45 protein-coding genes and 1 tRNA gene (1 of these 46 running past the window's edge) are annotated in these 57671 nt (G+C 54.6%); 32 read left to right on the top strand and 14 right to left on the bottom strand.

Features of this window, described 5'->3' with window-relative positions; all coding sequences use genetic code 11:
* A protein-coding gene (locus tag ACR0IY_RS12510; protein WP_480673731.1) for a sulfotransferase crosses the window boundary here: on the top strand, positions 1-1569 show its 3' portion. Its footprint begins 519 nt before the window's first position; the window shows 1569 of its 2088 coding nt (coding positions 520-2088); its start codon lies beyond the left edge, outside the window; it ends in the stop codon at positions 1567-1569.
* A gap of 39 nt (positions 1570-1608) precedes the next feature.
* Here the strand turns inward: ACR0IY_RS12510 and ACR0IY_RS12505 are convergent, their stop codons facing one another.
* Complete coding sequence (locus tag ACR0IY_RS12505) at positions 1609-1950, bottom strand: TetR family transcriptional regulator C-terminal domain-containing protein (protein WP_480673730.1); 342 nt, start codon at positions 1948-1950, stop codon at positions 1609-1611.
* Positions 1951-2319: 369 nt separating this feature from the next.
* Here ACR0IY_RS12505 and ACR0IY_RS12500 point away from each other — a divergent pair, with 369 nt between their 5' ends.
* The 8 genes from ACR0IY_RS12500 to ACR0IY_RS12465 all read left to right on the top strand — a co-directional run bounded on the left by ACR0IY_RS12500 (position 2320) and on the right by ACR0IY_RS12465 (position 11644).
* Positions 2320-3159, top strand: coding sequence for a tryptophan 2,3-dioxygenase (locus tag ACR0IY_RS12500; protein WP_480673728.1), 840 nt, complete (start codon positions 2320-2322; stop codon positions 3157-3159).
* 1 nt (position 3160) lies between these two features.
* Positions 3161-4354: a kynureninase gene (gene kynU, locus ACR0IY_RS12495; protein WP_480673725.1), complete on the top strand. Its 1194-nt coding sequence runs from the start codon at positions 3161-3163 to the stop codon at positions 4352-4354.
* Between the two features lie 604 nt (positions 4355-4958).
* A complete protein-coding gene (locus ACR0IY_RS12490; RefSeq protein WP_480673724.1) occupies positions 4959-6143 on the top strand; it encodes a nucleotide sugar dehydrogenase in 1185 nt (394 codons plus the stop codon).
* 27 nt (positions 6144-6170) lie between these two features.
* Positions 6171-7202, top strand: a complete 1032-nt coding sequence (locus ACR0IY_RS12485) for an NAD-dependent epimerase/dehydratase family protein (protein WP_480673722.1) — start codon at positions 6171-6173, stop codon at positions 7200-7202.
* A complete protein-coding gene (locus ACR0IY_RS12480; RefSeq protein WP_480673720.1) occupies positions 7199-8509 on the top strand; it encodes an oligosaccharide flippase family protein in 1311 nt (436 codons plus the stop codon). Before ACR0IY_RS12485 ends, ACR0IY_RS12480 begins: the two co-directional genes overlap by 4 nt.
* 4 nt (positions 8510-8513) lie before the next feature.
* Positions 8514-9380, top strand: coding sequence for an ATP-grasp fold amidoligase family protein (locus ACR0IY_RS12475; RefSeq protein ID WP_480673718.1), 867 nt, complete (start codon positions 8514-8516; stop codon positions 9378-9380).
* A gap of 138 nt (positions 9381-9518) precedes the next feature.
* A complete protein-coding gene (locus ACR0IY_RS12470) occupies positions 9519-10481 on the top strand; it encodes an EpsG family protein (RefSeq protein WP_480674044.1) in 963 nt (320 codons plus the stop codon).
* On the top strand, positions 10481-11644 hold the full coding sequence (locus ACR0IY_RS12465; protein ID WP_480673716.1) for a glycosyltransferase family 4 protein: 1164 nt from the start codon (positions 10481-10483) through the stop codon (positions 11642-11644). The genes ACR0IY_RS12470 and ACR0IY_RS12465 overlap by 1 nt, the downstream gene beginning before the upstream one ends.
* Before the next feature lie 100 nt (positions 11645-11744).
* Here ACR0IY_RS12465 and ACR0IY_RS12460 read toward each other — a convergent pair whose 3' ends face one another.
* Positions 11745-13883, bottom strand: coding sequence for a polysaccharide biosynthesis tyrosine autokinase (locus ACR0IY_RS12460; protein WP_480673714.1), 2139 nt, complete (start codon positions 13881-13883; stop codon positions 11745-11747).
* 532 nt (positions 13884-14415) lie between these two features.
* On the opposite strand from ACR0IY_RS12460, the gene ACR0IY_RS12455 reads away from it, so the two are divergent.
* The 4 genes from ACR0IY_RS12455 (at position 14416) to ACR0IY_RS12440 (ending at position 20753) form a co-directional block, all read left to right on the top strand.
* A complete protein-coding gene (locus tag ACR0IY_RS12455; protein WP_480673712.1) occupies positions 14416-15399 on the top strand; it encodes a hypothetical protein in 984 nt (327 codons plus the stop codon).
* A 356-nt stretch (positions 15400-15755) separates the two neighbouring features.
* Complete coding sequence (locus ACR0IY_RS12450) at positions 15756-16409, top strand: sugar transferase (RefSeq protein ID WP_480673710.1); 654 nt, start codon at positions 15756-15758, stop codon at positions 16407-16409.
* Positions 16410-17080: 671 nt separating this feature from the next.
* Positions 17081-19102: an adenylate/guanylate cyclase domain-containing protein gene (locus ACR0IY_RS12445; protein WP_480673708.1), complete on the top strand. Its 2022-nt coding sequence runs from the start codon at positions 17081-17083 to the stop codon at positions 19100-19102.
* A 358-nt stretch (positions 19103-19460) separates the two neighbouring features.
* Positions 19461-20753, top strand: coding sequence for an aminotransferase class I/II-fold pyridoxal phosphate-dependent enzyme (locus ACR0IY_RS12440; protein ID WP_480673706.1), 1293 nt, complete (start codon positions 19461-19463; stop codon positions 20751-20753).
* Between the two features lie 234 nt (positions 20754-20987).
* Here the strand turns inward: ACR0IY_RS12440 and ACR0IY_RS12435 are convergent, their stop codons facing one another.
* Together ACR0IY_RS12435 and ACR0IY_RS12430 are read right to left on the bottom strand one after the other, a co-directional pair.
* Positions 20988-23360, bottom strand: coding sequence for a 1-deoxy-D-xylulose-5-phosphate synthase N-terminal domain-containing protein (locus tag ACR0IY_RS12435; protein WP_480673704.1), 2373 nt, complete (start codon positions 23358-23360; stop codon positions 20988-20990).
* Between the two features lie 14 nt (positions 23361-23374).
* A complete protein-coding gene (locus ACR0IY_RS12430; protein WP_480673702.1) occupies positions 23375-24574 on the bottom strand; it encodes a methionine gamma-lyase in 1200 nt (399 codons plus the stop codon).
* A gap of 115 nt (positions 24575-24689) precedes the next feature.
* On the opposite strand from ACR0IY_RS12430, the gene ACR0IY_RS12425 reads away from it, so the two are divergent.
* Positions 24690-25145, top strand: a complete 456-nt coding sequence (locus ACR0IY_RS12425; protein ID WP_170554944.1) for an Lrp/AsnC family transcriptional regulator — start codon at positions 24690-24692, stop codon at positions 25143-25145.
* A 462-nt stretch (positions 25146-25607) separates the two neighbouring features.
* Here ACR0IY_RS12425 and ACR0IY_RS12420 read toward each other — a convergent pair.
* Both ACR0IY_RS12420 and ACR0IY_RS12415 read right to left on the bottom strand, forming a co-directional pair.
* Positions 25608-25684, bottom strand: a tRNA-Pro gene (locus tag ACR0IY_RS12420).
* 115 nt (positions 25685-25799) lie between these two features.
* On the bottom strand, positions 25800-26915 hold the full coding sequence (locus tag ACR0IY_RS12415) for a THUMP domain-containing class I SAM-dependent RNA methyltransferase (protein WP_480673700.1): 1116 nt from the start codon (positions 26913-26915) through the stop codon (positions 25800-25802).
* A gap of 288 nt (positions 26916-27203) precedes the next feature.
* Between ACR0IY_RS12415 and ACR0IY_RS12410 the strand changes: the two genes are divergently transcribed.
* The 6 genes from ACR0IY_RS12410 to nqrF are packed head-to-tail and all read left to right on the top strand — an operon-like array spanning position 27204 to position 33064.
* Positions 27204-28547, top strand: coding sequence for a Na(+)-translocating NADH-quinone reductase subunit A (locus tag ACR0IY_RS12410; protein ID WP_480673698.1), 1344 nt, complete (start codon positions 27204-27206; stop codon positions 28545-28547).
* A 5-nt stretch (positions 28548-28552) separates the two neighbouring features.
* Positions 28553-29761: an NADH:ubiquinone reductase (Na(+)-transporting) subunit B gene (locus ACR0IY_RS12405; RefSeq protein ID WP_480673696.1), complete on the top strand. Its 1209-nt coding sequence runs from the start codon at positions 28553-28555 to the stop codon at positions 29759-29761.
* The gene (locus ACR0IY_RS12400) at positions 29754-30569 is read left to right on the top strand and encodes a Na(+)-translocating NADH-quinone reductase subunit C (protein ID WP_480673694.1); all 816 of its coding nucleotides are present in this window, start codon (positions 29754-29756) and stop codon (positions 30567-30569) included. Before ACR0IY_RS12405 ends, ACR0IY_RS12400 begins: the two co-directional genes overlap by 8 nt.
* The gene (locus ACR0IY_RS12395; RefSeq protein ID WP_170614094.1) at positions 30569-31222 is read left to right on the top strand and encodes an NADH:ubiquinone reductase (Na(+)-transporting) subunit D; all 654 of its coding nucleotides are present in this window, start codon (positions 30569-30571) and stop codon (positions 31220-31222) included. Before ACR0IY_RS12400 ends, ACR0IY_RS12395 begins: the two co-directional genes overlap by 1 nt.
* Positions 31222-31830, top strand: a complete 609-nt coding sequence (nqrE, locus tag ACR0IY_RS12390; protein ID WP_170423419.1) for an NADH:ubiquinone reductase (Na(+)-transporting) subunit E — start codon at positions 31222-31224, stop codon at positions 31828-31830. Before ACR0IY_RS12395 ends, nqrE begins: the two co-directional genes overlap by 1 nt.
* 10 nt (positions 31831-31840) lie before the next feature.
* Complete coding sequence (nqrF, locus tag ACR0IY_RS12385; RefSeq protein WP_480673692.1) at positions 31841-33064, top strand: NADH:ubiquinone reductase (Na(+)-transporting) subunit F; 1224 nt, start codon at positions 31841-31843, stop codon at positions 33062-33064.
* A 108-nt stretch (positions 33065-33172) separates the two neighbouring features.
* Here nqrF and ACR0IY_RS12380 read toward each other — a convergent pair whose 3' ends face one another.
* Entirely contained in the window at positions 33173-33697 is a 525-nt protein-coding gene (locus ACR0IY_RS12380; RefSeq protein ID WP_480673690.1) for a CBS domain-containing protein, read from the bottom strand.
* Between the two features lie 124 nt (positions 33698-33821).
* On the opposite strand from ACR0IY_RS12380, the gene ACR0IY_RS12375 reads away from it, so the two are divergent.
* The 7 genes from ACR0IY_RS12375 to ACR0IY_RS12345 all read left to right on the top strand — a co-directional run bounded on the left by ACR0IY_RS12375 (position 33822) and on the right by ACR0IY_RS12345 (position 41187).
* A complete protein-coding gene (locus ACR0IY_RS12375) occupies positions 33822-34007 on the top strand; it encodes a hypothetical protein (RefSeq protein WP_480673688.1) in 186 nt (61 codons plus the stop codon).
* 66 nt (positions 34008-34073) lie between these two features.
* Entirely contained in the window at positions 34074-35099 is a 1026-nt protein-coding gene (locus ACR0IY_RS12370; protein WP_480673686.1) for an FAD:protein FMN transferase, read from the top strand.
* A gap of 14 nt (positions 35100-35113) precedes the next feature.
* Positions 35114-35350: a (Na+)-NQR maturation NqrM gene (gene nqrM, locus ACR0IY_RS12365; protein ID WP_480673684.1), complete on the top strand. Its 237-nt coding sequence runs from the start codon at positions 35114-35116 to the stop codon at positions 35348-35350.
* Between the two features lie 68 nt (positions 35351-35418).
* On the top strand, positions 35419-37107 hold the full coding sequence (locus ACR0IY_RS12360) for a sulfatase-like hydrolase/transferase (RefSeq protein ID WP_480673682.1): 1689 nt from the start codon (positions 35419-35421) through the stop codon (positions 37105-37107).
* 88 nt (positions 37108-37195) lie between these two features.
* Entirely contained in the window at positions 37196-38713 is a 1518-nt protein-coding gene (gpmI, locus tag ACR0IY_RS12355) for a 2,3-bisphosphoglycerate-independent phosphoglycerate mutase (RefSeq protein WP_480673680.1), read from the top strand.
* On the top strand, positions 38710-39840 hold the full coding sequence (locus ACR0IY_RS12350) for a murein hydrolase activator EnvC family protein (protein WP_480673678.1): 1131 nt from the start codon (positions 38710-38712) through the stop codon (positions 39838-39840). Before gpmI ends, ACR0IY_RS12350 begins: the two co-directional genes overlap by 4 nt.
* Positions 39841-39846: 6 nt before the next feature.
* Positions 39847-41187 (top strand): S41 family peptidase, encoded by a 1341-nt coding sequence (locus tag ACR0IY_RS12345; RefSeq protein WP_480673676.1) that lies wholly within the window; start codon positions 39847-39849, stop codon positions 41185-41187.
* 62 nt (positions 41188-41249) lie between these two features.
* Here the strand turns inward: ACR0IY_RS12345 and ACR0IY_RS12340 are convergent, their stop codons facing one another.
* The 3 genes from ACR0IY_RS12340 to ACR0IY_RS12330 form a co-directional block, all read right to left on the bottom strand.
* Complete coding sequence (locus ACR0IY_RS12340) at positions 41250-42578, bottom strand: adenylate/guanylate cyclase domain-containing protein (protein ID WP_480673674.1); 1329 nt, start codon at positions 42576-42578, stop codon at positions 41250-41252.
* A gap of 142 nt (positions 42579-42720) precedes the next feature.
* A complete protein-coding gene (locus ACR0IY_RS12335; protein WP_480673672.1) occupies positions 42721-43080 on the bottom strand; it encodes a hypothetical protein in 360 nt (119 codons plus the stop codon).
* Positions 43081-43091: 11 nt separating this feature from the next.
* Positions 43092-43853, bottom strand: coding sequence for a DUF6478 family protein (locus ACR0IY_RS12330; protein WP_480674043.1), 762 nt, complete (start codon positions 43851-43853; stop codon positions 43092-43094).
* Positions 43854-44097: 244 nt separating this feature from the next.
* On the opposite strand from ACR0IY_RS12330, the gene ACR0IY_RS12325 reads away from it, so the two are divergent.
* The 4 genes from ACR0IY_RS12325 to ACR0IY_RS12310 are packed head-to-tail and all read left to right on the top strand — an operon-like array spanning position 44098 to position 50347.
* On the top strand, positions 44098-47202 hold the full coding sequence (locus tag ACR0IY_RS12325) for an ABC transporter transmembrane domain-containing protein (protein ID WP_480673670.1): 3105 nt from the start codon (positions 44098-44100) through the stop codon (positions 47200-47202).
* Positions 47195-48085, top strand: coding sequence for a CPBP family intramembrane glutamic endopeptidase (locus ACR0IY_RS12320; protein ID WP_480673668.1), 891 nt, complete (start codon positions 47195-47197; stop codon positions 48083-48085). Before ACR0IY_RS12325 ends, ACR0IY_RS12320 begins: the two co-directional genes overlap by 8 nt.
* A gap of 58 nt (positions 48086-48143) precedes the next feature.
* On the top strand, positions 48144-49076 hold the full coding sequence (accD, locus tag ACR0IY_RS12315; RefSeq protein WP_480673666.1) for an acetyl-CoA carboxylase, carboxyltransferase subunit beta: 933 nt from the start codon (positions 48144-48146) through the stop codon (positions 49074-49076).
* Positions 49073-50347 (top strand): bifunctional folylpolyglutamate synthase/dihydrofolate synthase, encoded by a 1275-nt coding sequence (locus tag ACR0IY_RS12310; protein ID WP_480673664.1) that lies wholly within the window; start codon positions 49073-49075, stop codon positions 50345-50347. The genes accD and ACR0IY_RS12310 overlap by 4 nt, the downstream gene beginning before the upstream one ends.
* Positions 50348-50453: 106 nt before the next feature.
* On the opposite strand, the gene ACR0IY_RS12305 is transcribed toward ACR0IY_RS12310, so the two are convergent.
* Positions 50454-52367 (bottom strand): DUF3604 domain-containing protein, encoded by a 1914-nt coding sequence (locus tag ACR0IY_RS12305; RefSeq protein ID WP_480673662.1) that lies wholly within the window; start codon positions 52365-52367, stop codon positions 50454-50456.
* Positions 52368-52729: 362 nt separating this feature from the next.
* Between ACR0IY_RS12305 and ACR0IY_RS12300 the strand changes: the two genes are divergently transcribed.
* Positions 52730-53650 carry an ABC transporter ATP-binding protein gene (locus ACR0IY_RS12300; protein ID WP_480673660.1) on the top strand — a complete coding sequence of 307 codons (921 nt, stop codon included), beginning with the start codon at positions 52730-52732 and terminating at the stop codon, positions 53648-53650.
* A 358-nt stretch (positions 53651-54008) separates the two neighbouring features.
* Here the strand turns inward: ACR0IY_RS12300 and ACR0IY_RS12295 are convergent, their stop codons facing one another.
* The 3 genes from ACR0IY_RS12295 to zapE all read right to left on the bottom strand — a co-directional run bounded on the left by ACR0IY_RS12295 (position 54009) and on the right by zapE (position 57588).
* Positions 54009-54473 (bottom strand): phosphate-starvation-inducible PsiE family protein, encoded by a 465-nt coding sequence (locus ACR0IY_RS12295; RefSeq protein ID WP_480673658.1) that lies wholly within the window; start codon positions 54471-54473, stop codon positions 54009-54011.
* A 364-nt stretch (positions 54474-54837) separates the two neighbouring features.
* Positions 54838-56184: a metal-dependent hydrolase family protein gene (locus tag ACR0IY_RS12290; RefSeq protein ID WP_480673656.1), complete on the bottom strand. Its 1347-nt coding sequence runs from the start codon at positions 56182-56184 to the stop codon at positions 54838-54840.
* Positions 56185-56529: 345 nt separating this feature from the next.
* Positions 56530-57588, bottom strand: a complete 1059-nt coding sequence (gene zapE / locus ACR0IY_RS12285) for a cell division protein ZapE (RefSeq protein ID WP_480673654.1) — start codon at positions 57586-57588, stop codon at positions 56530-56532.
* Positions 57589-57671: the final 83 nt, after the last annotated feature.

Below are 57671 nucleotides of genomic sequence, written 5' to 3'. Positions count from 1 at the left end.
ATCAATCCAGCGTCATCTGAGACTGCCAACAACTTGATTTCGGTTCTGATAGAACAGGAAGATGTTTCATCTGCCCGGTCTGTTGCTGAAGATCACGCCAAACGGGCGCCGCGGGACGCAGAGCTGCACCGGAATTTTGGTCGTATATTTGTGCTGGAAAATGATCTGGACAAAGCCGAGAACGCATTCCGCAATGCGATTTCACTCAACGACCAAAAGGCCGAGAGTTTTGTAGGTTTGTCGCAGGTCCTGTTTGAAAAAAACCATCCAAACCTGGCGCGGATCGAAGCGGATCATGCATTGCAGCTGGAGCCGGACAATGCCGCGGCCTGCCATCAGGTGGCGCTGGTCAAGGCCCATCTTGGCGATACTGAAGCCGCGCGGGCATTGCATAACAGAGCGCTTGAGCTCAAACCTGACTTGACAGCCAGTCAACTAGCTTTGGGCCACCTAGCAATGGAACAGGGCGATTTCGACGTTGCCCGCCAGTTTTTCAACACTGCCGCTGAAGCTGCAGAGGATCCGCTCGGCGCGCAGATCGCACTCGCGCGTGTGGAAAAGATAACAGAAGAAAGCGCGCTGTTTTTGGCGCTTGAAGCCGCTATGCCGTCAGCAGGGGCGATGCTTCCGCAAAAAGCTGTATCCTATCGCTATGCGATGGGCGAGTGTTACGAAAAGCTAAAACGGTATGATGAGGCGTTTGCGCAGTTTGAAAAAGGTGCGGAGTTGAAACGCGGAATGATCTCTTATGATCCGGCCGAGGCAGACCGGATTACGGATGATCTGATCACGACGTTTAATGCGAGCAGGATCGAGCAGCTTCGTCAAAGTGCAATCAATAGCAAAAAGCCGATTTTTGTGGTTGGTATGCCGCGCTCGGGTACGACGTTGACGGAATCTATTCTGGACGCGCATCCCGAAGTGACCGGGGCCGGGGAACTCAATGATCTTCAGAACCTGTTCGGGCGTCTGGACGATGGTCGTTCGGATGTTGCGCAAGTCATGATGTCCTTGTCAGACGATCAATTGACACGCCGGGCCGAGGATTACGTCGGAGTTCTATCGCGTCTAGGTGGGGACACGCCGCATGTTGTCGACAAAATGCCGGCGAACTTTCAGATGATCGGGCTGATCCATGGTTTGATGCCAAACGCACGGATCATTCACATTACACGCGATCCGCTGGATATCTGTCTGTCGTGCTATACACGCTTGTTCGAGCGAAGCCAGCTGCACAGCTACAATCAAGTCGAGCTTGGTCGATATTACAACAACTATGTTCGGATCATGAAGCACTGGCAGTCTGTTCTACCGGCGGAGGCGTTCCACACAATCCGTTATGAGGATTTGGTGGACGACATAGATACGGTGGCACGCGGGATTATTGATCACTGCGGTTTGGAGTGGACCGACGCCTGCCTCGATTTCTACTCGGGCAAACGCCGCGTGCGGACCGCCAGTGTGCAACAGGTCCGCCAACCGCTATATGCGACGTCGAAAGAGAAATGGCGGCGCTACGAAAAGCATCTACAGCCGTTGATCGACACAATTGGGGAAAACCGCCCCTGACGGAGTGGGGCGTTACTATGTCCACAGGAGTGGTTGGTGTCACACTTTGAACAGTATCTCACTGACCGTGGTTATTTTCTTCCGGGCCGCACGCAACTCTGCCATGTCCACGTCCGTCTCGCAGAACAATGCGGCCAGCGCGAATTCCATATGTGATAAAGCCTCGGTTGAGGACATCGGTACGGCCTGCAAGGTCGCGCGCATCCAAATGCCATCGATCAGTGCAGCTATGTTGAAGGCAGCCTGCTCGGCCTGCTGCGAATCCAGCATGTCCCGCAGCGCGCTCAGGTAAATCCAGGCGTGACATATTTTGGGCTGGAAAATTGTCGGGGCAAAATTGCCAATATCGCCGACCGCATCTCGCAGGGTTTCGGTCAGCAAATCCAGTCACGCCTTGGCGTAAAACTGGACAACGCGCTTTAAACAAAATTGAGCAGGTGGCGCGTATGCCGGTAACAGTGTCTGAAGGAATTCCGCAGGTTTATCTGTGTTTCCTGTCCCGTCAGATGCCCTCGCGGCCTTTCGATCCGGTGCGCTGAAGCCCAGCACGCTTGCTCACTCCTAAGGCGGTGAAGCCTGTGAAAGTCGTTTTGCTAAAGGTTTTTGCAGATGACATGCAGATCGAATTGCCTCAGAATCATCTCAGGGGAATTGTTGCCACTCACAAAAATCGCGGTTCGTTGGTCGTCCTGGCAGGACTGCAAAAAATCGAAATTGGGAATAGCTATCTTTAATGCTGAAGGGAAAAGTATGACTCCGCAGGCTTACGACCCGGGCTCCGACGGAGCACAAATGAATTTCAGAGGTGCGATGTCGTATAGCGATTATCTATTGCTTGAGGGCATTCTGTCGCGTCAGAACCCCCGCAGCGACGCGCATGACGAGATGTTGTTTATCATTCAGCACCAGACCAGTGAGTTGTGGATGAAACTGGCCATACACGAACTGGCAGCGGCCAGGGCGGCGCTGAACAAGGGCAACATGTCTCAAATGTTCAAGATACTGGCTCGCGTCAGTCGTATATTCGAACAGCTTAACAGCGCATGGGATGTGATGCGGACCATGACCCCGTCGGACTATACAACCTTCCGAGAGGCACTTGGCCCATCTTCGGGGTTTCAGTCCTACCAATACCGGATGATTGAATACATGCTGGGCAACCGCAATCCCAACATGCTTAAGCCGCATGAACACTTGCCGGAGGTTCAAAAATTGTTGCGCGACGAACTGGCTCGGCCAAGCTTATATGATGAAGTCATCCGGCATCTGTTTCAGGCTGTTGACGGTGACACTGAGCACGCGCCCGCTCCGCAGCTGGATAGGCCACACAAGGAGTTGCCTGACGTGCGGGCGCGTTGGAAAACCGTTTACGAAAATGTGGACAAATACTGGAGCCTGTATGAATTGGGCGAAAAACTGGTGGATCTTGAAGACTATTTTCGCCGCTGGCGGTTCAATCATGTCACGACAGTTGAACGGGTCATTGGATTCAAGCGGGGAACCGGAGGAACATCTGGCGTAAGCTACTTGCGTAAGATGCTGGATGTCGAGCTGTTCCCAGAGCTTTGGCACCTGCGTGGGGAACTGTGATATGGGTGTATCTCTGCCACGCAAAGACCTTTTCGATATTCCCGAGGGCGTCATCTACCTGGATGGTAACTCGCTTGGTGTTCTGCCCAAAGGGGTCGCCAACCGGGCGGATCAGGTCATTCGAAACGAATGGGGTTGTCAATTGATCAAGGCCTGGAACACGGCGGATTGGATTTCGTTGCCGCAACGGGTGGGTGATCGCATCGCTGGTCTGATCGGGGCTGCACCGGGTACTGTGGCCACCGGAGACACCCTGTCGATCAAGGTTTATCAGGCGGTGGCAGCAGCCTTGAAAATGCGGCCAGATCGCCGGGTGATACTGTCCGACAGCAGAAATTTCCCCACCGATCTCTATATGGTGCAGGGGCTGACTGAAACCATCGACAAAGGGTACGATCTCAGAACGCCAGATCCGAAAGAAGTCATCGAAGGCATTACCGAAGAAGTCGCGGTGGTGATGCTGACCCAGGTCGATTACAGATCGGGCCGCAAATATGACATGGCCGACATCACCCGGCGTGCTCACGATGTTGGCGCCGTAATGATCTGGGATCTGGCGCATTCCGCTGGCGCGTTGCCCGTTGAAATGGCGGACAGCAACGCCGAGTTCGCAGTTGGCTGTACCTATAAATATCTGAACGGTGGTCCGGGCGCCCCGGCGTTCATCTATGTCCGCCCCGATATTGTGGACGCAGTACAGCCAGCATTGGCCGGATGGATGGGACATGATGCGCCCTTCGCGATGGAGTTGGGGTACCGACCTGCCACGAGTACCGAGCGGATGCGTGTCGGCACGCCGCCTATCGTCCAACTTTCGGTTCTCGACGCTGCGCTGGACGTTTGGGACGGCGTTGATATGGCAGAGTTACGCACCGCTTCGATCGAACTCAGTGAAACGTTCATAGGAGAGGTCGAAGCGCGGTGCCCGTCGCTGAAGTTGGCCAGCCCGCGCAACCCTGACCACCGGGGTAGTCAGGTTTCCTTTGTATTCGAACACGGCTATCCCGCGATGCAGGCATTGATCGAGCGTGGCGTGATCGGTGATTTTCGCGCTCCGAACATCATGCGTTTTGGGTTCACGCCGCTTTATCTGGATGTTCAGGACGTCATTCGCGCGGCGGAGATCCTCGAAGAGGTGTTACGTGGCGAGTTATGGCGCGATCCGAAATATCAGGTTCGATCCCGTGTGACATAAGGCAGTTAGATGGGTTGCGCCTTCGTCAGCCCGGAGCAGGCTTGGCGCGTGCATTGCTAAAATGGCCGCCATACGGCGGTATGCGGCGGCAATCGAATTGCCCAGGGCAAAGTGTGTACGTAAGGTCGAAAATTACTTCCAGTTGAATATTATCAGTCTGGCAATCCAATTCATTTGAGAGTACTGAGCAATTCGTTTTGCAAATTCAGGTTTTAACCGTGAAAAAAAGTGTTTCGAATTGTGCTCTCTACCCCTGTTTGTTGATAATGAATACTGTAGAGTTAGGCGCTAATTTTATGTGTTGAGTTGAAGTTATAAGCGTACACTTGGCGGCTTTGGCTCTGAAGTGGAGTGATCCCAACGTATCGTCGCGCAAATTCATGTGTAACCTTCTGGTCTAGGAAACCGGGCTGAAGAAGGGTACGGATAGGGATCACCCGCGTAACTTGACAAATTCAGCGAAAATAGAGCGCTTGGCTTCACCGGCGGTATTAAAAACAAACGGTTAAAACAATTATGAATGCATATGTTGGTGACGTCCTTTATCAGCGACGTGACGATCATAATCTGAAAGTGGACTTTTCTCACATTGTCGAGGGCAACCATGTCAGACTCTAAGGTTCAAAAAATCGCTGTTGCGGGCTTGGGTTATGTGGGTTTGTCCAACGCGGTTATATTGTCGCAAAATCACATGGTTGCGGCAGTCGATATTTCTGAGGCACGCGTGCGCGCCGTCAACACGCGTCACTGCCCCATTGAGGATCCCGAGCTTGAGGAGTTTCTGGCCAACAGAGCGCTGAACCTGTCTGCCACAACCGATTACCGCCTTGCCTATGGCGACGCGGATTATGTCATTGTAGCGACCCCGACTGACTATGACCCAAACACAAACTACTTTGATACGTCCAGTGTCGAGGCGGTAATTCAGCAAGTTATTTCTGTCAATCCCACAGCTACCATTGTTATTAAATCGACCATTCCCGTTGGGTTTGTGCGTTCCGTTCGTGAAGCTTTGGGCACCGACCGGGTGATCTTTTCGCCCGAGTTTCTGCGGGAGGGCCACGCGCTTTTCGACAATTTTTATCCGTCGCGTATCATAGTAGGTGAGCGTTCAGATCGCGCACGGGTTTTTGCAAAAATGCTTTTGGACGCGTCGGTAGAAAAGGATGCCGACATCCTTTTTACCGACCCAGACGAAGCTGAGGCAATCAAGCTTTTTGCCAATACTTATCTTGCTATGCGCGTAGCATTTTTCAATGAGCTGGACAGCTATGGGATGGCCGGTGGAATGGATACCCGTCAGATTATCGAAGGGATTGGTCTCGACCCGCGCATCGGTAGCCATTACAACAACCCGTCATTTGGATATGGCGGCTACTGCCTGCCTAAAGACACCAAACAGCTGTTGGCAAACTACAACCACGTACCGCAAAATCTCATTCGTGCCGTCGTCGATGCCAATCGCACGCGCAAGGATTTTCTGTCCGATCAGATTTTGAAGTCAGGCGCACGTAAGGTTGGTATTCACCGTCTGGTTATGAAGGCAGGATCGAACAACTTTCGTCAATCATCTATTCAGGGCATCATGAAACGCCTGAAGGCCAAGGGTGTCGAAGTAATCGTATACGAACCCGTGCTGGATCAGGAAGAGTTCTTTCATTCGCGCGTCGTAAAGGATTTACAGGATTTTAAAGACAACTGCGACCTTATCGTCGCCAACCGCGTGACAGATGAGCTTGCTGATGTAGCCCAAAAGGTGTTCACCCGTGACTTATTCGGCGGCAACTAAAGCGCGATTTCAGGAAAGGTATCAGGCGTGCAAACCGTTCTCGTAACTGGCTCAGCTGGCTTTATCGGATATCATTTAAGCAACCTGCTTTTGGCCCAAGGCTTCCGCGTTGTAGGCCTTGATTGTCTGAGTGACTATTACGACGTTGCACTGAAAAAAGATCGCCACAACTTATTGGAGCAGACGCCGAATGGTAAGAATTTCATACCGGTAATCGGCAAGGTGGAAGACCCCGGACTGGTCTTGGATTTGTTCGGAAAATATACCCCGGATTATGTGGTCCACCTCGCGGCGCAGGCCGGGGTTCGGTATTCGATAGATCATCCTCGCTCGTATCTGGAAAGCAATCTGATCGGGACATTTGAAATTCTGGAGGCGGCGCGGGCTTGTCCGCCGCGCCATATGTTGCTGGCGTCGACTTCTTCTGTGTACGGCGCAAACACTGAGAGACCGTATCAGGAAACGCAGCGCGTTGATCACCAGATGTCATTTTACGCGGCAACGAAAAAATCGACCGAGAATATGGCGCATTCCTATGCGCATCTGTTTGATTTGCCGATCACCATGTTCCGATTCTTTACGGTCTACGGTCCTTGGGGGCGTCCTGATATGGCGTTGTTCAAATTCGTCAAAGCGATACTCGAAGGCAATCCCATCGACGTCTACAACCACGGCAACATGCAGCGCGACTTTACCTATGTGGATGATTTGGTTGAGGCCATTCGGCTTTTGCTGGATGTGGTTCCCGAACGCCCAGCCGAAAGCAGCACCATCAGTAAAGGGGACAGTCTGTCGCCGGTGGCGCCCCATCGGGTTGTCAATATCGGAAACTCGAAATCTGAAAAGCTCACCGATTTTATCGACGCCATCGAAGCGGCAATCGGGCGGAAAGCAATACGAAATTATATGGACATACAACCGGGCGACGTTCTTTCGACCTGGGCGGACGCAGACCTTCTCAGAGACCTGACAGGATATACCCCTAAGACCGACATAAAAGAGGGCGTCGCACGTTTTGTCGACTGGTATTGCGATTACTATCGGGTCTCTGGAAAGTGATCCGCCGCATCTTTGAAGCACGACGGGGACTACTTGTCCTCGGTCTCAAGGGGCTTGAGGCATTGATTGGCGCCGCGATGACGATTGTTCTTGCCCGGCTTTTGGAGCCGGCGCAATTCGGCGTTTTTGCGTTCGGGCTTGCAACTATCACGTTGCTGGTCATTCCCATCAAAAATGGTGCTTCGACCCTCGTGACCAAATACGTTGCCATCGCTCAGCGGGAAAGTGAAGCCCACCTGGCTGGGGGCTTACTGATAACCGGCTTTCGGCTGTCCGTTATTTTTTCAGGCCTCTTGATGTGCGGGTTCTGGATTGCAGTTTGGTTAAAGGCAGACAATGCGCCGTTTTTGACCAGTGTTGCCTGGTTTTCCTTTGCCCTGCCATTTCTCTGCATCATTGGATTGGCAGAGGGGGTCCTGCGGGGCTGCTACCGGCCCAACTCTGCAATACTCGTTGGCACCATTTTGATACCTTTGCTGGTTTTGGGGCTGACACTGGCCTTTTCCATGTTCGCCCAACTGTCGGATTGGAACACTGCAGCAACGTTTTATGTCGCGTCCGCGGCGGCCATTAGCATTTTCAGCTTGGTCCTAATCCGCAGTGACCTCCGGGAACTTGTTACGAAAGCTAACGGGATGACAAGTGCCTCATGGTTAAGCCATGTCGCCCCGTTTGCGCTTGTGACTGGATTGTTGGTTTTCAACCGTCAGATCGATGTAATTCTGTTGGGCATCCTGGCAGGTGAAGCCGAAGCGGGCATTTTTCGCATCGCCGCGCAAGCCGCAGTGCTGGTCACTTTCGGGGTTCAAGCCATTGGGCATTTATACGCTCCTTACCTGGCTACCGCAGACGGCAACGCCGCACCGGACAAAGTTTCGGAGTACCTGCGCAAGAGTGTTTTGTTTTCTTTGGGTTTTGGCGCGTCTGCTTTGGCCGGTCTGGCCTATTGGGGGGATGATATTATCCGTTTTCTGGCAGGCCCCGAATATCTGTCCGCCTATCCGATCATGTTGATCCTGTGCGCTGCTAATCTGGCTGTCGCCGCGAATGGTGCAACAATGCAAGCCCTCTACATGCAGGGACATCAGCGCAGAACAGCCTGGGTTTTTGCAGGCGCTGGCATCTTTTCGGTGATTGCCAATCTGACCCTTATTCCTTTGCTTGGCATGGTCGGAGCTGCTCTGGCGACTTCGGGGTCGATTGTCTTGTGGTCACTTGGTCTGCGTCTCTTGGCCTGCCGCACCTGGAACCTGTCATTTTTGACCTTTTCAAACACACCCCTGCTTGCCCCTCCTGCAAGAGGTTGATCTGATGAAGATACAAAACCACCTCCCCACCGGTCCTATTTGGGACAATGCGTTGTCCGTATTGAACGCTCGTAAGCGCTTGGGTTATTTCCCAAAAATCTGGCACCCTAGAACGTTTAACGAGTACATTCTGGCACAGAAATGGACGTTCGACGGCGATATGGATCTGGCCCGCCGTATCACCGAAAAAGCACAAGTCAAAGAGTGGCTAACCGAAATGGGCATGGAGCATCTGGCGGTTCCAACAATCGGTGTTTTCGATCGCGTTGAGGAAATTGAATCCTTTTGCTTTGAGGGTGAAGTCATTGCGAAATCGACGCATGGCAGCGGCGAAGCCATCATTCGTTCAGCTCAGGATGGGACAGCGTTTAACCGGAAAGACTTGCAGACCTTTCGTGATTGGTTGCTGGAGGATTATTATCGGCGCAGCCGCGAGCCAAACTACAAAGGCATCCCGAAACGGATAATAGTTGAGCCGCTGTTGAGGGACGAAACAGGTAACCCGCCAAAAGACTTTAAGTTTTTTTGCGCCAGAGGCGAACCGTTTGCTATTCAGGTTGACCACGGGCGCTATACAGAACACACACGTCAAATTTATTCACCAGACTGGCAACTCATGGATTTTTCCATGTGCTACCCACGCAAACCCGACGCCATGTCCCCGCCCGAGCAACTTTCCGAAGCGCTGGAAACCGCGCGTAAATTGTCGGCAGGTTTTGGGTTTGTACGCGTTGATCTCTATTTTCTGCCAGAAGGGATAAAGTTGGGAGAACTGACCTTTTTCCCCGGAAACGGCGCGGAAAAATTTCAGCCGGAGGACGGAGATTGGCAACTTGGTGAAGCTATTAAGTCGCTGATAAATGCTCGATGATTTATCCCAATATCTAACTCAATCGCTTCGCAGGCCATTCTATCACCAATGTTTCCCTACTTTGCAGTAAGCTCAATCGCGTACACAGCAGGAGTCTTCTCTGCTTTGGGACGGAGGACATCCCAAGTTAGCCTATTGATGATTGTCCTTTTCGGCGTCGTACTAAGCCTGTTCATTGGCTTGCGTTATGAAATTGGCAAAGATTGGGTCCAATACACATACCTTTACGATGTAATCGGGAGTGAGTCCTTCTTCCAAGCTATTGGGGTCACGGATTTAGGGTATTCACTGGTAAACTGGTTATCACACCAGTTTGGGCTCGGAATTGTCGGCGCTTTTTTGTTTTGCGCAGTTGTTTTGGCCGTCGGGGTCGTCATGTTCGCGCTGCGTACACCCTATCCGTGGCTCGCTGTCGCTGCGGTAATGCCACATATTGTAACCGTTATGGCTATGGACCACGTCCGTCAGGCCACAGCCCTAGGGATTATCCTGATTGGCCTTGCCTTTCTAGATCGCGAGAAAGTCTGGACTTTTCTCGTGTGTATTCTTTTGGCAGCTTTGTTCCATCGTACGGCAATCGTCCTTATGGGATTTGGCATCGTTCTGGTGTCTAAAAACCGAGCGCTACTTTATCCTACTTTTTTGGCTATCGCAGCCATTCTGGCACAGTACATGTTGTCGGACAGGTTGGATATTTATGCATCTCGATATCTTGAGACCGAAGCGGGCTCTCGCGGAGCTTTGCTACGTTTGTTTTTGAACGCCCTGCCAGCGGCGGGTTTTCTGGTGTTCCGCAATAAATTTAACATCAGCCTACAGTTGCAAAAAGTTCTGACATATATGGCATGGGCGGCAATCATTTGTTTTGTCGCGATGCCCCTGTCACCGTCAACGGTTGTGGTTGACAGGATTGCCAAGTACTTCCTACCGGTTCAGATTTTTTTCTTCGGGTCCATTGTTACCTTGATATATGGGGCACTTGCGCGCATGGGCGTCGCTTTGCTCATGGTGATTTACCTTTTGTTCTCACAAGCTTACTGGCTCTCAAAGAGCGACTTAGCCCAAAATTACTGGCTTCCCTATAAAATGGTTGGTTTCTGATGAAAATCCTCCTTCTTGCTAACTCCAGTTTCAAGCTTATCAATTTCCGGGGCACTCTGATTTCCGAACTGATCGCTCAGGGGCATGACCTGATTGCCGTAGCCCCGCGTGATGAATACACGCCGGATTTCGAACAGATGGGGGTCAGATTTGTTGACTTGAAAATGAACCCCACGGGTACGTCTGTGCCCGGCGAAGTTGCGCTTTTGGCGCGGATATACCGGATCATTCGACAGCACCGTCCGGATGCCGTTCTAAGTTATACCATCAAGCCAAATATCTACGGCGCCCTCTCGGCTCGGATATTGAATATTCCATTTCTGCCGAATGTCACCGGATTGGGAAGTGTGTTTGATACTGATAGTCTTTTGTCCCGAGTGATTAAGCTCCTCTACCGAACTGCCTTCCGCCGCTGTTCTCGGGTGTTTCTGCAAAACCCCGAAGACATGACCACCTTTGTCGACAACAGGCTAATAACACAGGAACAGGCCCGGCTTTTGCCTGGATCTGGCGTGGATTTGCAGACGTTTTTTGCAACCGCTTTGCCCGGTACCGGCACAAACCGATGCTTCCTGTTGGTCGCGCGGATGTTGCGCGAAAAGGGAATACTTGAGTTTGTAGAGGCCGCGCGCACTATTGCCCCCGAGTTCCCTGAGGCGCGCTTTGTTCTGCTTGGCCCCTACGGTGGCGGCAAGGCGGGGGGGCTGGATGAGGCCGAGATCAACGCGCTAACAAGTGATGGCATTGTCGAGTACCTCTCGGCAGTCAAGGATGTCCGCCCCGTTGTCGCGTCCGCAGACTGTGTCGTTCTGCCGTCATTCTATCGCGAAGGCACTCCGCGTTCACTGCTGGAGGCTGCGGCAATGGGGCGACCGATCATTACAACCACGCAGCCCGGTTGCAAGGACGTTGTGGATCATGAAAACAATGGCTTTCTATGTGCGCCCAGATCCGCTGAAGCTTTGGCAGAGTCCATGAGAAAGTTCCTCAAACTGAAGGATGATGAAAAAGAAAATATGGGCGCACGATCGCGGGCCATTGCTGAAACAACGTTCGACGAACAAATTGTTCTGGAGAGCTACCGCGAAGCCTTGAAGCAAGCTGTGCCGAACCGGGAGACGATTTTGACGGCGCCATCACCGGGCACTCTGTCTCGCGGATAATGTTTCTTGCGTCGGGGCAAAAATGATCTTCGGCTTCAACCAAAAGAATACAGCGCGCAGTTGATGCGCGCTGTTTTGTAACCATCCCCTGTCGCCGCCGCTAATCGTTATAGTAGGTCGAGGCATAGCTTGCGTAGGAATACCCATATTGTTTTGCACTGCGGACGTTAATCTGTCCAAGGACTATCCCGGTCAGACGTTGGTTGTCAGTGTGAAACAGGCGCAGGGTCTCGGCCACATCCTGTTCGGATGTGTCATTCCATTTGACGGTCAGAAGAACCGCATCCGCGTTGCGCGCGATCAAGCGTGCATCAGACACCAAAAGCGTTGGTGGCGTGTCGATCAGGATGACGTCATACTGTTTGCGCATGTCGTCCAAAAACTGCCGGAACCGTTCTGAAGCAAACAAGTCCGCCGCGTTGGCCGTGGTTTTCTCTCCGGCCAGAACGTCACAGCCCAAAAGCTGATCCTGAAAGATTGCCTCATGCGCCGGCGTTTCACCGGCCAAAACTGATACGATACCTTTGCCAGACACGTTTTCAATCTGTGCTGTCATTGTGAGTCGACGGATGTCGCCTTCGATCAGCAGTACTTTTTTACCGATCCCGACAAAGTTCTGCGCTAACGCCAGCGAGTTGGTGGTCTTGCCCTCGCCAGGAAGCGAGGATGTCATCACCACAACCTGCGGTGGGCGATCCACGTTAGACAACATCAGCGAAGTACGCATGTTACGCACCGATTCAGCGGCGGCAGAGGAGGGTTTGGAGACAAGATACTCCAATGCTTTACGGCGCCCCCCCCGAGAAGGAAAGACCGGGATTTGTCCCAGAACGCTGTACCCGGTCTTTCGCTCCAACTCTTGCGCAGAACGGAAGCCTTTTTGCCGTGCCTCGAGCAACAACACGATACCACCGCCCAGCATGACGCCCAGAATGCCGGACAACGCAAGAATAAGAGGTTTCTTCGGTGCGGACGGAGAGCTGGGGATGACCGCGCGCGACAGCTGTCGACTGTCCGCTTTCTGAATACCCTCCTGCACAGCGGTTTCCTTCAAGCGGGCTAGAAAATACTCATACAATAGACGGATGGCTTCGGCCTCGCGCACCAGCTGTTGCAACGTGATCAGATCGGCGCTTTGCTGCGCAATCTGGTGCCCCAGCTCTTCAGAAGACCGCGCCAACGCCTGAACCTGTTGCGCAGATCGCTGAACGTTGACTGATGTGCGCGTGATCAAGCGTTGATAGGCTGTGTCGAATGCCTCTTCACCTGATCCGGTTTCTTCGATCTGTACATAAAGTCGCTTTAGCTGCGGATCCTGGCTGGCTTCGACCTGTGCCTGACGGCCAGTTGCTGCGCGCAACTCGTCATATCGGGCTTGTCCCGCGACGCGGGCCGCTTCGGCAGAAACGCCACGCTCGCGCAGATCCTTCAACTGCACTTCCTGTAGTTGCAACGCCTCTGGTGAAATCAGGGCCGTCGACCCATTGAACTCGTTGACCTTGGCTTCAGCGGTTTCCAGTTCAACCTGCAACTCGGCCACGCGGTCGGTTAGCCAAGCCGTTGCCTGTTCGGTGGCTTCGAACTTCACCTCGATCTGGTTTAGGACATAAAGCTCGACAATGGTGTCGGCGATCAGGGCGGATTTGCGCGCCGCTTCTGTCACGACCGTGACTTCAAAGACCAAACTCTGCCGTATGTTGCGCGCGGAAACCTTCTGCAGCAGCACCGAAATCACATTGTCGCGTATGCGCTGAATGGCCAGCTCATCCGGCTCCTGCTCTGGGTCGCTCGCACCGCCTAGAGCAGATGCGAAAAACTGCATGGCCCCGCCAATCGCGGATACAGGTTGAAGCGCTTCGTTGAACTCTGGGTCTGACACGAGGTCCAGCTTGTCCACAACTTTACCCATCAGACCGCGAGACTTCAGCACCTCAAGTTCGGAATTGACCTCGGCCGTGTCTCCGGCCAGACCGCCCACCACACTTTGCAGATCAACCACGCTGGCCTGTTCGGTTTCCAGCATCACCACAGCAGTGGATTGATATAACGGAACCGCGGCAACAAACGTATAAAACACCCCAAGAAACACCACTGCAGCGGTGGTCAGGGCGATGATCCACTTGCCGCGCCATAACGCGCCCACCAAGGCACCCAGATCGATTGAATCGTCCTCGGGCGTGTCATTCACCGGAGTACGGCTGGGTTTGAAATGTTCGTCGTGTTTCGGAGTTTGATTCATGTCGAACGTAAAATCCTGGATGTTAAAAAAACACGCATAACGCGTGTGCGTGCGCTCTCTACATGGAGCTGTTGTATTAATAAAGACCAGTGGGTGCTTAAATTTTTAGCCGACGAAAACAAGGTCGGCGAGGTCGGAAAATGGCCCCAAAACGGGCTGGAAAGCTACGCGGTTTCACGCAAGTCGCGCATCTGTCCGCGAGGATATTGCATTTCCCTTGGGATCAAGCGGACGGTTGTTTCACGAGAATTCAACAATCTTCGTAAAACATCCCGGATGACGAATTCGAACCGCATTCCGAGGATAAACAGCTTCGCCACGGCATCAAGTCACGGCGGGCGTCAATGCAAACCTGCGTTCTGAAATCTCAACCTGAAAGTTTTGCTGCCGAGGCGGTGACCAATTGGGACGGTTTCAGGTATTACAATTATGGAGACGAAAAAATGCGCCAAACCAAGGGTACGCACAAGGTTGGACCAGACCGACCAACCAAGAAGCCAATCAGACGCTTTAAGACAGTTGGAGGGGCCACATGATTGATCTTGGTCTTAGCATCGCTTCGCTTGCCGTGCGTTACCAGCACCCTGGCATCGGCGGCCTGAGCCCGAACCTCTGGATTGATCCTTCAGATATGCGCACACTATACCAAGATTCCGGGGGCTCCATTCCGGTAACCGGTACTGGTCAGCCGGTTGGTCGCGCGAGCGATCAAAGCGGTAATGATCTGCACGCGCTCCAGTCTGTTAACAGTATTAACCGGCCCACAATCGCGCGACATCCGGCAAGCGGGCTGCGCCAAAACCTTAATGGGTCTCATGATTTCTCGGCTTTCGTTTTTGGGGGCGGCGGTTCAGGCAGCAACACACTTGCCGTGAATACAGCAATCGCGCCGGACGGCACTCAAACGGCGGCAAGAGTGACTTTCAGTGCTGATAAACAGACTTTCACGCAGGCATTGAGCCTGCCATCTGGCGACTACGTAGGAAGTCTTTGGATTAAAGGCGTCGCTGGAGAAACGATCCGATGCAGGTTGAGTGGCGGCAGCGAGTTCACCCACACGCTTAGCGGTTCGTGGGAGCATATCAGCGGATTCGTGTCAGGCATCGCACCAACCTCATTCAACATTAGCACTTGGGCAAGCGTGACCGCACGCGTGGTAGACGTTTGGCGTCCGCAGCACGAGGCAGGGTCGGCTAAAACGCCCTATCAAAAGCGCGTCGATCAATACGATGTGACCGAAGAGGGGCAACGTGATCTTTGGTATCTCTTGTACGATCAGATCGACGATGAGTTGGTTGTTGATTTGCCCGATTTGGGATCGGATTCCACGGAATGGTGGGCGGATGAGAACGGAATTGCGATCAACGGTTCGCAGACCATTGGCGTAGGGGGCAGAGTGCTGCCCGGTGGTGTTCGCCTTTATGCATATGGAATTATCAACCGCACGCTGACTGCACCGGAGATGGCTCTGGTGCGGGACTATCTTGCAAGGAAAGCAGGTGTGAGCCCTACCTGAACTTCGCTTCCTCTGGAACGCAGGGTAAAGCGCGGTCTAATTTCATGTTTCTCGACTCCATGACCAAGGTATGGAGTTCAGACCCAGAACTCTAAAGGAGTTCTGGGAATAATCCTGAATTTAGCCTGTTACTTTAATCCGCTTGCAATCTTGCTGAACCAGATGACGGTTATGCAAACGCGCCAACACATATTTTAAAGACGTTAAACTAATTCAAGCGGGCAAAATTCAGAATATACGAACAATTTTCTCAAAGGTGCTTGACTGTCCCGGGCAAGAATTCTTAAAGAGTAGTCTATAATCTGCACAAGCTAAACGTGTGTTATATTCAATAATATCAAGAAATAAAAAAGTATATGTTTGACTTTAATTTCCCTGATGCTGATGTCTCGGAACCTGTTGCTTCACCTGCCTATTCGACGACCATTTTTCTTGTTGCCAAACGTGCCTTTGATCTGATTGTAAGCGCGTCTATGCTGTTTCCGCTCATGGTTCTCAGCGGTGTTGTTTTACTGATCCTGAACCCGTTTTGGAACAAAGGGCCGCTGATATTTGCACAGGAGAGGATGGGGCGAAACTGTGTACCTTTCACAGCATATAAATTCCGAACCATGCGCCCAGCTGATAGGATCGAGCGGGGTGCAGACTGCCCGTTGGAGGAAGAAAGAATTACCCCAGTTGGTCGTGTTCTGCGCAAGACTAGGATCGATGAGCTTCCTCAAATACTTAATGTTTTCAAAGGCGAAATGAGTCTGATAGGTCCTCGGCCGGACTATATCGAGCATGCGCGCAATTACCTGGCGCAAATACCGGGGTACCAGGCACGTCACAACGTGCGTCCTGGAATCAGCGGCTGGGCACAAGTTGAACTGGGGTATATTGAAGGCACGGATGCTACTCGCCGGAAGGTAGAAGCGGACCTGTTTTATATTGCCAATGTCAGCCTGGCGATGGAAACCCGCATCGTGTGGCGTACTGTGGCCGTCATGCTGCGCCGCGGTGGTGCATGAAGGCGCTTTAAGAAGGATCACAGGTGCCGGTCTTGGGCTTGGTAATGGCCATTGATGTTTGCTCGACCAACGTATATGAGATGGGCGAAATGCGAAGCAGTCACGTGTGTTGATGCATTGTAAGCGCAGTAGCGATTTCCTTGAAAAAACAATTAAAGATAGTAAAAAGATTAATTTTTAGATAATTATTTACCTTTGGTCGTGCGAATTTTCTACTTTTACAAGCGGAAGTCACGCCCACCAAAATGATATGGCTGACGAAGTGCGAAAGCCGAAAGAGATAGCCTCCGTCGAATAGATGCCAGAGATTGCAATTCGACCCTTCGGCACGAGTTTGTAAAGTTGGGATAGGTAGGGTTCGGGTTCCAAGCATCTGCGCCACGGCTTTTCAACAGATCACCAAAGTCGTGTTTTGCGAAGTCCAAGCTGCAGAAAAATTCACGGTGGCCCGCACAGGCAGGTTTGCGAGCGCATGTGTTCCCGGGCGGATTTGGGCGGGGCGCGTCTATTTGCCGGTTGTATCTTGGTTTCTGATTTTCTCTGCCTGGCTAACAAGTTGGTGTGTTCCCTGAAACCAACTGGAAACACAGCCTTGTCATCCCTAAACTCATTTTCATAGATTGGTTGGCCTATTCTGAGTTTTTGCCGCCAACAGCCGTTTTGGACCTTAAATGCGTGTCAGCGTGGGAATTGCAGTTTCAATGCTTGTCGCCCTGTCAATCGGCGTGTCGACGTTTGTGGTGCATTCTCTGTGGTGGACAACGGCTCGGGAAAACAGCCGGATGCTTGCGGCGGAAATAAACAGTCAGATCGCCAACACCGTTCGGATCGAGGTCGGACTGACCCTCAGATCCGCCGAGGCAGCCTGGGCAGCGGTCAGAACCATCTTCATTCAGAACGTCATTCAGACGCGGCAGGCCGATAAGCGCGAGTTCGTGTTTTTGTCACAACTGCAGGCACAGCCTAATATCTCGTGGATTACCTTTGGCTGGCCCGATGGTAATTTCTTTGCCGCCCATCGTCTGGGTGACAGCGGGTTAGAAATGATCGAAATCGACGCTGAAATTCGGGATCGGATGCTACGCAAAGATCGCTATATCTTTATTCCCGGCGACATTCAGTTCGAAGAACGTACGTTTTCCGAAACGGAATACGACCCGCGCGAGCATGCATGGTACGGGAACTTCATTAATCGCAATACGCCTGACTGGATCGAAGTGCGTGATCTGCCGGGCAGTGACAAGACGATCTACGCCTTTGCAGGGCCGATCGACGTGACCCGCAAGCGGCAGGGCGTGCTGACTGTTGCCATCGATACGGATCGTATCTCACGCTTTCTAGGCTCATTGCGTCCCGGTGAATTCGGGGCCGCCTTTATTCTGAGCGCGGATGGTGATGTGATCGCTGTCCCCGATCCGAATGCAGATGAGGTCACCCCAGCACGGATGGGCGAGGGCGATCTGTACGAGGTTGCGAAAATTTCGGGTGAAAAACTGTTGGGTGGCGCCAGTGGACAAGCCGCCGGCAGTTCGACGACGCGCGTGGTGTATGACGATGTGCCTTATGCTGTAGCGCTGACGCCGCTTGGATTTTACGGCTGGCGCGTGGCTACAGTCATCCCCGAGTCCGCCTTCCTGTCGGGTATCGACCGGACCCTTGTCAATCTGGTCTATATTTTGCTTGGCGTCGTGGTTGTGGCGACGGGCCTTGCGATTTGGTTTGTGCGCAGGGTTGTTGCAAACCCGCTCTCGCGTGTTGCCGAGGATCTGAGCCGAATAGAACGCTTTGATGTCGAACAGGTGTCTCGCCGACCCTCTAGATTAAAAGAGCTTGAGAACCTATCCACCGCAACGGCCAGCATGGCAGCCGGTCTGTCGGCGTTCCGCAAATATGTACCTACCGATCTTGTCAGGATGCTGCTAGCGGCAGGCATCAAGACGCAGCCCGGGGGCGAAACAAAACAGATATCGGTTCTGTTCTGTGATGTTTCAGGTTTCACCGGCTTGGCTGAAAAGCATGGTCCCAAGATCGTTGAGTTGATGGAGCCGTTCTTCAGCGCAGCGTCATCGACCATCGAGCGTCATGACGGGACAATCGACAAATTCATTGGCGACGCGGTGATGGCCTTCTGGGGCGCTCCTCGGCAGAACCCTGATCACGCCGAGCATGCTTGCCGTGCGGCGCTGGAACTGGTGGAAGTAGTCGAGGCCTCCGACCTCCAAAATGACACCGACAGCCCACTACGTGTCAGAATTGGCTTGAACAGCGGCGAGGCTCTGGTCGGCAATATCGGATCCGAGCAACGGTTGAACTACACCGCGATCGGTGACGTAGTGAATGTGGCCAGCCGGCTGGAAGGTGCAAACAAAACCTACGGAAGTTCGATCCTGATCGGCCCGGAAACGCGTCAGGATGCCGGTGACGCGATTGTTGTCCGAGAGCTGGATACACTTAAAGTTGCAGGTCGGACTGAAGAACTGGTTGTGTTCGAACTGGTCGCGATGGCGGATAGTTTTGATGCGCCCCGTGACTGGATCGACGCGTACGAAACAGGGCTTGCCCACTACCGTGCCGGACGGTTCCCCGAGGCTGTTGCTGCCTTTGAGACCGCAAGGGAATTGCGGGGCGGAGATCCGCCTTCTGATCTTATGATCAGACGCGCGACAGAAATGCAGGGCACCATTGTCGGGTGACTGTTATGCCTCTTTAACTGAACTGGTTCACGGTTAGAGCCATTCGTTCAATACGAAGGCTCAATCTAGCAGAGACTCAGATCCCCAATGGCAATTTTAATCAGTGTGAACATGAGTTTACAATTCAATTTGCAAAAACTTCTCGGCAGTTGGTGCTTTAGGAACTGGTCGGCTTGAGGGATCCAAGCCGCCGATTCCGGTTTGATCTGTTTTCGCATTGGCCACCCGCAATTGACCAAATTGTCCGGCGCTCTCAACATCGAATAGGGAGTGGCACATAGAACGTGATCGCCGCAAGGAAGCAAGTCCAATAAACGCCAGTAATTGAAGTGGCTGTGCCGCAGTGATTCCAAGCCAAATGGCGAAAAAGCTGCAAAACATCTGTCGGTCGGGTAAAAGTATCATATTCGACACAACAGTATTCCTTGTGCGATCGCATTGCAGAAGTTTGAGTAGGGAGAGTTTAATGTCCATTGCTGCCCGCAGAGCAGACGCCGCTGCGCGTTCTATCCAGAAAGTTGAAGCCTTCTTTATGACCTACAATGCTGCGGTAAAGAAAACGCCAGCAGTCGCGGATTTCACGTTTGGCAACCCGCACGAAATGCCGCTGCCCAACGTCGTTGATGCGTTAAAGACACACGCTGAGCCTCAGAGTGTTGATTGGTTCGCATATAAGACTAACGAAGCCGAACCCTGCGCATTTCTAGCTGACGCGTTGTCTGTCGAGTTGGGATTATCTTTCGAGGCCGAGGACATCGCGTTGACCAAGGGCGCCTTCGGGGCAATCAAGATGTGTTTTACGATGCTTCTCGAACCAGGGGACGAATGCATCGTGCCACTACCTGGCTGGTTTTGTTACGGGCCGATGCTGGCCGCCGCCGACGCTAAAGAAGTGCCTGTACCTTTGGACCCAGACAATTTTGATCTCGATCTCGAGGCCATTTCCAGAGCCATCACCAAGCGCACCAAGATCGTCGTTGTTAATACTCCGCACAATCCGACAGGCCGCATTTACTCGCGTTCAAGTCTGCAACAGCTTGCCGACCTGCTCGAGGTTAAGTCCGCTGAAATCGGTCACCGCATTTGGATTTTGTCTGACGAACCCTATCGCCGCATTCGGTTTAATGGCGTTGGATTCACGACCCCTGCCGCTGTTTATCCGCACACGCTGATTGACTATTCTTATGGAAAAATTCTTCTCGCACCCGGACTACGTCTTGGCTATCTCGCGATTTCCCCAACCTTACCCGCAGCGGAGCGAGAAGAGCTTCGCGCGTTGCGGTTTGCTGTGCAGATGGCAGATGGTTGGAATGTTCCGGATGCTCCGTTGATCTATGCTCTACAGGATCTTGAAGACCTCTCAATCGACATTGCTGCACTGGCCCGCCGTCGTGAACGTATGCTTGGTTCTTTGGGTCAGTGGGGGTACCGGATGACAAGACCGGAAGGTACCTTCTATCTTTGGGGCCGGGCCCCGGGCGGTGACAGCGATGCTTTTGCTGAGTGTCTTCAAAAGCAAGGCGTACACGTAATGCCGGGAACAGTTTTCGATCGCCCAACCGATTTTCGTATTTGCCTTACCGCTACTGACGAGATGATAGAAAACGCAATGCCCGCATTTCAGGCCGCCGCGAACCAAATGCAGGAATGAAAAACCGACGTACGACCGAACTACTGGTGTTTCGATTGAAGCGCGTATAATTCGCCAAGTTGTTATTTTTGGTCAAATGAGCCCTGTTTTTCGGGCGCCATCGCCAATCAAACCAGCATTGCTCAAGCCCGTCAGGTTCATTGAACCAAACAGCACTGTCCAAATGGCCTTGTAGTTATTGGTCCATGATCGGCGCTAGTTTGTTCTCTACATTGTTGCCTAGATTCAGCCCACTTATGCACGGTGAAGAGTCCTGCCATGGGTCAGGCCATTCACTTTCTCTAGGATAGCGTCTGCGTCAATGCAGTGATGTCGATAAAGGTCGCCGATTGTTCCGGTTTGACCAAAATGCTCGACGCCCATGGGAATAGTCTGATGTCCAAGCACTGCTCCGAGCCAAGATAGAGTTGCAGGATGACCATCGATAACGGTGACAAGCTTGCAGTGTGGCGGAAGGCCGGACATCAGCGTTTCGATGTGGGAGCGTGCCGCCTTGTTGCCACGCGCATGCGCTCGTTGAGCGGCGGTCCATCCGGCATTCAGGCGATCTGCCGAAGTTACGGCCAATACACCAATATCGCGACGGCCTTCGCCAATCATACCTGCGGCTTTAATTGCCTCTGGCGCGACTGCTCCTTGATAGGCGATTACAACTTCGCAATTAGGCCCGGGTTTTCGTAACCAATAGGCCCCATCAATAGCACCTTGGCGGAACTCGTCGTCGACACGTTTGCCAGGCTGTTCAATCGGGTTGGTGGTCAGGCGCAGGTAGATAGACCCCCCGGTTTCATCGCGCAGCCATGTGCGCTCATCCGGTTGCCCTTCGCCGTCGCGCTGCATGTAGTCAAATGCCCATTCCATGATCACCGCCAGCTCGTCGGCAAAGGCGGGTTCAAAAGCGGCCAGACCATCCTGGCTCATCCCGATCAGCGGTGTGCCAACGGATTGGTGGGCTCCACCTTCGGGTGCAAGTGTGACGCCCGAAGGTGTGCCAACCAGCATGAAGCGCGCGTCCTGATAACAAGCGTAATTCAACGCATCGAGGCCGCGGCTGACAAATGGATCATAGACGGTGCCAATTGGGATCAGCCGCTTACCGAACAGGGAATGCGACAGGCCCGCGGCTCCCAAAAGCAACATGAGATTCATTTCGGCGATGCCAAGCTCGATATGCTGTCCTTCCGGCGTGAATTCCCATTTCGCCGTCGAAGGGATCCGGTGTTCGATGAAGGCGTCGGCTTGCTCGGATCGGGCGAACAGTTTGCGCCGGTTCACCCAAGGACCAAGGCTTGTCGTGCCTGTTACATCTGGGGAGGTCGTCACTATGCGTTCGGCCAATGGGCTATCGCCTTTTGACAGATCGTCAAGGATCTTGCCAAACGCCATCTGTGTCGAGATTTCGCGACTGGTGTCGATCTCGATTGGCGGCACATCCAACCTGCTATCAAAATAGCGGCGTGGACCTTTGGCAAAGAACGGTGTTTTGGCTAGAAAATCTTTGAATGCGTCAGGGTCCTGCACTGTCGCGAGCGGCTCCCATTCTTCGCCCTTCGGCACACCCATATGCGACTGCCACGCGGCGAACTGGCTATTGTTCATCAGCCCGCCGTGGTTGTCCTTGTGGCCTGCAATGGGGGTGCCCCATCCTTTGACGGTGTAGGCCAGGAAACATGTGGGGCGATCATGATCGATGGCGGCAAAGGTTTGGGCCATGGTCTCGACGCAGTTGCCGCCGAGGTTCTCCATAAGGGCAGCGAGCTCTGCATCCGTGCGCCGTTCGATCAGAGCGGTCACATCTCCTTGATCCCCCAGATCGTCCATGAGACGCTGTCGCCAGTTCGCACCACTCATGAAAGTCAAAGCGGAGTAGTCCTGATTGGGACACGCATCGATCCAATCACGCAAGCGACCGCCGCCGGGCTCCTCAAAGGCCGCGCGTTGAAGAACCCCATATTTGACACGAACTACATCCCAACTGAACGCATCGAAGATTTTCTCAATCCGTTCGAACAAGCCTTCCCGGACGATACCGTCCAGCGATTGTCGGTTGTAATCGATGATCCACCACGTGTTTCGTAAGTCGTTTTTCCAGCCTTCTTGTAATGCCTCATAGACGTTGCCCTCATCCAGTTCAGCATCGCCTACCAAGGCTACCATACGTCCCATTGGCGCGTCTGATCCCCAGCTTTTGGCCTTGATGTATTCCTGAATGATCGAGGCAAACGAGGTGATCGCGACACCTAAACCCACAGACCCGGTTGAAAAATCAACATCATCAATATCCTTCGTCCGGCTGGGATAACTTTGCACACCCCCAAATCCGCGGAAATTCTCCATCTTCTCGCGCGTTTGATTGCCCATCAGATACTGCATCGCATGAAACACCGGCGACGCATGGGGTTTGACTGCAACCCGGTCCTCAGGGCGTAAGGCCGAGAAGTAGAGCGCGGTCATGATCGATACCATCGAAGCTGACGAAGCCTGATGGCCTCCGATCTTGATCCCATCCACCTTTGGTCGGACATGGTTGGCATGGTGGATCATCCAATGAGACAACCACAGCAGGCGCTGTTCGACGATCTTCAATTGGGTGGGATCAATGTGCATGGTGGTCTCCGGGTTCAGGCGGCGCTGCGTGCAGGGTAGGGCAAAGCCTGCTCCAGGTCTGCAAGGATATCTTCGACTTCCTCCAGCCCGACGGAAAGGCGGATCAGGCCATCGCTTATCCCATGCTCGGCCCGCTCTTCCTGCGTATAGGTCGAATGAGTCATGGAAGCTGGGTGCTGGATCAGGGTTTCTGCATCGCCCAAGGACACTGCACGCTGGATCATGTTCAGGTGGTTCATGAACTCGATCCCACCGGACAGGCCGGACTTGATCTCGAACGCTATCATAGCGCCCGGTTGGGACATCTGTCGCTGCGCTACATCGTGCTGAGCGAAACTCTCAAGACCGGGGAAATAAACCTCACCAACGGCGGGGTGCGCTTCGAGGAAGTCCGCGACGACCTTGGCTGACGCACAGTGACGATCCAGACGCAGGTTCAGTGTTTTCAGACCACGCAGGATCAGCATGGCGTTGAAAGGCGCCATTACCGCGCCTGTCATGTCCTTCATCCCAACAAGGCGGATCTCAGCAATCTGTTCAGCGGTTCCGACAACCAGGCCTGCGACCACGTCCCCATGCCCGCCTAGGTATTTGGTAGCGGAGTGCAGAACGATATCTGCGCCGTGCTCGATCGGGCGGGTCAGATATGGGCTGGCATAGGTGTTATCGACGACGACTGTTGCACCGACCGAGTGCGCAATTTCGGTGCTCGCGGCGATGTCAACCAAGCGCATGTTCGGGTTGGCCGGAGTTTCGAAATAGATAACGCGGGTTTTGTCAGAAACGGCAGCTTTCAGGTTGTCCGGGTTTGTCATGTCGACATGTGTGATCGTGACCCCCCATTTCGCCAAACCATGACGCATAAAGGCGAAGGTGCAGCCATAGAGCGTTTTGTCCACGATGACTTCGTCACCTGGCGACAGCAGGGTCCAAAGAACTGCCGTTATCGCCCCCATGCCGCTTGAAAGAGCTAGCCCTGCCTCGGCCCCCTCAAGCACGGCAATGCGTTGTTCAAGAAGATCGCATGTGGGGTTTGAAATACGGCTGTAGATGTGACCTTCACGCTCACCGGCGAACATCTCTCCGCCAGCCTCTGCGGTTTCAAAGGTAAACGTGGACGTCAAATGTAGCGGTGGTGTCAGAGCGCCTTCATTTTCCAGAGGGTTATATGCGTGGTGAATGGCGCGCGTGGCAAATCCGGTTGAACGAGTCATTGCATGCTCCTGATTCATGTTGAAGCCAGTTTGCGCCTTTACTTTGGGCAAATGGTTGCGAATTATACCAACTCATGCACTGAGATTGGCAGATTCTGCTAAGAATGAGGATCAAATGGATGCTAAGGACAGGCAAATCATTCGGGCGCTGCAGCGTGACGGGCGCATGACGAACCAGGATCTTGCCGACGAGGTGAACTTGTCTCCCTCACCGTGTTTGCGCCGGGTCAAAAACCTAGAAGCCAACGGAGTGATAAAGGGATACAGCGCAGACGTTGACGCTGCCGCGTATGGGATGGCCATTACCGTCTTCGTGCGTATCAGGTTGGAGCGTCACAATGAAACGGACGTTCAGAACTTTGAGAAACGCGTTCGGATGATCGATGAAGTTCTTGAATGCCACGTGCTGACCGGGGCAATGGACTACCAATTGCGGGTTTTGGTGTCGGATCTCGAGGCCTACGAGGAATTTATTCGTCACCGAATTCATCCGATCGGTGGGATAGCCTCAATCGATACCAGCTTTGTCTATGGAACAGTAAAAAAGACAGCTGTTTTTCCACCTGGATAGAGCGACCAAGTTAGAATGGGTTGTCACAATACGACTAAACGCTTTGGTTGTTTGTTTTTGCCCGCTGGAATTCCCCATCGTTTGTTTAACAATGGAAATGACATGCAGCACGTGCTGCTTCACTTTCCTAAAGAGAGCGATGGCTTAGAAGCCATGCGAAAACATAAGGTTGGCAAATTAGGTAGTGCGCCGGGTGCTCGAGGTAAAACCGACTAAAAGCTAGGCTGAAATTGCGGCAAACCGCGGCTGTTCATAGGGCTGAAGCAGGCATCTTGATGGTGAAGACTGTACAGTTTCTCGGCCATTCAGAAACGCGGATCATCGCGACCGTCTATGCGCGCAACAGTCTGAAGCACCTGCTTAAAGCTGCCAGCGCGTTGGAGTTCGGCTAAAGCTCGGGTTCAACGAACCTCGATCGCTGTCTGGAAAACAACAAAGACGCCCTTGGGCGTATTGTTTTATTGGTCGGAGTGAGAGGATTCGAACCTCCGACCCCTGCCTCCCGAAGACAGTGCTCTACCAGGCTGAGCTACACTCCGACCGTGGCGGGTGATCTATACCCGGGGATATGGATGTGCAAGAGGGATTTTGGGGCTGTTCGCCGGAATCTGCGAAGCCGAAAAAGGGCCGAATGTGTTCTGCTTGACTGGGCAATTACGTCAGTGGGTCGGTTCGGTACAGGCGGATTTTTGTGCCCCCGTGATCTACGACTGGGCCGGCGGGCAGCAATGGCAAGCGCGCTGCGCGCGCAAGGGATTGATTGCTGGTCACGATCCCAACTCGCCAGCCGCTGAACCGCGACATCAGGACTTTTCCCAGTGCCCCGTACAGAGAGCGAAGCCGTTTTTCGTCACCGATTCTTGCACCGTAGGGTGGATTGACGATCACCAGCCCTGTTGGTCCTGCCGGCGGCTTAATGTCACTAACCGAACGGCATTGAAATCTCGTGTTTGTAGTAACTCCGGCACGGTCGGCATTGGTGCTGGCCGCTTCAACCGCACCTGAATTCCGGTCGGACCCATAAAAGATCGTATCCGATTCTGACAGATCTCCACGCTGGCGCAATGTTGCCCATGCCTCAGAGTCGAATTCGCGCAGGTTTTCGAATGCAAAGTGGCGGGAACGTCCTGGATTTAGACCCAAGGCAATCTCAGCGGCTTCGATGACAAAAGTGCCAGAGCCACACATCGGGTCAAGAACGGGCTCTGACCCGTCAAAGCCGCATTCGCGGAGGAACATAGCGGCCATAGTTTCGCGCATCGGAGCCTTCGCGACCGCCGATTTGTGGCCGCGCTTGTGTAGCGGCTCGCCTGAGGTATCGACGGAAAAGGTGCAGATGTCTTTTTCGATCCGCACCAAAACGCGCAGCCCCGCATCGGATGAGATTGGCGCGCCAAGGGTTTCGGTAATGGCTCGTTCGACTCTCTGGCGGGCAGCGCCTGCATGGTAAATGCGGGATTTGCGGCTTGTAGCCTCGACTTTAACGGGGATGTCAGGGCGCAGGACGTCTGACCAGGGGAATTTTCGCGCGCGTTTGTCCAGTTGGGCCAGATGAACGGCCGGGAAGCTGCCTATTCGAACCAACACCTTGTTGGCCCCGCGCAGGCACAGGTTTGCGCGCCAAACCTCGGACCAGTTGCCACGGCAGCTGACACCGCCTTGTACGATTTCAGCGCCTGCGAATCCCTGTTCCAGTGCTTCGGCGTGCAAGGGGGCTTCAAGCCCAGGTGTTGCCACCAAAAAGATGTCCAAATCGGTCGTCTGTTCCATCGGGGTTGCTTACACTGGAAGCAATCCGGGCGCGACACACAATTTCATCCGTGAAAAAAATGAAAGAATTAGAAGGAAAGCGGTGTTACAAGCAGATTTGATCCTGAACGGGTTTGCCTTTGATCCTCTCCACACGTAAAGGGGGCCTGATTGGAATTTCGCCCGCGGATTTTTAACGCAATTCGACGCTTTTGCGACGACTGTTGAGAAAACACGCGTTAATGTTTGGCTCAGAAATGGGTTAGACGCATATGGCGCAGGTAAAGAGGCTTGGAAGACAGTAGCGACATGCAAACTTTCAAACTGAAAAAAGGGTTGGAGCTGCCGGTGCAGGGCGCACCTGAGCAGACTATCCAGCCGGGGCCTGAATTTAAGACTGTCGGGGTGTTGGGAGGAGATTACCTTGGCCTGAAACCGCGCATGCTGGTTCAGGAAGGTGATACTGTGCAACGCGGCACGCCGTTGTTTTGCCACAAGGACGCGCCCGAGGCGATGATGGTGGCACCGCTAAGCGGCAAAATCGTCGCCATCAACCGGGGCGCGCGGCGGGTGTTACAAAGCGTTGTGATCGAAGTTTCGGACCCGAACGATGCAGGTCTGGATTTTTCGGGCGTGGGCAATGCGGACAGTGCAGAAGGCGTGACCGAAAAGCTTTGTGCCGCGGGTCTTTGGACGGCCTTCCGTACACGTCCTTATTCCAAAATGCCGGTGCCGGGCAGCAAGCCAGCGGCGATTTTCGTCACCGCTATAGACAGCGAACCATTGGCTGCTGATGCATCAGTGATCATTGCGGACGCGGGCGAGGCCTTTGCCGCCGGACTGGCCGCGATCACAAAGCTTACCGAGGGCAAGACCTATCTCTGCCAAAAAGACGGTGACTCAGTTCCCGGCGCAGATGTCGATGGTGTCGAGGCTGCCGCGTTTTCTGGTCCGCACCCCGCTGGCCTGGCCGGAACACATATCCATTTCCTCGAACCGTTGGCCGGTGACAAACAAGTCTGGACGATCGGCTACCAAGACGTGATCGCCATTGGTCGCCTGATGCAGACCGGGCATTTGGACCCGAACATCGTGATCGCGCTGAGCGGTCCGGGCGCGCGTCAGCCACGTCTGATCCGCACCGTCATGGGCGCCTCTACCGATGATCTGACCCATGATGAGATTGCTGTGGACGGCACGCCGCGCGTCATTTCGGGCTCGATCCTGTCCGGTACGCATGCCGATGGTCCAACGGCTTATCTGGGACGGTTCGCCCGTCAAATCTGTGTCATTCGCGAAGATCACGACCAGATTCCGATGGGCTGGATTCGTCCGATGCCATCGAAATACTCGGTGCAGCCGGTTCTGGGTTCGGCCTTTGCCAAGAAACTCTACGCTTTCACCTCGAACCTGAACGGTGGGCGCCGTGCGATGGTGCCGACGGGCGTGTTCGAGGAACTGATGCCGCAGGATTACCTGCCGACGCAATTGCTGCGGGCTTTGTTGGTGATGGATACTGACACTGCGCAGGCATTGGGCGCGCTGGAGCTGGACGAAGAGGACTTGGGCCTTGTGGGCTTTGCCTGTCCAGCGAAATATGAATACGGGCTGGCGCTGCGCGACTGCCTGACCAAGATTGAAAAGGAGGGCTGAGCCAGATGGGTTTGCGCAGCTTCTTTGACCGGATTGAGCCGAACTTTACCAAGGGCGGCAAGTACGAGAAGTTTTTCCCCATTTATGAAATGGTGGAGAGCTTTATCTACACTCCGAAAACCGTCACTACCGTTGCGCCGCACGCGCGGTCATATGTGGATATGAAACGGATCATGACCTATGTCGTGATTGCCACAATCCCCTGTATTCTTTGGGGAATGTGGAACACCGGCTATCAGGCCAATGCCGCACTTGAGATTGTAGGCCCCGAGGCCGCAACCGGTTGGCGGATCGCCTTGCTGCAGATGTTTGGCATCTCGCTGGACCCGGCCAGTATTTTCGCAAATGTGGCTCATGGGTTTCTTTACTTCCTGCCGATCTACATAGTGACGCTTGTTGCTGGCGGCATTTTCGAGGTCATCTTTGCCACCGTGCGTGGCCATGAGGTGAACGAAGGTTTCCTTGTGACCTCAATGCTTTATACGCTGATCATGCCTGCTACCACGCCACTGTGGCAGGTGGCTCTGGGCATCATTTTTGGTGTCGTGATCGGGAAAGAGGTGTTTGGCGGCACTGGCAAGAACTTCCTCAACCCCGCGCTGGTCGGGCGTGCGTTCCTGTATTTCGCTTATCCGGCGCAGATGTCCGGGGACGCGGTCTGGACGCCTGTTGATGGCTTCTCGGGTGCGACAGCGCTGGCGGTGTCCGCAGCTGATGGATACCAACACCTTGCAGCCGAAGGGGTTACTTGGCTCAGCGCGTTTTTTGGCGCTATCCAAGGCAGCTTTGGCGAAACCTCGACACTGGCCTGCATGATCGGTCTGGCCTTCCTGCTAATGACCAAGATCGCCAATTATCGACTGATTGTAGGCTGCCTGGCCGGAACGATCGCGTTCACTTGGTTGCTGAACCTAATCGGTTCGGACACCAACCCGATGTTCGCTATGCCCTGGTACTGGCATATTGTGTTGGGGGGATACGCCTTCGGTCTGGCCTTCATGGTCACTGAACCGGTGTCGGCCAGTCACACCAATCTTGGTCGGTACATCTATGGTGCGCTGATCGGTGTCATGGTTGTGTTGATCCGTGTGGTGAACCCTGCTTTCCCCGAAGGCATGATGCTGGCAATCCTGTTCGGTAACGTCTTTGCACCGCTGATCGACTATTTCGTCGTTCAGGCAAACATCAAACGGAGGGCGCGTCGCCATGTCTGATACGCAATCCCCAGAACCCAAAGGCGCGATTGCCAAGTTTCTGGCGGCCTCGCCGGATTCGGTGGGCAAGACGATCTTTGTTGCTGTCGCCGTCTGTCTTGTCGCTTCGATGGTCGTGTCTGCTGCTGCGGTCAGCCTGCGCCCGGTACAGGAAGCAAATGCACTGAAGGACAAGCAGGTCAACGTTCTGCAGGTGGCTGGGGTTTATGAGCCCGGCATCAATGTGACCGAAGCATTCGCCGCGTTTGAGCCGCACGTGCTGGAACTGGCCACAGGTGAATTTGTCGATGATCAGTTTGACCCGGCCACATTCGACGATCTGGCCGCGGCCAGCGATCCCGAGTTGAGCGTTGCACTGGACAATGATCCGGCGGGCATTGGGCGCAAATCCAAATACCGCGTGATCTATCTGTTGCGCGACGATGCAGGTGATTTGGACAAGGTCATCCTGCCACTGCACGGCTATGGCCTGTGGTCTACGCTCTACGGCTTTATCGCGCTGGAAAACAACGGCAACGACATCTTCGGCCTGCAGTTTTATCAGCACGGCGAAACCCCCGGTCTAGGTGCCGAAGTGGACAATCCCCGCTGGAAGGCCCTGTGGAATGGCAAGCGACTGCGCGATGAAGCGGGTGATCTGCAGATCACTGTGTCCAAGACGCAGCCCGCAGCTGGACCGGAATTCTACGTTGACGCGCTGGCCGGCGCCACGTTGACCTCGGTCGGTGTCGATAACCTGGTGAAATTCTGGATGGGCGATGAGGGCTACGCTCCGTTCCTGGCCAAACTGCAAGCAGGAGAGTTCTGATGTCCCAGACCAAGAAAGAGATGCTGGTCGACCCGCTTGTCGACAACAATCCGATTACGCTACAGGTGTTGGGCATCTGTTCTGCACTGGCGGTGACCTCGTCGCTGCAGGTGTCCTTCGTGATGGCGCTGGCGGTGACCTTCGTTACTTCGTTCTCGTCCTTCTTCATCTCGTGCCTGCGCAACCAGATCCCGGGCTCGATCCGCATCATCGTTCAGATGGTGATCATCGCCTCGCTGGTGATCCTGGTGGATCAGGTTCTCAAGGCCTACGCCTTCGAGATTTCGAAGACCCTGTCGGTTTTCGTTGGCCTGATCATCACCAACTGTATTGTGATGGGCCGCGCCGAAGCGTTTGCGATGAAGAACCCTCCGGTCGCGTCGTTCATCGACGGAATGGGCAATGGCATGGGCTACGGCCTGATCCTGCTGCTGGTTGGTTTCATCCGCGAGCTGTTCGGCAATGGGTCGCTGTTCGGCGTCACCATTCTGGAGACCGTCAACAACGGTGGCTGGTACGTGCCCAACGGCATGCTGCTGCTGCCGCCTTCGGCGTTCTTCATCATTGGTCTGATCATTTGGGCCTTCCGCACATGGAAGCCGAACCAGGTCGAAGAACGTGAATACAAAATTCAGCAGGTAGAGGCCCACTGATGGAAGGTCTGATTTCACTGGCCGTGAAGGCCATCTTTGTTGAAAACCTCGCGCTTAGCTTCTTCCTCGGCATGTGTACCTTCATCGCCGTGTCCAAGAAGATTTCGACCGCGCTGGGTCTGGGGATTTCGGTCATGGTCGTACAGGCGATCACCGTGCCCACCAACAACCTGCTGCTGAATTACCTGTTGAAGCCGGGCGCATTGGCATGGGCCGGGTTCCCGGATGTGGACCTGACTTTCCTTGGCCTGATTTCTTACATCGGCGTGATCGCGGCGATGGTGCAGATCCTTGAGATGGTACTCGATAAGTACTTCCCACCGCTCTACAACGCGCTGGGGATTTTCCTACCGCTGATCACCGTGAACTGCGCCATCCTGGGTGGTTCGCTGTTCATGGTCGAGCGCGACTATAACTTTGCCGAGGCGGCGACCTATGGTCTGTCTTCCGGTTTTGGTTGGGCGCTGGCGATCACCGCAATGGCGGGTGTGCGTGAAAAACTGAAGTATTCGGACATTCCCGACGGTTTGCAGGGCCTTGGGATTACCTTCATTACCGCGGGTCTGATGGCGATGGCCTTCATGTCCTTCTCGGGCGTGAAACTGTAAGGAGGGCGCAATGGAAACTTTTAGTCTGGGCGTCGTCCTCTTTACCCTGATCGTTCTGGGACTGGTCGCTATCATCATGGCAGCCCGATCGCGTCTGGTGTCGACCGGCAACGTCAACATCACCATTAACGGCGAGAAAACCGTATCTGTTCCGGCGGGCGGCAAGCTGTTGCAAACGCTGGCGGCCGAGAAACTGTTCGTTCCTTCAGCCTGTGGTGGCGGTGGTACCTGTGCGCAGTGCCGGGTGCGGGTGCATTCAGGCGGCGGGTCGATCCTGCCGACCGAGGAAAGCCACATCACCAAACGCGAAGCCGCCTGCGGTGACCGTTTGTCCTGTCAAGTCGCGGTCAAGCAGGACATGGATATCGAAGTCCCAGAAGAAGTCTTCGGCGTCAAGAAGTGGGAATGCACGGTTCGGTCAAACGAAAACGTCGCAACCTTTATTAAGGCGCTGACGCTGGACTTGCCGGAAGGCGAAGACGTGAACTTCCGCGCCGGTGGGTACATCCAGATCGAAGCGCCAGCCCATGCACTGAAGTACACCGATTTCGACGTTGAAGAAGAATACCGCGAGGATTGGGATCGCTTCAATCTGTGGCAGTATGAATCTGTCGTGAGCGAACCGATCGAGCGTGCTTATTCGATGGCCAACTACCCGGATGAAAAGGGCATGATCATGCTCAACGTCCGTGTTGCCTCGCCGCCTCCGGGTTCAGATGGTATCCCTCCGGGTCAGATGTCGTCTTACATCTTCAACCTGAAGCCGGGTGACAAGGTCACGATTTCGGGCCCGTTTGGCGAGTTCTTCGCTCGCGAGACGGAAAAAGAGATGGTCTTTATTGGTGGTGGTGCCGGTATGGCGCCGATGCGCAGCCACATCTTCGACCAGCTCAAGCGTCTTGAGAACCGCAATCGCAAGATCAGCTTCTGGTACGGTGCGCGGTCTAAGAAAGAGATGTTCTTTGTCGAGGATTTCGACACGTTGGCCAAAGAGTTCGACAATTTCGAATGGCACGTGGCCCTGTCGGACGCTCAGCCCGAGGATGACTGGAAAGGCTATACCGGCTTCATCCATAACGTTCTGTTCGAAGAATACCTCAAGAACCACCCGGCACCGGAAGATTGCGAGTTCTACATGTGTGGTCCGCCAATCATGAACCAGTCGGTCATCAACATGCTGCTGGATTTAGGCGTGGACCGTGAAGACATCATGCTCGACGATTTCGGCGGTTAACAAACAGTAAAACCGGCGCATCTAGCGCCGGTTTTTTTCTTTGTCGTGATTCAGTCAAGGCTGATACGGTGGCCTCGAAGCCAGACCACTCGTGCCGTCAAGTAATGCTCAGCCAACAATCATTTGCTTCATACGCAGAGCTTCGTACTCCAGCTCTTTCAGGCGGAAGTGCACAACGTCGCCAATGGTGATCACGCCGCACAGATTGCCATCCCGCAAAACCGGCATATGGCGAAAACGTCCTTCGGTCATGGTCTTCAGGACGTCATTCAGCAGATCATCTGGCGCGCAGGATTTGACATCCCGCGTCATCAGGTCTTCGACTGATTGGGGCAGGGTCTGACCAGGTGTTTCCGCCATACGCCGGACGATATCACGCTCGGACAGGATGCCCTGTAGAGTACCATTCTGGTCGGTAACCAAAACGGCGCCAATCCGCTTTTCTTTTAGCGTATTGACGACTGCATGAATCGTCTCATTCGGGCGCACCGAAAACACCGCCTCCCCTTTACCCTCAAGCAGTTTGGCCACGGTCGTTTGCGAGTGCGACAGGTTCGATTCCGCTGATTGGCTGTAAGTGGTCTTGTCAGCCTTGTCGCCGCGCGACGGCGACTGGTAAGAGGTTGGGGCCATGGGCAATCTCCTTCATGGTTATTGCAAAGTCTTTCCCTTTCACCTTAGCGCAGCTAAATGACCTGTATAGGGTGGAATTGCGCAGATCGGCAAAATCCCTGAGCTGCATAGGAAACATAAGCCTTTGAACGACCTGTATCTTACCCCGCCAGTCGCCGCTTTGATTTTCTTTGCGGTGGTGGTTTGCGGCCATAATTTCCGCATGGCATGGAAAAATCAGCCTCCGGGGTGGCAAAAACGCGCGTGGTTGTTTGGAGTACCGGCAGGTATCGGCCTTTTAGCTCTTGGCTTTATACCGCTGAAACTCTGAACCCGGTTTGACACTGTCGGGGGCGGCTGGCATATGCCGGACACCATTCTTCCAGGAGACTGCCTAATGCGTCTTGTGCCTGTTCTGGCTTTTGCCACACTCTTGTCCGGCTGCCTGTTCGACAAAGAACCCGAGGTGGTCCGATTGTCGGGCGAAACGATGGGGACGACCTTCAACATCACCGCCATTGGCGAAGGGCTGGACGCGGACGCTCTGGCCGTTGCGGTCGAAGAGACCTTGGCCGAGGTTAACGCCAAGATGTCGAATTGGGACCCGAATTCCGAGGTCTCAACATTCTCTGCCTCAGACAGCACTGACCCTTTGCCGGTGTCTGCGGAATTTTCGCTGGTGATGAAAGCAGCAAATGAAGTACACGAGAAAACTGGCGGCATCTTTGATGTGACCCTTGGCCCGCTGATTGAGCTTTGGGGGTTTGGTCCGCGCACGCCGGAAGATCCGGTACCGTCGGATGCCGAAATTCAGGCCGCATTGAACGGGGTGGGTCAGAGCCGATTGCTGTTGCTGAACTCTGAGGCCGGAACGCTGGCGAAATCCGACCCCGGGGTTGGTATCAACCTGTCCGCCATAGCCAAAGGGTACGGCATAGATGCCGTTGCAGCGACGCTTAGCGAAGCTGGCATCGAGGATTATCTGGTTGAAATAGGTGGTGATCTGGTCGCCAAAGGCGAAAACGACAAGGGCGAATCTTGGCGCATCGGTATCGAAAAACCTCAGGCAGGGGCGCAGACACCGCAACTGATCGTGTCGCTGGACGATCTGGGCATGGCAAGCTCTGGCGACTACAAAAATTTCTTCGAGCAGGATGGAGTGCGCTATTCGCACATCATTGACCCGACCACCGGCCGTCCGATCACGCACCGAACAACCTCGGTCACGGTTCTGGCGGAAAACGCGATGATGGCGGATGCCTGGGCCACGGCCATGCTGGCACTGGGGCAGGAAAAAGGTCTGGAGCTGGCCGAAAGACATAACCTTGCCGTGTATTTCATCTCGAGGGATGTGACAGGCGGCGAAGATGCGTATATCACAGTGCATAGCACCGCGTTCAAAGACGCTTTGGGTTCCAACTGAAGGGTAGACCTGAAATGACCACCTTTATTCTGGCCTTCGTTTTGCTGTTGATCATCGTGGTTGGCATGTCCCTTGGCGTGATGCTGATGGGCAAAAACATCAAAGGCAGCTGCGGTGGACTGAACGCGATTTCGGGTGCGGACAAATGTGTGGTCTGCCAAAAGGATGTCGATCCGGACAGTCCATTGCGGGACAAACTTCAATGTAAGCGCGCTCGTAAGATGCTGGAGCAGATGGAAACTCAGGCCTGATATCAGATTGGGCTTCGCGGATAGTGTGAAAGAGGCTAACTAGGTCCCCGATCAGAGGGGGCACAGAATTGGCCAAAGCCAAAAACATCCTGTTCATCATGTTCGACCAGCTTCGCTGGGATTATCTGAGCTGCTACGGCCATCCGCATCTGCACACTCCGAACATTGATAGGCTGGCCGCGCGTGGCGTGCGGTTCAACCGCGCCTATATTCAATCCCCGATCTGCGGCAGTTCGCGCATGTCCACCTATACCGGGCGCTATGTGCATTCGCATGGTGCGTCATGGAACGGCATTCCCCTGAAAGTTGGGGAAATGACGATGGGTGACCATTTGCGGCGCGCGGGGATGGATTGTTGGCTGGTTGGAAAAACCCACATGCGCGCGGATGCCGAGGGAATGGCCCGGTTGGGTCTTGAGCCTGACAGCCTGATTGGAGCCCGCGTCGCGGAATGCGGTTTTGACGTGTTCGAGCGTGATGATGGCATGCGGCCTGAAGGACCTGATGGGTTTTATGACCCGGACGGGGCGAAGGAATACAACAAGTACCTCACGGATAAAGGCTATGAGAGCGACAACCCCTGGCACGACTTTGCCAATTCCGGGTTGGACGCAGAAGGCAATGTGCTGTCGGGCTGGTTCCTGAAAAACTCGGCCGAGCCAGCGAATATTGCGGAAGAGGACAGCGAAACTCCGTATCTGACCGGGCGGGGTATTGAGTTCATGAATACCCATGACAATCCCTGGTGCTGCCACCTGAGCTTTATCAAACCGCATTGGCCGTACATTGTGCCCGAACCCTATGCATCGATGTATGGACCCGAGCATGTGTTGCCTGTGGTGCGATCCGAAGAAGAACGCCGCAACGCGCATCCGGTTTTGAGGGCGTTCATGGACACGAAAATCGGTCAGGCATTCTCACGTCAGGAAGTGCGCGAGGCGGTGATCCCGGCCTATATGGGCTTGATCAAACAGGCTGATGATCAGATGGGCCGCCTGTTCAACTGGATGGAGGAAACAGGCCGGATGGACGACACCATGATCGTCCTGACTTCGGATCATGGCGATTTTCTGGGGGACCACTGGATGGGGGAAAAGACTTTTTTCCATGACGCGTCAACCAAAGTGCCTTTGATCATCTACGACCCTTCCACTCAGGCAGATGCGACACGCGGAACGGTCAGCGATGCGCTGGTCGAATCCATCGACTTGGCACCTACATTTATTGACGTCGCGGGTGGTGAAATCGCGGGTCACATCCTTGAAGGCCATTCGCTGATGCCACTTTTGTATGGGCACCAAACGGAAACCCCGCGCGAGGTGGTTATCTGTGAATATGACTATTCTGCCTCACCTATTGCTGATGCGTTGAATGCCTCGGTTCGGGATGCGGTGATGTTTATGGTGGCCGACAAAAAGTGGAAGATGATCCACTGCGAAGGTGGCCACAGACCCATGCTGTTTGATTTGGAAAATGACCCCGACGAACTTGTCGATTTGGGTGATTGTGCCGACCATTCTGACGTGATTGCCCATATGTATGACCACCTGTTCGCCTGGACGCGCCGACCGTCGCAGCGCACTACGCGATCGGAACAGCAACTTGTCGAGATGCGGACGAAAAGCCGGGGCAGGGGGATCGTCGTTGGGGTTTATGACGAAAATGAAACCCCGCTGGAGCTAACCGTCAAGTATCGGGGACGCAAAGCCCGGCCTTATGCCGATTACATCGACAAGGACGACCCCCAGAGTCATTAAATCTTCTCGACCGTGGCTAAAAGGCGGTTCACCCGTCGAGGGACAGGCGATACAAGACAGGCCAAGAGCAGAAATCCGGAGAGCCATAATGACCGCCCCCAAACCCGTTGTCCTGTGCATTCTTGATGGTTGGGGCCTGTCAGAGGACACTAAGGCCAACGCGCCATACCTGGCCGAAACGCCGACATTCGATGCAATCATGGCAAATGGTCCGCATGCCACGCTAATCACTCATGGGCCGGATGTGGGTCTGCCCAGCGGCCAGATGGGCAATTCCGAGGTTGGCCACACAAATATCGGAGCTGGTCGTGTTGTTGCTATGGATCTGGGCCAGATTGATCTGGCGATCGAAGATGGCTCGTTCTTCAAAAATGCGGCGTTGCAGGACTTTATTGCCGAAGTGAAAGCCACGGAGGGTACGGCGCATCTGATGGGGCTGGTATCAGATGGCGGTGTTCACGGTCATCTCAATCACATCGTTGCCGCCGCCAAGGCTATTACAGATGTCGGCGTTCCCGTCGCGCTGCATGCGGTGACTGACGGGCGCGATGTGGCCCCTAAATCTGCGTTTTCATATATTGTTGAGCTTGAAGACAAGCTGCCGAACAACGCGCGGATCGTTACGGTTTGCGGGCGTTATTTCGCAATGGACCGTGACAATCGCTGGGACCGCGTGAGCGAAGCGTATGATGCAATGATCAAAGCGCAGGGGCGTATGTCTGCCACGGCGCACGGCGCAGTTGACCATGCCTATAACCAATCGGAAACAGACGAGTTCATCTCTCCGACCGTTCTGGATGGGTATGAGGGTGTAAAAGATGGTGACGGCTTCTTCTGCCTCAATTTTCGCGCTGACCGCGCTCGTGAAATCCTGCGAGCGATTGGCGAACCCGGTTTTGCGGATTTTGATACCGGTCCCCGTCCGCAATTGGCCGCACTGCTTGGGATGGTCGAATACTCTGACGGCCACAATGAATACATGACTACAGTTTTCCCCAAGCGCGATATCGTGAACACTTTGGGTGAGTGGGTTGCCAAACAGGGTTGCCGTCAGTTTCGCCTGGCCGAGACCGAAAAATATCCTCATGTCACCTTCTTCCTGAATGGCGGTAAGGAAACACCCGAGGTGGGGGAAGACCGCTTCATGCCGAAGTCGCCCAATGTGGCGACCTACGATCTGCAGCCCGAGATGTCCTCGGCCGAAGTGACCGCCAAATTTGTCGAGGCGATCGAGGAAGGGTACGATCTGATCGTAACCAACTATGCTAACCCGGACATGGTCGGTCATACGGGCGATCTGAAAGCTGCGATCAAAGCCTGTGAGGCGGTAGATCGGGGGCTGGCGCAAGTGGTTGCTGCGCTGAAAAAGGCCGGTGGCGCGATGATCGTCACTGCTGATCACGGTAACTGTGAAATGATGGTCGACCCGGAAACCGGCGGGCCGCATACCGCGCACACTCTGAACCCTGTGCCTGTGGCTCTGGTTGGCGGGCCAAAGGGCGCCACTTTGCGAGATGGGCGCCTTTCGGATCTGGCACCGACGCTGCTAGACCTGATGGGATTGGAACAGCCACCGGAAATGACCGGAAAGAGCCTGTTGTCATGAACCTACGCGCGCTACTTTTGGCGCTGCTGTTTGCGACGCCGGTCCATGCCCAGACCGATCCGGCGACCGCAGCGCTGAATGCTGCGCAGATGCTTGAGCAGGCATCGGTTGCCCTGACCGAGGCCGAGGGCGCTCGCGACCGTGTGCGAGCCCTCACTGAAACCATTCAAGCTTACGAAGCAGGGCTGGCCGCAATGCGCGAAGGTCTGCGCCGCGCCGCCACGCGAGAGGTGCAGCTGACCGCGGAATTGCACGCCCGTGAAGAAGAGATTGCTCAACTGCTGGGCGTATTGCAGACCATTGAGACGACAGCGCCACCGGTTCTGATGTTGCACCCTTCGGGGCCGCTAGGTTCAGCGCGTGCGGGTATGATGTTGTCCGAAGTGACACCCGGACTGAACGCTCGCGCGCAGGCACTGGCCAACGACTTGCAAGAGGTGCAGACCCTGCGCCAGTTGCAACAAAGCGCCACTGAAACCCTGACAGAGGGACTGAGCGGCGTTCAGACCGCCCGCACGCAACTGAGCACTGCCATCGCTGATCGGACGGATTTGCCCAGACGCTTTGTGGAAGATCCAGTGCGAACCGCGATCCTGATTTCGTCATCGGAAACACTGGAGGGTTTCGCCAGCGGGCTGTCCGAGATTTCAGAAGGCGAGATTGCAGAAACCAGCGCGGATATCTCGGATATCAAAGGCCAGATATCTTTGCCCGCGCAAGGCGTGCTGTTGCACCGCGCCGGTGAGACTGACGCAGCAGGCGTGAAGCGCCCCGGCGTCGTGTTGGGGACCCGGCCGCGCGCGATCGTGACATCTCCGACGGCCGCCACGATTCGCTATCGCGGACCACTGCTTGACTTGGGGAATCTGGTGATCCTGGAACCCCAACCCGGCCTTTTATTCGTATTTTCGGGTCTGCAGGAGGTATATGGCAACCCCGGTCAAGTTATCCCGGAGGGCACTCCGGTAGGTTTGATGCCCGGAGAAACCCCGGAAATCGGCGCTATTTTGTCAACTAGCGGTGATGGCACTGGAACTGATCGGTCAGAAACGCTCTATATAGAGGTAAGACAGGATAACAGCCCAGTGGACCCGGAATCGTGGTTCCGGACCGACAAGGATGGATAATCGAGAATGAAAAAATTTGTGATGGCCGGATTGGCTGGAACCGTGGCGGGTATAATCGCAACCACTCAGATCGCTGGCCCTCTGCTGGCGCAAGAGGCTGAAAACAAGGCCAGCGTTTATGAACAGCTGGACCTGTTCGGCGATATTTTTGAGCGCATCCGCGCACAATACGTCGAGGAGGTCGAGCCGGAAGATCTGATCGAAGCGGCGATTGACGGCATGCTGACCTCGCTGGATCCGCATTCCAGCTATCTTTCCCCTGACGATGCCGAGCAGATGCGCGTGCAAACCCGTGGCGAATTCGGTGGGTTGGGGATCGAAGTCACGCAGGAAGAGGGCTTTGTCAAAGTTGTCTCGCCGATCGACGATACGCCAGCGGACGAGGCCGGGATCGAAGCGGGCGATTTCATCACCCATGTCGATGGCGAAAGCATCCTTGGCCTGACGCTGGACAAGGCGGTTGATCTGATGCGCGGCCCGGTTGGGTCCGAGATTGTGATCACTGTCGTCCGCGAAGGCGAACAGGAACCATTTGACGTCACCATCATCCGCGACACGATCAAACTGACAGCTGTTCGCGCCCGTACCGAAGGCACCAGTGTCGTTCTGCGCGTGACCACCTTTAACGACCAGACCTTCCCCAATCTTCAGGAGGGTCTGAATGAGCAGATCGAAGAGGCCGGAGGCATTGAAAAGGTAAACGGTTTCGTGCTGGACCTGCGCAACAACCCCGGTGGCCTTCTGACACAGGCAATCAAGGTTTCAGATGCGTTCCTGAATGAGGGCGAAATCGTTTCGACTCGTGGCCGCGATCCCAGCGAAGGTGAACGGTTCAACGCAACCCCCGGCGATCTTGCCGAGGGCAAACCGATTGTTGTTCTGATCAACGGCGGGTCTGCTTCCGCTTCTGAGATTGTGGCGGGCGCCTTGCAGGACCACCACCGCGCCATTGTCGTCGGCACCAAGAGCTTTGGTAAGGGTTCGGTGCAGACGGTCATGCCGCTGCGCGGTGACGGTGCTATGCGCCTAACCACGTCGCGCTATTACACACCGTCGGGCCGTTCGATTCAGGCACTTGGCGTCAGCCCCGACATCATTGTCGAGCAACCGCGCCCCGTGGCCGAAGCCGAGGAAGATGAAAGCAATGCACGTACCCGGTCCGAGGCCGATCTGCGCGGCAGCTTGAACAATGACAGTCTGAGCGAGGACGAAATCCGCCAGATCGAAGAAGACCGCGCGCGCGCCGAAGCCACGGCCGAACTGCGGGAAGAGGATTACCAGCTGGCGTATGCTATTGATATCCTCAAAGGTTTGTCGGCCTTCAACCCGAACGGGCCGTCACAGTGACGATATGGGTCGCCCAAATAGGGCGACCCTATTTTCCTGCAATTTGGACTAAAACACGAAATTCAATTCGCCATGGCGAAAAGCGTCCATTCGCCCGGAGCTCCACGTAAATCACGCTGTCCCAGATCGCTGAAACTGTGATCTGAGCCCAACGTCAAATCCTTGACGGTTTGAGAGACCAGAATTTCATTCGGGCCTGCCTCGCCCATCAGTCTTGAGGCTACGTGCACCGCCAAACCGGTCAGATCCTGCCCGCGAACTTCGCATTCACCTGTATGCACACCTATACGGCTTTTCAGTCCCAGCCCCGTCACGTCCTCACGCAGCGTTTTCGCACAATCCAATGCGCTTGTCGGCCCTCGGAATGAAAGTAGGTAACCGTCTCCTGTGTGTTTGACTGTGGTGCCGCCGAACGCAGTGACACGGCGCTCTACGGTCCGATCAAGTTGAACCAGAATACTATGCCAGCGGTCATCACCCATCTCGGTTAGGCGTTCAGTTGAATCAACAAGATCAAGAAAAACCAGTGTAAGCAGCGTCCGTTCAGCGGATACCGATCCAGCTTCACCGGTTACGAATGCTCTGATTTCAGAAACCAACTGATCCTGATCGCCGTACCAGGCAATATGGTCTTCGCCCGGTAGAATCCGTATTTTTGCGCCCTCGATATTGGCAGCTAAATATCTCGCATGACCCACATTGCACCACCGGTCGCCCTCGCGGTGCAAGATTAAAGTAGGGGTCTGTATCGCCTTAAGAACATGGCGGTAATCGATGTCATAATTCATCTGCGATAATTTCATCAAGGCGCGGGGACTTGCCGCGTATCGAAAATAGGTATCAAGCCAGCGCTGTGCTGCTGGATCATCAGAGATACTGGGCGCCCCGTCCAATCCGATGAAGTCGCCATCTGCGTAACTACTGAAATGCCTTATTGCCTCTTCTACTTCGCCGGGTTTTAACCCGAGTGGATAATCCGGGGCCCATTTGTAACGTGGTCGGCTTCCATTCAGAATCAGATGGCTGACGCGTTCGGGATATGTGGTGGTGAAGACACTGGAAATCGCTCCACCCTCTGACATGCCAAAGATCGCAACCTTGTTGGTTCCCACTGCGTCAAGCACCGCGTTGATATCTTGTGACCGTTCTTCGAGTGTAGGGTACCCGACATCCCTGTCAGACATGCCGACACCGCGTTTGTCAAAGAAAATTACGCGTGCAAATCGGCTAATTTTGGTAAGAAACCGCGCATAATCGGGACTTTCCCAAGCGTATTCAATATGAGTTGCCCAGCCTTGCGCCCACAACAGATCAATCGGGCCATCCCCGAAGACCTGATAGGCAATGTGGATGTCACCGGCCTTGGCGTATTGTGTTCTGGGTCGTTCCATATCCCAGGATCGCGCGCCGTGCTGAATGGGTCAAGTGACCGCCAAAGCTTGGTTGGTCCCAAAAAACGTAACTAACGCACCCATTGCCACTGCCTTCGATAACTTTTGGACGAGGGCGGTCTGAGTTTTTGAAGGCCTCACCTCAGCCTGCTGCGTTTTGCGTCCGCCGAAAGGCACGTTTCAACATATCCAGTTCGGCGCGCAGCAGCTCAACTTCCGCCCGCAAGTCGTCTGCGGCCGGAGAGCCCGCAATAATTGTGAAATCACCGAGTTTCACCTCGGTGGTCGCATCTACGATCACAAAGCAATGAACCCCGTCGGACAATGCCGTTGCAGGTACTGGAATGCGGACCTCCCACCCGCTATCCGCTTGGGTTACATCAACTTCTGGCACGGTCTGATCCAGATAGCGAACCTCGACCTGTGGCTTGGCCCCAGCTTGCAAGTGCCCGAGCCAGATGCCGTTTTCAAAGCGGATGGGTGTAAGTGTTGCGTGTGTCATTGCCAATGCTTTTACAGGTCTGCCCGGTGATGGCGGCAAAAGGTCAGATCGCGCAGCATCACGTGGTTCATTTCCGGGTTTTCAAAGATCAAGTCCAGCCAGATTTTTTCGATCCGTCGTTCATTCAAAGGCAAATGCGCCAGATCGAAATCAACCGAGACTGAAGGCGCGGATAAATCCAGCTTGCGCAGTACCTGTTCGGTGTTCGGCCCGTGCTGGATGTTGAGGCGGGCGAAAACCCCCAGCATGTGTTCGGGCTCGATCAGGGCATCCACGCGCATCAGGTGTTGTTTGGTCAGGCCCTGCGATGCGTCCGACGGCAGCTCAACGGACAGAGACAGAAAATTGCCCGAGAACCCGAAAACCTCGATCGACAACCCGCAGGCGGCCAGATCGTTATCGCGAATATTCCGGGTTTGCCGCATTCCGATCTCGGCCAGGGAACAGTCATGAAATAGAGTTACCTGCTGATCCATTGGCGCTTTGCGCGGGGCCGAGGCCAAACCCCGACGGGCCAGTTGCCCTCGCCACAGGTCCGGCCGCCAGCTCCAGTCGGTTCCAAGCGGTTTGGGGAATTGAGGCGATCCCATCCTGGGGCGGGTCAGCCGACTATTGGCTTCGTGGATCAACTGATTTAGATGCCACCGCAACCAGCGCGCATCGTCGCGTTGCTGACGCAGCTTAGGTTCGGGCGCCACGGCTGCACCGCTCAGCGCGTTCCGCCAGCGTTTTACGACCCTGTAGTTAATATAGCGATCCAGAATTCTGCCCATGATCCCATCAATCAAGCTCGCCCCCTCTTTAGTCAAAGAGAGCGCCGAGATTAAAGATGAATAAACGAAAATAGTGTGTAAACCTCCCGATTTTGTGAACTTGTTTTCGGATGGGCTTTCCGGCTTTGATCTGTTAGCCGGGGCACCATTGTTGCAATCGTCAGGGTCTGTAAGTACCGTCTGACACCTGATTACGGCGGATCATCCGACAACGCATCCAATACTATTGAGGCAAGCCCGGGGCATGGAACCCACTCTATTCGCATTCATTTGGAAACATTCCAAGAAACAACAGCTTGTGCTGCTGTTGCTGACGGTATTGTCATTTCCATTCCTCTACGCCTCGCTTGAACTGCCCAAGCAGATCATCAACGATGCCATCGGCGCGCCTGCCGATACTGTTGAGGTCCTTGGTCTTACTGTTACGCAAGTGCAATATCTGCTGGTCCTGTGCTTCGCCTTTCTGGCTACGGTGATCGCCAGCGGCCTGATGAAAATGCGCATCAACACGATGAAGGGCATACTGGCCGAACGAATGTTGCGCCGGTTGCGGTTCACTCTGATCCACCGCAGCATGCGGTTCCCGAAATCCTATTTTGCCACAACCAGCCAAGGCGAACTGGTTTCGATGATCACCTCCGAAGCGGAACCAATGGGCGGGTTGATGGGTGATGCCATTGCCCAGCCAGTGTTCCAGTTCGGCCAGATGATGACGATCGTCACCTTTCTATTCATGCAGAGCGTTTGGTTCGGGCTGGCGAGCATTGCCCTGATCCCGCTACAAGCCTGGCTGATCCCTAAACTACAACGTCAGATCAACCTTCTGAACAAAGAGCGCATTCAGGAAGTTCGGAACCTGAGTTCGGAAATCGGCGAGAGCGCCGCTGGTATCAGCGATCTGCGTACTAACGGTGGCTGGCGGTACAGGCTGGCGCAGTTCAGCCATCGGTTGGGCATCTTGTTCGAGATCCGCTTCAGGATCTACAACAAGAAATTCTTCATGAAGTTCCTCAACAATCTGATTACTCAGATGACGCCGTTTCTGTTTTACTCGGTGGGCGGTTATCTGGCGATCACTGGTGAAGTGACCGTAGGTGCACTGGTGGCGGCACTTGGGGCCTACAAGGACCTGAGCGGCCCATGGAAGGACCTATTGACCTATTACAATCAGGTTCAGGACATGTCCCTGCGGTGGGAGGTCGTGACCGAGCGATTTGCTCCGGCGAACATGATCCCCGAGGACCTGTTCGTGGGCGAGCCCGAGACGATCCCGCATCTGACCGGCGATATCGAGTTGCGCAACGTGACTGTGCGCGACAATGACGGCAAGACCATTCTGGAAGACATAGACCTGACCATCCCCAAAGGTGCGCGAGTAGCCATCCAGTCGGCCCATGCCTCGGAACGCAACGCGTTGGCCCAGGTGTTGACCCGCGAGGTCCTGCCAGTGCAGGGCGACGTGATCATGGCCGGCCATAACCTGAACGATTTGCATCAGGCCGTTATCGCCGCCAGGATCGGTTACGCATATTCACGCCCTTACCTGTTTGACGGAACGTTGGGTGACAACCTGTTGATGCCGCTGCGCACTCACCCCCAGCACGAAGCCGAGGCGGAAAAAGCGCCGTCCCGGTGGCAGATCGAGGCCGTGCGGGCCGGTAATCCCCCGGATTCGTTGTCAGACGAATGGATTGATCCCGGTTTGGCAGGGCTGGACGATATCGAAGACATTCGGGACTGGTGGTTTCAGCTGGTCGAGGCGATGGGCATTGATGAGTTCATGTTCCGTCGTACCCTGCGCAGCAGGTTTGATCCCGAACTGCACCCGGTGCTGGCGCAAGGCATCGTTAATTTGCGTCAGACAATTCAGGACGGGTTGCGGGACAAAGGGCTGAATCAATATGTCTATCGGTTTGATCCTGATCGATTTAACCCCGCTGTTCCGCTGGGCGGCAATCTGCTGTTTGGCGCACCATCGCGTGACATCTCGCCGGATGTTCTGGTGGGCGACGGGCGGTTCCTGTCTATGCTGAATACACATGATCTGGCTGCAGACGCGCTGAGTATTTCGAGCGCGGTGCTGGAAACGCTCGACCGTGCATTTGGCCGGGACGGAACGGATCACCCGCTGTTTCTACGGCTGGGCATGTCCAAAGATATGTACCACCGCCTGTTGGACATCGAAGATCGGCGCAAGGTGAAAGGTGAATCCGAGATCAGTGACGAGGAACGTGCGTTGCTGCTGACGGTTCCGTTCATGCTGACTGCGGAACAGATCGGCCCGGATTTTCCAGAAGAGTACAAAGACAAGATCCTTGCCATCCGAAAAGAACGGGCGGAACAGTTGCGAAACGCAATGGGTGGCATGTTCCTTCCGGTCTCGCCCGATAGCTATATTCCTCGACTAACAGCGATAGAAAACGCGATTTACGGCCGTGTTTCGCTGATGGCCGGCGCACACGCAGATGAGATCGAAAACGTCGTGGCCGAGGCCATGAACGAAGCCGGCCTGAGGCGGCGCGCAGCGGCCATCATCTATGATCTGCCGTCGGGTCTGGGCGGAAACAACCTTCCCACAGTTTTCCAGGAACGCGCCGCCTTTTCCCGCGCGGGGATCAAACGACCTGATATTCTGATCCTCGACAAGGCATTGGCCAGCCACGATTCCGAAAGCCGCCTGCGCACGCGCCTGCGGCTGCGCGAGCTGTTGCCTGAATCGATCATGATTTTTATGGAAGATCACTTTGCCCATCCCGAGGCCTATGATCTGTTCATTGAGGTCAAGGATGGCCGAATCGACGGTGTCTCGCGGACTGAGATCGCTCAGGAAGAAGGCGCTTCAGCCGATCTTAGCCGTAAGTTGAAAATCATCTCATCGACCGAGTTGTTTGGCAGCATAGACGCGCGCAACCAGCGTTTGCTGGCGTTTTCGGCACAATGGTACGACGTGGCAGCGGGGCAGATGATTTTTTCCCGCGGGCAGGCACCCGATGCTGCGTACCTGTGCATCAAGGGGCAGGCCAAACTGGATTGGCTGGGCGAAGGTGGAGAAAAAAGGACCGTCTCAATCATCGAACCGGGTCGATTGATCGGTGATCTTTCGATCATTACCGGAGAGCCCCGACAACTAGACCTGACGGCAATCACGTCCTGTACTTTTTTGCGCATCGGCGCCGAAGAGCTGCGCGCCGTTGTCGAAAGCGACGCTTCTGTTGCTGTGCAACTGCTGCAAACCGTGGCGGGGTATCTGACCATGCTGTCCAACAGGATCAATACGGCCCAAGTGCCCTCTGATGTCTACCCCGACATTCCGCAAACAATCGAAGGCAGTGTAGACGACAATGCGTGACCCCCTCGCTTACTCCGCTCACGAAGGGCTGGTGAGTGCGGCCCGCCAAAGGCCCGAGCTTTGGCGCCTCGTGGTCGGACTGGCGATTGTTGTTGCTGTTTATATTGCGCTGAATACCGTTTTGTTTGCGGTCATCGGCGGCATTGCACCTTCGGATCAAGCCGAAGGGTTTCTCCGCGGCACATCGGCTTTGGCCGCTTTGGTATTGTTGTCAAGCTTCGGGTTTCTGACCTTGGGTGTAGCCGTTGCGGTGCGACAACTGCACCATCGAACATTGAGTTCGATTTTGGGTTCGCGCGCCCTTGCGGTGCGCCAGTTTTGGCGCGTGTTGGTGGCGTTGATAGTGGTGGGTCTCGTGATGGCAGTGTTGCCGCCTTATGGCGTAGGCGAGCCGCTGGCCCAGAATCTTGCACTGACTCACTGGTTGATCTTGCTGCCTTTGTCCTTGACCGCTGTGCTGATTCAGACCAGCGCCGAAGAAGTTCTCTTTCGTGGCTATATACAGCAATCGCTGGCTGCAAGGTTCCGGTCGCCGGTAATTTGGATGGGCCTGCCATCGGTTCTGTTCGCAGCAGGGCATTACGCACCGGGGATAACCGGGGAAAACGCGATGCTTGTGGCGATCTGGTCCTGCGTCTTCGGTCTTTTGGCCTCGGACCTGACTGCACGCTCGGGAACACTGGGGCCTGCTATCGCCTTGCATTTCTTTAATAATACCATTGCACTATTGTTCATCTCGCTGCCCGACCACCTCAGCGGGTTGGCCTTGTACCTGCTACCTTATGACATGTCTGAAACCGATATGTTGCGGCAGTGGTTGCTTGTGGATTTCGTGGTGATGATTGTTTGCTGGCTCACTGCGCGACTTGCGCTCAGGCGCTGATTGCATTTCCTTCCGTAGCGTCTTATTTGACGTCAACGCCGCATAATAAGGTTCCAACATGAACTGGATCACAAACTACGTCCGCCCTCGGATCAACTCGATCTTCTCGCGACGGGAAGTACCCGAAAATCTTTGGCACAAGTGCGACGAGTGCGGCACGATGCTGTTCCACCGTGAGCTGGCGGAAAATCAGAACGTCTGCACCCAATGCGGTCACCACATGGCGATCACACCCCGCGAGCGGTTCAACCACCTGTTCGACGGCGGTATCTTTTCAGAGGTTGAGGTGCCCGCGCCCAAGGACGACCCGCTACAATTCCGGGATCAGAAAAAATACCCTGACCGCATGAAGGCGGCGCAGAAAAAAACCGGCGAGAAAGAGGCAATGTTGGTCGCCAAAGGTGAGATCGGGCGAACGCCCATTGTGGCCGCCGCGCAGGATTTCTCGTTCATGGGCGGATCGATGGGCATGTATGTTGGCAACGCCATCATCGCTGCCGCGCAAGAGGCGGTAAAGCTGAAACGTCCTTTGATCTTGTTCTCAGCCGCGGGTGGCGCGCGGATGCAAGAGGGCATCCTCAGCCTGATGCAAATGCCGCGTACCACGGTTGCCGTTGAAATGCTGAAAGAGGCGAACCTGCCCTATATCGTCGTGCTGACTCACCCGACCACCGGGGGCGTGACCGCGTCTTATGCTATGCTTGGTGATGTGCATATTTCCGAACCCAACGCGCTGATCTGCTTTGCCGGTCCACGCGTGATCGAACAGACTATCCGCGAAAAACTGCCCGAAGGGTTCCAGCGTGCAGAATACCTGCTGGATCACGGGATGCTGGACCGCGTAACCAAGCGGACCGAGATGCGCGACGAACTGATCACCATCACCCGGATGCTTATGAACCAGCCTCCTGCGGTGAAAGGCGACTTACCCGCGCCAGAGTCGGAGGAGACCGTAAAGGAAGCCCCTGCTGAGGAGAAGGCTGAGAAATGACCTCTCAGTCATCCGACCTCATCCTTGACCGGATGATGGCGCTGCACCCCAAGATCATTGACCTGACCTTGGACAGGGTCTGGCGTTTGCTTGAAGCGCTGGACAATCCGCAGCTTAAATTACCGCCGGTCATCCATATCGCAGGGACCAACGGAAAAGGCTCTACCCAAGCGATGATCCGGGCCGGTCTGGAAGGGGCCGGACTATCGACGCACGCCTATACATCGCCCCACCTAGCGCGGTTTCACGAGCGCATCCGTTTGGCGGGCGAGCTGATATCGGAGCCTGCTCTAACTGCAGTTTTGGATGAATGTTACGCCGCCAACGGGGGCGAGAACATCACCTATTTCGAAATCACGACCTGCGCGGCGCTGTTGGCGTTTGCGCGCACGCAGGCGCATTATACCCTGCTTGAGGTCGGTCTGGGCGGCCGGTTGGACGCCACCAATGTCGTCCATGAACCAGCTGTTACGGTGATCACCCCGGTCTCAATCGATCATGAACAGTTTCTGGGGAATTCGCTGGGTAAGATCGCCGCTGAAAAAGCAGGCATCATCAAACCGGGCGTGCCCTGTATTGTCGGCCCGCAACAGGACGAGGCGCTGGAAGTCATCGAATACACCGCCGCGCGTCTGGGGGCACCGCTGCTGATCCACGGCCAGCACTGGCATGTGACTGAAGAAAACGGGCGCCTGGTTTATCAGGACGAAACCGGTCTGCGGGATTTGCCGATGCCGAACCTGCTGGGCGCGCATCAGCTGCAAAACGCGGGGGCCGCACTGGCGGTCTTGCGCTACCTGAATCTGGGTGATGACGCCTATGAGGCCGCCGTGACCAAAGCCGAATGGCCCGCCCGGATGCAGCGTCTGAAAACCGGCCCTCTGGTTGATCAGGCTCCTCAGGCCGAACTCTGGCTGGATGGCGGCCACAACGTAGCTGCCGGGGTAGCCCTGGCGGACGTTCTGTCCAAACTACCCGTACGCCCAACGCATATGATCTGCGGCATGTTGAACACCAAGGACGTGACCGGCTACCTTGCTCCGCTGGCAGGGCAGGCGCAAAGCCTGACCGCCGTTTCAATCCCCGGCGAAGCCGCCACGCTCAGCGCCGAAGACACCGCCTCTGCCGCGACGCAGGTTGGCTTGCCTGCCTCGACGGCCGATAGCGTTTCCAGTGCGCTGCGAACCATCACCGACGAGGACCCGCAGGCCCGCGTTCTGATTTGCGGCTCACTTTATCTGGCCGGCAACATCCTGCGTGAAAACGGCTGAGGACTGCCGCACTGTACCGTTTCGCCCACCAAGTCGGGCAGCGGGCACGCTCGCGATATGGGCGTCTAAGCTTATCACGAACGGTTTCGCCGAAAAAACTATGTTGCTACTCGGCGCTGTACCAGATCGGTGAGGTGTAGGCACGGTCCTGGACTTCGGCCGGGACGGCCTCTGGCAGCGGGATATCATAGAAAGCTGCGTCTATTGTCGTCCAACGTGGCTTTGGAATCTCAATAACCCTCACATAGTAAAACGCGTTGTTATTGGGGTCGAAATCTGGATCTTGCCAATAAGCGGCGAGTTCAAGAGAACCAATTGAGTTGTTGTACGTCGCGTTTTCAACATCAACCGTTGAGCCCACCGGTTCCCGCGCGCGACCATCTTCTCCGATCTCTCGGCCATCGGAAACGGCCACGTCAAAAATCCGTTCATGGGTGTCGCCACTCTCGTCGATCCAGCCTTTGATGATTTGGACACGGTCGAGGTTTGCACCATCCGGATCGCGAAGCGCGCGGATCAAAAAGCTGGGAGAAACTCCATCAGGCGCGTTCTTCAAATCTCCGCCCATTGGCACGCCGTTTTGATACCCGTTGGAAACAAAGTCCGACGCGTACAGATCATCAGAATCGAAACCCCAGCCGCCAAAGACGCGGACCCGCATTCTCGGCCCGGTTGTGGCGTACGCTTCCTTGCGCTTGATAGCCCCGTGGACTTCCTCACGCGTGTTTTCACGTGCCCAGACAGCGGTGAGACCCGCTGCCGACTCTTGCGCCGTAATGATACGCAATGCCGGGTCTTCGGCAGGAATTACATCGAAGTTGTGGCGATTTGCCGAAGGCTCAGTGTGTTGGTATTTGCCGAAATAGTTGTCTTCCCGCGTAGTCGGGAGGGCGGTGTGCGTGTCGGTTGTACCGTAGAAGCCGAACTTGAAGGGGTTTATGCCCGTCTCTCGCTGGACCTCAAGGCCAACCTTCAAAGCAGAACGTCCATATTCGTAACGTAGCATTTCAGGGGTCTTTGCGACGGTCCCCGAGATGTTTGCAACGTCCCAGGTTTCGAAATCCGCAAACTCGTCATCCGGCGACAAGTAAGGGTGCGTTTCCTCATCTCCCTTGATCTGGGTCACCTCGTGCATGGGCTCCCAGCGAATACGTTTGGCCGCGTATTCTGCGTCCATCGGTGTGCCGTCAAACTTGGTGGGCGCGAACATTATTCCGTTGGATATATTGCCGTTATGCGGAACGGAAACGGCGCTTCCGCCCGTCTCTTCTTCGTAGGTCGCCAGGTAATCCCACAATGGCTCGGGGTCTTCGCTTTCGAAAAAGGTAAATGGGCGGGTGCGACTGGTCTTATCGGCGCCGTCCCCGAAGATCACTACACGGTGAAGGTTGTCGCCACGTGGTGTCGATGTCCACTCGTATCCCGCCAACGATGTGAACACACCGGGTTCGTAGTAATCGTCGACTGTCTCCACGATCTGCTGCCAGAGGTCCCCGTCCAAATCCAAGCCAGCTGTCGGGTCGCGTCCTTCGATTGATGCGATCTCGATGATGTCGGCGAACGCCTCCATGCGACCTTCCTGCCCGGCATTGAACCGTTCATAGGTCAAGCGGCCCCAGTCGTCGGCCAATAGCCGGGGGTCTGCTGCGCGAACAGCGGTTGCAAGCCCCAACATTTCTGCGTGTTCGGTAATAGCGAGGAAATCGAGGGGCCTGATGAGCTGAACAGGCTGCCCGGTATTTGAAGTTACCCTATCCCCTCGGGCCACGCGAAAGGCGTCATGAATGCTCAACGAGGTTCCCACTAGTCCTGCGTCGAAAGAGATTTCTGTGTGGAAGTGAAGATCGCCGAACAGAACTTGATCGGGATAAGACCGGTCAACAAACGGCGAGTAGGTTTGTGAAGGGACAGCATCATCCGGAGGAACTTCACCTTCGAAGCCGAGTGCTTGAGTCCCCAGTGAAAGCGCAAAGACAGTTGACGTATGCAACAAAAAATTGGGTTCAAAATGAGTTCTCATAACTGACCCCCTAGGCAGCAAATCTGAACCCGCAGTGTAGGAAAAAACATGCAAAAAATCAAATATAAGGGTGGGTAAGGTGCACTGTCCGAAACCTGCACTTGTGAACTTGATTAGGGGACTTGCATAGAGGTGGGCGCGGCTGCGCTATGCCAAATCTCGGGGCCAGAGGCTTTCCTCCAGTTCGGGAAACCAAATCCCGACCGTTAATCTTCCAAGAAACCGTGGGCTCCAAATTCACCGGAAGCGCTTGGTAAACACGCATCTTTTTATGTGAATGAAATTGAGTGTTACAGTGTGTCAACAACTCGGCACCTACCTCGTTCAGCTAAGGTGCTGCAAGAATCTTGGGGGAACGTGAAGTGATTGAATTTTACAAATCCATCTGGAGAACAACCGGGCGACGTCAGGTGGTCAACATCTTGCTGTCGCTGATCATTGCCGCCCTCGCGGCGTTTCCTCTGAATTATCAGAAAGAAATCGTAAACGGACTGACGGAAAAGAACATAAACCCCGAAGGCTTGTTGTGGCTCGGCGCTGCTATGGGTGCAGTGATAACCCTCAGCCTCGCGCTGAAATGGGTGCTGGGGTATCTTTCGAGCGTTCTGGGTGAGGACATGATCCGCAAACTGCGCAAGCGAATTTGCAATCTGTCGCGCGAAAACCCCGCGGGTTCCGAGAAAGTTGCCTATGGTGCAAAGGCCACAATGGTGTCAGCCGAAGCCGAACAAGTAGGAAAATTCTCTGGTAGCGCTCTGTCTGAACCTATCGTACAGGCCGGAACCCTTGTTGTGATCGTCGGATACATTGCGGCCAACCAGCCCTCTCTGGGGCTGATCGCAATCTGCATGATTATTCCACAGGTATTTATCGTTCTATTCGTTCAGACGCGCGTGAACCTGCTTGTCTCAGATCGGGTTCACACATTGCGCAAGGCCACAAACTGGCTTGTTGATGCCGATCGATTGGCCGCGGAAATCACGCCTAAATTCGACGAAATCTACGAGGCGCGTTCCCGGATATTTGTGTGGAAACTATCATCGAAATTTGTTCTCAGCATAATTAACGGAGCTGGCACTGTAGGAGTTCTCGTTGTTGGTGGCTGGCAGGTTCTGGAAGGTAATACAGATGTTGGCACGGTCGTGGCCGCGACCGTCGGCTTGACCCGCCTGCAAGGACCAACGCGACAACTGATCGCTTTTTACAGGCAGGTCAGCGCAACGGCGGTGAAATTTGATCTGTTGCGTGATGCGGGCGTAGATATGGCTGAAGTGTCCAGCTGAACTTTACACCGTCGGGTCGCTGGCCTGTTGTTTTGAGGGCGTGATAGCACAGGCGAACGCCGCCGATTTTGTCTTTGCGTTGATCGCCGTCGCTAGCATGCCAATGGCAAGCAATCGGGGTTAGCCACTCGGGCTTTGGTCGTTATTCGCCCTTTCTGAACCTACCGGCAAACCTTCACGCAGCGCGGTTGCGCCCGCCAGGGATCATCGTAGACATATGTAAAGCGCAAGCCGACAACACCACATATTCTTTGCGGTGATTGCGGATACGCTGCCTGCATTCCTTGAAGCGACGACCGAAGACAAAGCTTTCGGATGCACAGTCTAAGTGTTCTGCGAAGCCACTGTCAGAGTTGCTTCACGGTTTTCTATCTATAAGCCAGTATGTTAGGCCCAGGGCAAGGCCGATCGCTGCGTAACCAAGAAAGTACTGAGGCTCCAAACTTTTATCGTCGAGTGTGATGATTTTTCGAGCTACCGCCATCAGGGCGGTTGCGACAACAAGCTTGATGTGGATGACGTCGGCAGTCAGATAGAGAGTTATGTTTGTATAGATTTCTATCGCAATAAGAACGACCAACACAGCACTGAAAACCGCGAGAAGGTCACTGACTTCTAAAATATAAACAGGCGGTTCCAGAAACTTCTGATATGTTGTGAAACCGGCATCAATAACTGCCAGGATAATGATACCAAGCATGAGCACCGATAATGCTCTGACACCGTGTCGGATCATTCGGTTACACCATCGAACGATGGCGTCTTCGTGATCGGGGTCTAGTTCCACATGTGCTGGGATTGGTTTGTTTTCTTCGCCACTCACTGTCATCTCCAATTTCGAACGAATTCGCCAGCGTGAGAGGTTTTATCGAGGTGCGCCGCTCACTAAGGCTTTAACCGAGTTCTCCCATAAAATGCATGTCACTTTCTAGGCTGATCTTTGAGTTGCCAAGGCGCTCAGATGAGTTTTGCATGTTCGATTTCTCAATCGAAGCAAACACCTAAACTGTGGAATAAGCCATCGAAGAACCTGGGTTCATAGGCCGAAATTCATAGTCGTCACCGCGATTGGATAGATTTTTTCAGAGCTATCACTGCCAATCACTGACAAATTTCGGACAAGGGCACGTAAGACTGGCCCGACAGAACCTGCCGTTCAAATTGTCCAGAGCGTTTGAAGGGCCGCTTTACTCGAGAATGTTTTTGTAGATTACACCATCCTTCATGATAACCGAAAAATTGGCCGCTGGATCAACCATCAAAGTGATGTCCTCCACCGGGTTGCCATCGACCAGAATAAGATCGGCATAAGCCCCGGGCTCGACAACTCCAAGCGCCCCTTCCTGGTATGGGTTTCGCGGCCCAGATAAGGCAAGGAGTTGAGCGGTATTGTATGTGGCTTGTTGCAAAACTTCCGCTCCCGACCACCACCGTCCGCGCCGTTCAAACTCCAGATTCTGCATGGCAAGAAGTTCCGGTGAACCAAAAAGGTCGACCCCGAAGGCAATCGGCAGGTCGTACTTTTGGATGAGCGAAACGAAGGTCTCCACATTGTCACGAACCGGTGCGCCCTTGGCGATAGTGTCCGGGTCCCCTCCTGCTAGCATCTCTTCATCTGGTGTGAAGATCAGGAACTGAGGATTGAGAATAGCGCCCGCATCGCGAATTGCTGCTATGGTGGCTTCTTCCGCGATTAGGTTGCCGTGATCAATGCTTTTGACCCCTCCGGCCAGCGCTCGCACAACCGACTCATCAGTATAGGCGTGTACTAAAACATAGGTGTTCCAGTCCTCCGCCGCGTCTACTGCAGCTCGGATTTCCTCAATCGAGTAATGCGTCGTGTCCAGAGGGTCATAGGGGCTGGAGTTGCCGCCACCCAGGCTCAGTTTGATTTGGGTCGCACCCAATCGCAACGCCTCGCGGGTCATAGCTCGAACTTCCGGGACACCATCGGCGATGAAAGACCACTGTGTCTCAAAGAAGCTGCGTTCGCTGCGTTGCCGTGGGTGAGTTTCATTATATAAACGAAAGTCAAAATGCCCGGACGTCTGCCCTATGAAATGTCCGGAACAAAATATACGCGGCCCGGGCACGATGCCCTCATCAATGGCCTGGGCGATTCCGTAGCATGGTCCTCCCGCGTCCCGCAGGGTCGTAAAACCGCGCATTAGCATGGCTTCGGCCTCTCGTGTTGCCAGCGCGCCTACGTAGGTCCAGTGCTGATTGTAAGCCAGCGCAATGGGACTGGCACCCAGCATGATGTGATTGTGCCCATCAATCAGACCGGGCACGAGCATCCGCCCACCGCCATCTATTATAGTTGCGCCGTTGGATGGCAACTCAGTGGTTGAAACCTCGGAGATGAGATTGCCGATGACCAGGACGTTAGCGCCCTCGATCACAGTTGCATTTCGACTGTCAAAGACATCAACGTTTGTAAAAAGGGTCGAAGACTGGACATCTTGCCCAACGGCAGGTGAAAAAGCAGTCACTGCCGCAAGTAGACTCATTACGTGTGTAAGCTTAATCAGCATGTTTGTCCTATTTTCTAGTTCATAGTGCGTAGGATGTTCAGTTGCGTTCCATGATATACAATTTTTCCGATGAGTAATCGAACTTGGTCTGCAGCGCAACTAAAGTGGTCCGCCGCTTTGGTCAGAACTTCAAAACGACCGGCAAATCGAATTGGCCTGTAAAGTGTTTTCCAGGGCAAACAAAAGCGGGTGCTCTACCATTATCAATGGTCTGCCTTGGGCTGAAAGCCGGCCTTCGCTTCAACAAAGCCAACGAAGGCAGGGGCCGCCTCGGTATTTGACACAAGCTGCCATATGAGAGGTTGTGCCACCTAAAAAATGCAATCGGCGGCTTGGCTCAGCCCCTTAATTTCCCCAATCTTTACCCTGCATCTCACGCAGGCGCGAGGCGGTGCGCTCGAATTCAAACGTACCTTCGCCTTCAACATACAGCATTTCCGGTTCCGCTGCGGCAGAGCAGATCAATCGAACCTTTGCTTCATACAAAGCGTCGATCAGTGTCACAAAACGCTTGGCCTCGTTGAAATTGTTGCGCGAAAGAAGGGGAATGTCCTCCAACACCAGAACCTTCAGCGCGTCAGCGATTGCTAGATAATCCGCCGGACCCAACATGCGCCCGCACAAGTCGTAAAACGAGGCCCGGGCCACGCCGTTCCGAAACGCGGGCAGCTCGACCGCTCTGCCTTTAACTTGTAATACCAGCGGTTCTGCTTCGCCCCCCGCGAGGTCCTGCCATACACTGCGAATGCTCTGTCGCGCTTCGGGACCAATCGGGGTGAAATAAACCGCTGCCCCTTCCAGCCGGTTCTGGCGATAATCTGTGGGCGAGACCAGCTCCCACACCTGCAGCTGTTCCTTGATATGCGCAATGAAGGGCAGAAAAAGCTGCCGGTTCAGCCCGTTCTTGTAGAGATCATCGGGATGCCGGTTCGAGGTGGTGACAATAACCACACCGCCGTCATTTAGCAGGTCAAACAACCGCCCCACGATCATCGCATCGGTTATGTCGGTGATCTGCATCTCATCAAAAGCCAGCAGCCTGACCGAATTCACAACGTTCTGGGCGACCGGGGCCAGTGCATCTTCGACCCCATCCTGACGGGCCTTGTGCATGCCCGCGTGGATTTCCTGCATGAAGGCATGAAAGTGCACGCGTCGAGCAGGGATTTCTTGCAGCGTGTCGACGAACATGTCCATCAGCATAGATTTGCCGCGCCCCACGCCGCCCCACAGGTACAAACCTTGGGGTGGAGGAGGCGCTTTGCGGAAAAGCCCGCGTTTGACCGGTGATGCAAGCGCGGACCGGATGCGCTCGAAATGGGGCAGAACGGCCTCTTGCGCATCGTCTCGTGTAAGACTGCCCTCGGCAATACGGGCATTGTATAGCGAAATCAAATCCGTCATACGCCCGAGCCATAGCGCTGGTGTTGCGTGTTGAAAAGTAACCTTTTCAGACCACGCATCAAATTTGCTGATCCGTGACACCA

The sequence above is a fragment of the Ruegeria sp. BC1 genome (genome assembly GCF_056539305.1).
The sequence above is the reverse complement of the archived record's forward strand: the minus strand, read 5'-3'. Positions and strand labels throughout refer to the sequence as shown.

Excerpts from the sequence above, each read along its gene's own strand:
- ACR0IY_RS12440 (WP_480673706.1), top strand. The coding sequence starts at position 19,461 with ATGGCGAAAAAGCTGCAAAACATCTGTCGGTCGGGTAAAAGTATCATA.
- ACR0IY_RS12325 (WP_480673670.1), top strand. The coding sequence starts at position 44,098 with ATGGAACCCACTCTATTCGCATTCATTTGGAAACATTCCAAGAAACAA.
- ACR0IY_RS12500 (WP_480673728.1), top strand. The coding sequence starts at position 2,320 with ATGACTCCGCAGGCTTACGACCCGGGCTCCGACGGAGCACAAATGAAT.
- ACR0IY_RS12455 (WP_480673712.1), top strand. The coding sequence starts at position 14,416 with ATGATTGATCTTGGTCTTAGCATCGCTTCGCTTGCCGTGCGTTACCAG.
- ACR0IY_RS12345 (WP_480673676.1), top strand. The coding sequence starts at position 39,847 with ATGAAAAAATTTGTGATGGCCGGATTGGCTGGAACCGTGGCGGGTATA.
- ACR0IY_RS12460 (WP_480673714.1), bottom strand. The coding sequence starts at position 13,883 with ATGAATCAAACTCCGAAACACGACGAACATTTCAAACCCAGCCGTACT.
- nqrE (WP_170423419.1), top strand. The coding sequence starts at position 31,222 with ATGGAAGGTCTGATTTCACTGGCCGTGAAGGCCATCTTTGTTGAAAAC.
- nqrF (WP_480673692.1), top strand. The coding sequence starts at position 31,841 with ATGGAAACTTTTAGTCTGGGCGTCGTCCTCTTTACCCTGATCGTTCTG.
- ACR0IY_RS12395 (WP_170614094.1), top strand. The coding sequence starts at position 30,569 with ATGTCCCAGACCAAGAAAGAGATGCTGGTCGACCCGCTTGTCGACAAC.
- ACR0IY_RS12405 (WP_480673696.1), top strand. The coding sequence starts at position 28,553 with ATGGGTTTGCGCAGCTTCTTTGACCGGATTGAGCCGAACTTTACCAAG.
- ACR0IY_RS12415 (WP_480673700.1), bottom strand. The coding sequence starts at position 26,915 with ATGGAACAGACGACCGATTTGGACATCTTTTTGGTGGCAACACCTGGG.
- ACR0IY_RS12320 (WP_480673668.1), top strand. The coding sequence starts at position 47,195 with ATGCGTGACCCCCTCGCTTACTCCGCTCACGAAGGGCTGGTGAGTGCG.
- ACR0IY_RS12470 (WP_480674044.1), top strand. The coding sequence starts at position 9,519 with ATGATTGTCCTTTTCGGCGTCGTACTAAGCCTGTTCATTGGCTTGCGT.
- ACR0IY_RS12450 (WP_480673710.1), top strand. The coding sequence starts at position 15,756 with ATGTTTGACTTTAATTTCCCTGATGCTGATGTCTCGGAACCTGTTGCT.
- ACR0IY_RS12380 (WP_480673690.1), bottom strand. The coding sequence starts at position 33,697 with ATGGCCCCAACCTCTTACCAGTCGCCGTCGCGCGGCGACAAGGCTGAC.
- ACR0IY_RS12330 (WP_480674043.1), bottom strand. The coding sequence starts at position 43,853 with ATGGGCAGAATTCTGGATCGCTATATTAACTACAGGGTCGTAAAACGC.
- ACR0IY_RS12410 (WP_480673698.1), top strand. The coding sequence starts at position 27,204 with ATGCAAACTTTCAAACTGAAAAAAGGGTTGGAGCTGCCGGTGCAGGGC.
- ACR0IY_RS12340 (WP_480673674.1), bottom strand. The coding sequence starts at position 42,578 with ATGGAACGACCCAGAACACAATACGCCAAGGCCGGTGACATCCACATT.
- gpmI (WP_480673680.1), top strand. The coding sequence starts at position 37,196 with ATGACCGCCCCCAAACCCGTTGTCCTGTGCATTCTTGATGGTTGGGGC.
- ACR0IY_RS12310 (WP_480673664.1), top strand. The coding sequence starts at position 49,073 with ATGACCTCTCAGTCATCCGACCTCATCCTTGACCGGATGATGGCGCTG.
- ACR0IY_RS12490 (WP_480673724.1), top strand. The coding sequence starts at position 4,959 with ATGTCAGACTCTAAGGTTCAAAAAATCGCTGTTGCGGGCTTGGGTTAT.
- ACR0IY_RS12400 (WP_480673694.1), top strand. The coding sequence starts at position 29,754 with ATGTCTGATACGCAATCCCCAGAACCCAAAGGCGCGATTGCCAAGTTT.
- ACR0IY_RS12435 (WP_480673704.1), bottom strand. The coding sequence starts at position 23,360 with ATGCACATTGATCCCACCCAATTGAAGATCGTCGAACAGCGCCTGCTG.
- zapE (WP_480673654.1), bottom strand. The coding sequence starts at position 57,588 with ATGACGGATTTGATTTCGCTATACAATGCCCGTATTGCCGAGGGCAGT.
- nqrM (WP_480673684.1), top strand. The coding sequence starts at position 35,114 with ATGACCACCTTTATTCTGGCCTTCGTTTTGCTGTTGATCATCGTGGTT.
- ACR0IY_RS12425 (WP_170554944.1), top strand. The coding sequence starts at position 24,690 with ATGGATGCTAAGGACAGGCAAATCATTCGGGCGCTGCAGCGTGACGGG.
- ACR0IY_RS12430 (WP_480673702.1), bottom strand. The coding sequence starts at position 24,574 with ATGACTCGTTCAACCGGATTTGCCACGCGCGCCATTCACCACGCATAT.
- ACR0IY_RS12305 (WP_480673662.1), bottom strand. The coding sequence starts at position 52,367 with ATGAGAACTCATTTTGAACCCAATTTTTTGTTGCATACGTCAACTGTC.
- ACR0IY_RS12290 (WP_480673656.1), bottom strand. The coding sequence starts at position 56,184 with ATGCTGATTAAGCTTACACACGTAATGAGTCTACTTGCGGCAGTGACT.
- kynU (WP_480673725.1), top strand. The coding sequence starts at position 3,161 with ATGGGTGTATCTCTGCCACGCAAAGACCTTTTCGATATTCCCGAGGGC.
- ACR0IY_RS12445 (WP_480673708.1), top strand. The coding sequence starts at position 17,081 with ATGCGTGTCAGCGTGGGAATTGCAGTTTCAATGCTTGTCGCCCTGTCA.
- ACR0IY_RS12350 (WP_480673678.1), top strand. The coding sequence starts at position 38,710 with ATGAACCTACGCGCGCTACTTTTGGCGCTGCTGTTTGCGACGCCGGTC.
- ACR0IY_RS12465 (WP_480673716.1), top strand. The coding sequence starts at position 10,481 with ATGAAAATCCTCCTTCTTGCTAACTCCAGTTTCAAGCTTATCAATTTC.
- ACR0IY_RS12475 (WP_480673718.1), top strand. The coding sequence starts at position 8,514 with ATGAAGATACAAAACCACCTCCCCACCGGTCCTATTTGGGACAATGCG.
- accD (WP_480673666.1), top strand. The coding sequence starts at position 48,144 with ATGAACTGGATCACAAACTACGTCCGCCCTCGGATCAACTCGATCTTC.
- ACR0IY_RS12370 (WP_480673686.1), top strand. The coding sequence starts at position 34,074 with ATGCGTCTTGTGCCTGTTCTGGCTTTTGCCACACTCTTGTCCGGCTGC.
- ACR0IY_RS12335 (WP_480673672.1), bottom strand. The coding sequence starts at position 43,080 with ATGACACACGCAACACTTACACCCATCCGCTTTGAAAACGGCATCTGG.